This is a genomic window from Nocardia sp. NPDC127526, from assembly GCF_042672265.1.
GTDB lineage: Bacteria > Actinomycetota > Actinomycetes > Mycobacteriales > Mycobacteriaceae > Nocardia.
Genome location: NZ_JBHXVO010000010.1, coordinates 1 through 57,150, shown reverse-complemented (window position 1 = coordinate 57,150; position 57,150 = coordinate 1). Strand labels below are relative to the sequence as shown.

49 protein-coding genes (1 of these 49 only partly in view) are annotated in these 57,150 nt (G+C 69.2%); 22 read left to right on the top strand and 27 right to left on the bottom strand.

The window, feature by feature from the left end:
- From sigJ to ACFVIV_RS19005, 10 genes are all read right to left on the bottom strand, one after another.
- Positions 1-480 carry the 5' portion of an RNA polymerase sigma factor SigJ gene (gene sigJ, locus ACFVIV_RS19050; protein WP_379197975.1) on the bottom strand. Its footprint begins 420 nt before the window's first position, so the window shows 480 of its 900 coding nt (coding positions 1-480); it begins with the start codon at positions 478-480; its stop codon lies beyond the left edge, outside the window.
- Entirely contained in the window at positions 477-1,664 is a 1,188-nt protein-coding gene (locus tag ACFVIV_RS19045) for an NAD(P)/FAD-dependent oxidoreductase (RefSeq protein ID WP_379197973.1), read from the bottom strand. Before ACFVIV_RS19045 ends, sigJ begins: the two co-directional genes overlap by 4 nt.
- Positions 1,665-1,713: 49 nt before the next feature.
- Complete coding sequence (locus tag ACFVIV_RS19040) at positions 1,714-2,169, bottom strand: RpiB/LacA/LacB family sugar-phosphate isomerase (RefSeq protein WP_379197971.1); 456 nt, start codon at positions 2,167-2,169, stop codon at positions 1,714-1,716.
- Between the two features lie 28 nt (positions 2,170-2,197).
- Positions 2,198-4,315, bottom strand: a complete 2,118-nt coding sequence (locus ACFVIV_RS19035; RefSeq protein WP_379197969.1) for a hypothetical protein — start codon at positions 4,313-4,315, stop codon at positions 2,198-2,200.
- A gap of 5 nt (positions 4,316-4,320) precedes the next feature.
- Positions 4,321-5,445, bottom strand: coding sequence for a VWA domain-containing protein (locus ACFVIV_RS19030; RefSeq protein ID WP_379197967.1), 1,125 nt, complete (start codon positions 5,443-5,445; stop codon positions 4,321-4,323).
- Entirely contained in the window at positions 5,438-8,068 is a 2,631-nt protein-coding gene (locus ACFVIV_RS19025) for a DUF5682 family protein (protein WP_379197965.1), read from the bottom strand. The genes ACFVIV_RS19030 and ACFVIV_RS19025 overlap by 8 nt, the downstream gene beginning before the upstream one ends.
- The gene (locus ACFVIV_RS19020) at positions 8,068-9,132 is read right to left on the bottom strand and encodes an AAA family ATPase (protein WP_379198236.1); all 1,065 of its coding nucleotides are present in this window, start codon (positions 9,130-9,132) and stop codon (positions 8,068-8,070) included. Before ACFVIV_RS19020 ends, ACFVIV_RS19025 begins: the two co-directional genes overlap by 1 nt.
- A 17-nt stretch (positions 9,133-9,149) precedes the next feature.
- Complete coding sequence (locus ACFVIV_RS19015) at positions 9,150-12,194, bottom strand: DUF4132 domain-containing protein (RefSeq protein WP_379197963.1); 3,045 nt, start codon at positions 12,192-12,194, stop codon at positions 9,150-9,152.
- A 70-nt stretch (positions 12,195-12,264) separates the two neighbouring features.
- Positions 12,265-15,609, bottom strand: a complete 3,345-nt coding sequence (locus ACFVIV_RS19010) for a DUF4132 domain-containing protein (RefSeq protein WP_379197961.1) — start codon at positions 15,607-15,609, stop codon at positions 12,265-12,267.
- 145 nt (positions 15,610-15,754) lie between these two features.
- Positions 15,755-16,192, bottom strand: a complete 438-nt coding sequence (locus ACFVIV_RS19005) for a MarR family winged helix-turn-helix transcriptional regulator (protein WP_379197959.1) — start codon at positions 16,190-16,192, stop codon at positions 15,755-15,757.
- A 51-nt stretch (positions 16,193-16,243) separates the two neighbouring features.
- Between ACFVIV_RS19005 and ACFVIV_RS19000 the strand changes: the two genes are divergently transcribed.
- Complete coding sequence (locus tag ACFVIV_RS19000; RefSeq protein ID WP_379197957.1) at positions 16,244-16,843, top strand: TIGR03086 family metal-binding protein; 600 nt, start codon at positions 16,244-16,246, stop codon at positions 16,841-16,843.
- A gap of 23 nt (positions 16,844-16,866) precedes the next feature.
- Here ACFVIV_RS19000 and ACFVIV_RS18995 read toward each other — a convergent pair whose 3' ends face one another.
- Positions 16,867-20,232 carry a DUF4132 domain-containing protein gene (locus tag ACFVIV_RS18995; RefSeq protein WP_379197955.1) on the bottom strand — a complete coding sequence of 1,122 codons (3,366 nt, stop codon included), beginning with the start codon at positions 20,230-20,232 and terminating at the stop codon, positions 16,867-16,869.
- Between the two features lie 126 nt (positions 20,233-20,358).
- Here ACFVIV_RS18995 and ACFVIV_RS18990 point away from each other — a divergent pair, with 126 nt between their 5' ends.
- The gene (locus ACFVIV_RS18990) at positions 20,359-20,778 is read left to right on the top strand and encodes a nuclear transport factor 2 family protein (RefSeq protein WP_379197953.1); all 420 of its coding nucleotides are present in this window, start codon (positions 20,359-20,361) and stop codon (positions 20,776-20,778) included.
- 34 nt (positions 20,779-20,812) lie between these two features.
- On the opposite strand, the gene ACFVIV_RS18985 is transcribed toward ACFVIV_RS18990, so the two are convergent.
- Positions 20,813-21,796 (bottom strand): aldo/keto reductase, encoded by a 984-nt coding sequence (locus ACFVIV_RS18985; protein ID WP_379197951.1) that lies wholly within the window; start codon positions 21,794-21,796, stop codon positions 20,813-20,815.
- Positions 21,797-22,118: 322 nt separating this feature from the next.
- On the opposite strand from ACFVIV_RS18985, the gene ACFVIV_RS18980 reads away from it, so the two are divergent.
- Entirely contained in the window at positions 22,119-22,379 is a 261-nt protein-coding gene (locus tag ACFVIV_RS18980) for a S1 RNA-binding domain-containing protein (RefSeq protein ID WP_379197949.1), read from the top strand.
- Between the two features lie 341 nt (positions 22,380-22,720).
- Here the strand turns inward: ACFVIV_RS18980 and ACFVIV_RS18975 are convergent, their stop codons facing one another.
- From ACFVIV_RS18975 to ACFVIV_RS18955, 5 genes are all read right to left on the bottom strand, one after another.
- Positions 22,721-23,272, bottom strand: a complete 552-nt coding sequence (locus ACFVIV_RS18975) for a YdeI family protein (RefSeq protein ID WP_379197947.1) — start codon at positions 23,270-23,272, stop codon at positions 22,721-22,723.
- A 111-nt stretch (positions 23,273-23,383) separates the two neighbouring features.
- Positions 23,384-24,601 (bottom strand): adenosylmethionine decarboxylase, encoded by a 1,218-nt coding sequence (speD, locus tag ACFVIV_RS18970; protein ID WP_379197945.1) that lies wholly within the window; start codon positions 24,599-24,601, stop codon positions 23,384-23,386.
- Between the two features lie 8 nt (positions 24,602-24,609).
- On the bottom strand, positions 24,610-25,710 hold the full coding sequence (locus tag ACFVIV_RS18965; RefSeq protein ID WP_379198234.1) for a type III PLP-dependent enzyme: 1,101 nt from the start codon (positions 25,708-25,710) through the stop codon (positions 24,610-24,612).
- Between the two features lie 171 nt (positions 25,711-25,881).
- Entirely contained in the window at positions 25,882-28,392 is a 2,511-nt protein-coding gene (locus ACFVIV_RS18960; protein ID WP_379197943.1) for a DEAD/DEAH box helicase, read from the bottom strand.
- A 52-nt stretch (positions 28,393-28,444) separates the two neighbouring features.
- The gene (locus ACFVIV_RS18955) at positions 28,445-29,398 is read right to left on the bottom strand and encodes a proteasome assembly chaperone family protein (protein WP_379197941.1); all 954 of its coding nucleotides are present in this window, start codon (positions 29,396-29,398) and stop codon (positions 28,445-28,447) included.
- Between the two features lie 373 nt (positions 29,399-29,771).
- Here ACFVIV_RS18955 and ACFVIV_RS18950 point away from each other — a divergent pair, with 373 nt between their 5' ends.
- Positions 29,772-30,473, top strand: a complete 702-nt coding sequence (locus ACFVIV_RS18950; protein WP_379197939.1) for a sensor domain-containing protein — start codon at positions 29,772-29,774, stop codon at positions 30,471-30,473.
- A gap of 1 nt (position 30,474) precedes the next feature.
- On the opposite strand, the gene ACFVIV_RS18945 is transcribed toward ACFVIV_RS18950, so the two are convergent.
- Positions 30,475-31,416, bottom strand: a complete 942-nt coding sequence (locus ACFVIV_RS18945; protein WP_379197937.1) for a helix-turn-helix transcriptional regulator — start codon at positions 31,414-31,416, stop codon at positions 30,475-30,477.
- A gap of 97 nt (positions 31,417-31,513) precedes the next feature.
- On the opposite strand from ACFVIV_RS18945, the gene ACFVIV_RS18940 reads away from it, so the two are divergent.
- Positions 31,514-31,921 (top strand): VOC family protein, encoded by a 408-nt coding sequence (locus ACFVIV_RS18940; RefSeq protein ID WP_379197935.1) that lies wholly within the window; start codon positions 31,514-31,516, stop codon positions 31,919-31,921.
- Between the two features lie 154 nt (positions 31,922-32,075).
- Positions 32,076-33,485: a DUF4192 domain-containing protein gene (locus tag ACFVIV_RS18935; protein WP_379197933.1), complete on the top strand. Its 1,410-nt coding sequence runs from the start codon at positions 32,076-32,078 to the stop codon at positions 33,483-33,485.
- 31 nt (positions 33,486-33,516) lie between these two features.
- Here the strand turns inward: ACFVIV_RS18935 and galE are convergent, their stop codons facing one another.
- Together galE and ACFVIV_RS18925 are read right to left on the bottom strand one after the other, a co-directional pair.
- Complete coding sequence (galE, locus tag ACFVIV_RS18930) at positions 33,517-34,497, bottom strand: UDP-glucose 4-epimerase GalE (RefSeq protein ID WP_379197931.1); 981 nt, start codon at positions 34,495-34,497, stop codon at positions 33,517-33,519.
- 3 nt (positions 34,498-34,500) lie between these two features.
- Positions 34,501-35,187, bottom strand: a complete 687-nt coding sequence (locus ACFVIV_RS18925; protein ID WP_379197929.1) for an iron dependent repressor, metal binding and dimerization domain protein — start codon at positions 35,185-35,187, stop codon at positions 34,501-34,503.
- Positions 35,188-35,391: 204 nt separating this feature from the next.
- On the opposite strand from ACFVIV_RS18925, the gene ACFVIV_RS18920 reads away from it, so the two are divergent.
- The 3 genes from ACFVIV_RS18920 to ppc all read left to right on the top strand — a co-directional run bounded on the left by ACFVIV_RS18920 (position 35,392) and on the right by ppc (position 42,192).
- Positions 35,392-36,630, top strand: a complete 1,239-nt coding sequence (locus ACFVIV_RS18920; protein WP_379197927.1) for an acetoin utilization protein AcuC — start codon at positions 35,392-35,394, stop codon at positions 36,628-36,630.
- Complete coding sequence (locus ACFVIV_RS18915; RefSeq protein WP_379197925.1) at positions 36,623-39,364, top strand: GNAT family N-acetyltransferase; 2,742 nt, start codon at positions 36,623-36,625, stop codon at positions 39,362-39,364. The genes ACFVIV_RS18920 and ACFVIV_RS18915 overlap by 8 nt, the downstream gene beginning before the upstream one ends.
- Before the next feature lie 65 nt (positions 39,365-39,429).
- A complete protein-coding gene (gene ppc, locus ACFVIV_RS18910; RefSeq protein WP_379197923.1) occupies positions 39,430-42,192 on the top strand; it encodes a phosphoenolpyruvate carboxylase in 2,763 nt (920 codons plus the stop codon).
- On the opposite strand, the gene ACFVIV_RS18905 is transcribed toward ppc, so the two are convergent.
- Complete coding sequence (locus ACFVIV_RS18905) at positions 42,189-42,668, bottom strand: DUF4254 domain-containing protein (protein WP_379197921.1); 480 nt, start codon at positions 42,666-42,668, stop codon at positions 42,189-42,191. The genes ppc and ACFVIV_RS18905 overlap by 4 nt on opposite strands.
- Positions 42,655-43,119, bottom strand: coding sequence for a hypothetical protein (locus ACFVIV_RS18900; RefSeq protein ID WP_379197919.1), 465 nt, complete (start codon positions 43,117-43,119; stop codon positions 42,655-42,657). The genes ACFVIV_RS18905 and ACFVIV_RS18900 overlap by 14 nt, the downstream gene beginning before the upstream one ends.
- A 232-nt stretch (positions 43,120-43,351) precedes the next feature.
- Between ACFVIV_RS18900 and ACFVIV_RS18895 the strand changes: the two genes are divergently transcribed.
- The 6 genes from ACFVIV_RS18895 to ACFVIV_RS18870 all read left to right on the top strand — a co-directional run bounded on the left by ACFVIV_RS18895 (position 43,352) and on the right by ACFVIV_RS18870 (position 46,952).
- Positions 43,352-43,906 carry a GNAT family N-acetyltransferase gene (locus ACFVIV_RS18895; protein WP_379197917.1) on the top strand — a complete coding sequence of 185 codons (555 nt, stop codon included), beginning with the start codon at positions 43,352-43,354 and terminating at the stop codon, positions 43,904-43,906.
- A 71-nt stretch (positions 43,907-43,977) separates the two neighbouring features.
- Positions 43,978-44,346, top strand: coding sequence for a VOC family protein (locus ACFVIV_RS18890; RefSeq protein WP_379197915.1), 369 nt, complete (start codon positions 43,978-43,980; stop codon positions 44,344-44,346).
- The gene (locus ACFVIV_RS18885; RefSeq protein WP_379197913.1) at positions 44,343-45,296 is read left to right on the top strand and encodes an ATP-binding cassette domain-containing protein; all 954 of its coding nucleotides are present in this window, start codon (positions 44,343-44,345) and stop codon (positions 45,294-45,296) included. Before ACFVIV_RS18890 ends, ACFVIV_RS18885 begins: the two co-directional genes overlap by 4 nt.
- A complete protein-coding gene (locus tag ACFVIV_RS18880) occupies positions 45,293-46,099 on the top strand; it encodes an ABC transporter permease (protein WP_379197911.1) in 807 nt (268 codons plus the stop codon). Before ACFVIV_RS18885 ends, ACFVIV_RS18880 begins: the two co-directional genes overlap by 4 nt.
- 23 nt (positions 46,100-46,122) lie before the next feature.
- Positions 46,123-46,497, top strand: coding sequence for an ArsR/SmtB family transcription factor (locus tag ACFVIV_RS18875; protein WP_379197909.1), 375 nt, complete (start codon positions 46,123-46,125; stop codon positions 46,495-46,497).
- Positions 46,494-46,952: an SRPBCC domain-containing protein gene (locus tag ACFVIV_RS18870; protein WP_379197907.1), complete on the top strand. Its 459-nt coding sequence runs from the start codon at positions 46,494-46,496 to the stop codon at positions 46,950-46,952. Before ACFVIV_RS18875 ends, ACFVIV_RS18870 begins: the two co-directional genes overlap by 4 nt.
- Here ACFVIV_RS18870 and ACFVIV_RS18865 read toward each other — a convergent pair.
- Complete coding sequence (locus ACFVIV_RS18865) at positions 46,949-47,812, bottom strand: NAD(P)H-binding protein (protein ID WP_379197905.1); 864 nt, start codon at positions 47,810-47,812, stop codon at positions 46,949-46,951. The genes ACFVIV_RS18870 and ACFVIV_RS18865 overlap by 4 nt on opposite strands.
- A gap of 86 nt (positions 47,813-47,898) precedes the next feature.
- Here ACFVIV_RS18865 and ACFVIV_RS18860 point away from each other — a divergent pair, with 86 nt between their 5' ends.
- Positions 47,899-48,717 (top strand): helix-turn-helix domain-containing protein, encoded by an 819-nt coding sequence (locus ACFVIV_RS18860; RefSeq protein ID WP_379197903.1) that lies wholly within the window; start codon positions 47,899-47,901, stop codon positions 48,715-48,717.
- Here the strand turns inward: ACFVIV_RS18860 and ACFVIV_RS18855 are convergent.
- Complete coding sequence (locus ACFVIV_RS18855) at positions 48,714-49,451, bottom strand: HD domain-containing protein (RefSeq protein ID WP_379197901.1); 738 nt, start codon at positions 49,449-49,451, stop codon at positions 48,714-48,716. The two genes, ACFVIV_RS18860 and ACFVIV_RS18855, sit on opposite strands and share 4 nt — an antisense overlap.
- Positions 49,452-49,568: 117 nt before the next feature.
- Between ACFVIV_RS18855 and ACFVIV_RS18850 the strand changes: the two genes are divergently transcribed.
- Positions 49,569-50,534 (top strand): GlxA family transcriptional regulator, encoded by a 966-nt coding sequence (locus ACFVIV_RS18850; protein WP_379197899.1) that lies wholly within the window; start codon positions 49,569-49,571, stop codon positions 50,532-50,534.
- A 27-nt stretch (positions 50,535-50,561) separates the two neighbouring features.
- Here ACFVIV_RS18850 and ACFVIV_RS18845 read toward each other — a convergent pair whose 3' ends face one another.
- The 3 genes from ACFVIV_RS18845 to ACFVIV_RS18835 form a co-directional block, all read right to left on the bottom strand.
- The gene (locus ACFVIV_RS18845) at positions 50,562-50,954 is read right to left on the bottom strand and encodes a DUF1801 domain-containing protein (protein ID WP_379197897.1); all 393 of its coding nucleotides are present in this window, start codon (positions 50,952-50,954) and stop codon (positions 50,562-50,564) included.
- A gap of 229 nt (positions 50,955-51,183) precedes the next feature.
- On the bottom strand, positions 51,184-52,152 hold the full coding sequence (locus ACFVIV_RS18840) for a sigma-70 family RNA polymerase sigma factor (protein WP_067547695.1): 969 nt from the start codon (positions 52,150-52,152) through the stop codon (positions 51,184-51,186).
- A gap of 491 nt (positions 52,153-52,643) precedes the next feature.
- Entirely contained in the window at positions 52,644-54,161 is a 1,518-nt protein-coding gene (locus tag ACFVIV_RS18835; RefSeq protein ID WP_379197895.1) for a methyltransferase, read from the bottom strand.
- A gap of 390 nt (positions 54,162-54,551) precedes the next feature.
- Here ACFVIV_RS18835 and ACFVIV_RS18830 point away from each other — a divergent pair, with 390 nt between their 5' ends.
- From ACFVIV_RS18830 to ACFVIV_RS18810, 5 genes are all read left to right on the top strand, one after another.
- Complete coding sequence (locus tag ACFVIV_RS18830) at positions 54,552-54,929, top strand: hypothetical protein (protein ID WP_379197893.1); 378 nt, start codon at positions 54,552-54,554, stop codon at positions 54,927-54,929.
- 92 nt (positions 54,930-55,021) lie between these two features.
- Entirely contained in the window at positions 55,022-55,717 is a 696-nt protein-coding gene (gene atpB / locus ACFVIV_RS18825; protein ID WP_379198232.1) for a F0F1 ATP synthase subunit A, read from the top strand.
- 51 nt (positions 55,718-55,768) lie between these two features.
- Positions 55,769-56,017 carry a F0F1 ATP synthase subunit C gene (locus tag ACFVIV_RS18820; RefSeq protein WP_379197891.1) on the top strand — a complete coding sequence of 83 codons (249 nt, stop codon included), beginning with the start codon at positions 55,769-55,771 and terminating at the stop codon, positions 56,015-56,017.
- Positions 56,018-56,024: 7 nt separating this feature from the next.
- Positions 56,025-56,534 (top strand): F0F1 ATP synthase subunit B, encoded by a 510-nt coding sequence (locus tag ACFVIV_RS18815; RefSeq protein ID WP_379197889.1) that lies wholly within the window; start codon positions 56,025-56,027, stop codon positions 56,532-56,534.
- Positions 56,531-57,109, top strand: a complete 579-nt coding sequence (locus tag ACFVIV_RS18810) for a hypothetical protein (protein ID WP_379197887.1) — start codon at positions 56,531-56,533, stop codon at positions 57,107-57,109. Before ACFVIV_RS18815 ends, ACFVIV_RS18810 begins: the two co-directional genes overlap by 4 nt.
- Positions 57,110-57,150: the final 41 nt, after the last annotated feature.

Genomic DNA, 57,150 nt, shown 5'->3' with positions numbered 1-57,150 from the left:
CACGTGTTCGCGGGCGCGGTGCGCCATCTGGCGCACCGCGACCACGGTCTTGCCCACCGCCGTGGCGATGTCGTCGTAGTCGAAGCCGAACACCTCGCGCAGGACGAACACCGCCCGCTCATCGGGGGTGAGCGTTTCGAGCAGGACGAGCATCCCCATCGACACCGATTCGGCGAGCACCACATCCGCGGCCCCGTCGCGCTCCTCGAGCAGCAGCGGCTCGGGCAGCCACGGGCCGACATAGTCCTCGCGGCGGCGCGCCCCGGCCCGCAGGGCGTTGAGCGCCTGCCGGGTCACCAATTGCGCCAGATACGACTTGGTGTCCCGGACCGACGCGAGGTCGACATTGGCCCACCGCAGATAGCTGTCCTGCAGCACATCATCGGATTCCGTTGCGGAACCGAGGATTTCGTAGGCGATGGTGAACAGCAGCGGCCGTAGATGGGTGAAACGCTCGGCGTGCTCGTCGGTGTTGCTCACGAGTGCGTGATCACCTCGCGCTCGAATTCGGCCTGCGCGGGCCGGTTGCCGTCGCCCTTGGTGATGCTGATCGAGCCGGGCTTGCGGGCCTCCTTGCGGATCGCCGACACCGTGCCCTTGCAGATCATCTCCTTGAGCGCCGCGCCCACCAGGCCACCGACGTAGTACTTCGTCGATGTGTCGTCCTTGCGTGCGATCTGCATGGTGGCGGCCCGGCGGCCGAGGCTGACGCACGAGGCCACGAAACCGATGTTCAGCGCGGCGGGCCGGTCACCGGCGATCCGGCTGAGCACGGTCTCGGCGGCCTGCACTCCGAGCGGTATGGCGGCTTGGCAGCTCATTCGCAGCGGCTGTCCCGAAGGTGCGGCGGCGTCCCCGGCGGCAATGATGCGATCATCGTCGGCGCTGGTCAGCGTCTCGTCGGTGAGCAGTCGGCCGAGCTTGTCGGTGCGCAGTCCACTGCGGGCGGCCAGTTCGGGCACGCCGAATCCGGCGGTCCAGATCGTGACGGCGCTGGGAACCACGCTGCCGTCGGCCAGCACGACCACGTCCGCTCGCACCTCCGCCACCCTGAGACTCTCGACCACCTCGACCCCATTCTTCTTCAGCCACTTGGCAAGCGAGCGCCGGGCCGGTTCCAGGAACGTCGGAGCCAATCGACCGCCGCAGACGAGCGTCACCGCGTGACCTGCTTCGGCAAGTTCGGAAGCCGTCTCGATCCCGGTGAGCCCGCCGCCCACCACGGTGATCCGCCCGTTCGAGGGCATCGCGGCGACCGCGGTGCGCAACCGGCCGGCGAACTCCCATTCCCCAATGGGATAAGCGAATTCGGTCGCACCGGGGACGGCGCCCGGGGTCGCCGCGGTGCTGCCGACCGCGTAGATCACGTAGTCGTAATCCAGTGCACTGCCCGATGCGAGTTCCACGGTCCGCGAGCCGGTATCGATGCGAGTGGCACCGTCGACAACCACCCGCACCCGCTCGCCGACCACGGTGCCGAGATCGGAACCCGCGTCGTAGTTCCCGGCCACGAACTGGTGCAACCGAATCCGCTCGACGAACTCCGGCCGCGGATTCACGAGGGTGATCTCGACATCGTCGCGCTGCTGCAGCCGATTGGCCGCCGAGGCGCCCGCGTAGCCTCCGCCGATAACGACAACCTTGGTGATGCTGTTTTCGCTCATGCCCTCTAGACACCGGAGCGCCCCCGGACCTGACATCATGTGACGGGCTTCACATCGAGCCGGACCGTCCCCCTATCGAATCCACATGCGCGATATTCGCGAGATCTCCCACATCGTCGCTGGCAGCGCCCGCGAACCAGGCATCCAGAATCTCGTTCAGCAGCGCCCGCGAGGTCAGCCGCAAACTCAACGCCAGCACATTCGCGTCGTTCCACTTCCGAGCCCCGTCTGCGCTGTACGCATCCACACACAGGGCCGCTCGCACCCCGGTCACCTTGTTGGCCGCGATCGACGCCCCGGTTCCGGTCCAGCAGCAGACCACCGCCTGCTCGGCCCGCCCCTCCGCCACATCCCGGGCGGCGGCCTCACTGGCCCACGCCCAGTCGTCGCGCTCCCCGGGTTCCAGCGCCCCGTGCACCGCGACCTCGTGTCCCCGCCGCCGCAACTCGGCCACGACCTCCGTGGCCACCCCGGTGTCCTCGTCAGCAGCTACCGAAATCCTCATCTGCCCATTGTGGCCCGCTGCGGCCGGATCAGAGCTGTTCGGCGGTCAGCAGCAGGCGCAGGTGCGTGGTGGCCCAGAGGTCGAGGGCGCGGGCGGGGGAGGCGGCGGGCAGAGCATCGCGGAGGGTGTCGAGGGTGGTGGCGGCCGAGGCGAGGGATAGTCGGCGGAGGGCCGCGCTGGTGTCGGTGGCGCGGGTGAACCAGGTCGGCGGGAGATGGCGGGTGCCGCGGTGGGGCACTTCGGCGGTGAGGTCCAGGGCGGAGGAGATCGCCGCGGCGAGCGGGTCCTGGTGGGGGAGAGCGGATCCGGGGGCGAGGGGGCGGTCGGTGGTGGCGAAACAGGGCACCAGGACGGTGTCGCCGGTGACGACGGCCGTGGGGTGGACGAGCAGGCGGCCGTGGTGGCGTTCGACCGCGCCGGCGATGAAGCGGACCGGCCCGGCGTCGCCGGACAGGGCCTGCGCCAGCGCGTCGAGAGCGCCGGGCGCCACGCCGGTGTGGGTGTGGGTGATGGTCGCGGTGCCGTGGGGCGCGTGGACGGTGGCGTGCAGGCGTTGTTCGCCCGGGAGGTAATGGGTTTCGGTGATCTCCTCGACCGCGACGACACGAATCGACTCACCGCGGACCCGGGGCCGGATGAGGGACGGCGGGAGCGATTTCTGCCGGGCCTCTTCGGCTTCGAGATCGGTGACGAGCAGTTCCGGCGGGAGTTTGGACCAGTCACCGGTGGACGGCAGCACCGAGGTCCGGGCGACCCGGCTGGTGGCCAGCCGGACGGTGCGATTGGCGGAGCGGACCGCCGATTCGGTCACCACATTGCCCGCGGCCAGGTCGGACAGCCGAGCCGCTCCGGTGCGGCGCGCACCCAGGGCGGTCGCCGTAGGAGGTTCGGCGCCGTCGGGAATGGGCACGGTGTGATGCAGGGTGAGCACGATTCTCGCCTCCGGATGGGCGAGATAGGTTTCCACGGTCCGGGATTCGGCATCGCCGGTAATGCGGGCGCCCAATCCGGTGAGCCGCAGATGGCGCAGCGGAGTCTGCGCGGCCTCCTCGGTGCCGAGTACGGGAACCCAATCGCGGCTGCTCGCGCGGTGGCGCGCGACGAGTTCGGTCAGGAGAGCGGCGGTGTGCAGCGGATCGTGGCGAGCGCTGCGGTCGCGGTAGGCGGAGAGCTGATCGAGCAGATCGGTGAGGGCGTCGTGTGGCCACCGGGCGGCAGCACTGTCGAGCGTACGCAGAGCTGCGGCGAAAACCGTTGGGAGGGACGGGTCGACGTGGGCCACGCCATCGGCGAGCAGGTCGGCCAAGGGAGTCAGCGCCGAGGCTGCGGCGGTGATCGCGGCCGAGCCGTCGGCCGCATCGCCCACGGTGACCTCGAGGGATTCGGCCGCCGGGTCGAGGCCGTCGGCCTGGCGAAACGCCCAGACCGCCAGGGCGATCGCATCGGTCCGGCTGCCGCGCGCGGCGTCCACGCGGGCGTAGCCGAGATCGCGGGGGACCAGGAAACGCACTGTCACGGCGGAGAGCTCGACCGAGGGCACCGGATCCTGCGCTGTCGCCCGCCGCACCGTGGCGCGGAACCCGCTGCGCCGGGCCCGCTTGGCGGTGGTGAAGGCTCGCGCGCCGAGCAGCGCGGCGAGCTGTTCGTCGGTGAACCCGGCGGGCGACCAATACTCCGGCGGAGGAGCATAATTCGCTGCCGCCCCGGTAGGAGATGCGGACGCGGTCATCCCGGCGTCGGCAGCCGCGACACCGGCGACGCCACCGTTGCCGGGGGCACCCCCGCCACGGCTGTTGTCGGCGATGGCGGCACTCGTGCCGTCCCCAGCGCCGGTAGCGGGTTCACCTGGTTCGTTCGGGTCACCGGCGGTGGCGAGATTCGCGTCGCCGCGGTAGGCCAGGACGGTCATGACGCGGTGGCGGCAGACCGAGGTCGCACCGCAGGTACAGGGGGCGGCGTCGAGGGTGATGCCGGGCGGCAGGACTGTGTGCGTGCCGTCGGGAAACGCGGCCTCCACCGTCCCATCCGGTCCTTCGTGCAATTGCGGTGGGGCGGCGGCGTTTTCCTTGAGGGCGCGTTTGAGGATGCCGCGGTTGGCGAGGGTGACGAGGGAGTCGTCGGTGAGGGCCAGGAGGTCGGGGCGCATGGCGATTATCCGATCGTTTCGGCGATGAAACCGGCCAGCTCGCCCGGGGTCATGGCCCCCACGTGCACGCCGACATCGGCGAGGCGCCGGCCCATGGCGTGGTCGAAGACCGGGTCGGCCTGTTCGTCCAGGGCGGCCAGGCCCAGGACGGTCGCGCCCTCGGCGACCAGCGAGGCCGCGGTGCGCACCAGCCAGTTCTCGTCGCCGCCCTCGTAGAAGTCGCTGATGACGGCGATGATGGTGCGGCGCGGCTGTTCGACCAGCTGTGCGGCGTAGGCGAGGGCGCGGGCGATATCGGTGCCGCCGCCGAGCTGCACCTTCATCAGCAGTTCCACCGGATCGTCCACCTCGCGGGTGAGATCCACGACAGCGGTGTCGAAGGCGAGCAGGTGGGTCTTGATGCCGGGCAGGTTCCACAGGCAGGCGGCGGTGACCGCGGAGTGGATGACCGAGCTCGCCATCGAGCCGGATTGGTCGACCAGCAGAATGACCTGCCAGTTGTCGATGTGGCGGCGGGTGCGGGCGCGGAAGTGCGCGGTCTCGACGTAGAGCTTGCGTTCCTCGGGCCGATAGTGGGCGAGGTTGGTGCGCACCGTCTTCGGGAAGTCGAAGTCGGCGGCGCGGGCAATACGGCTGGGCCGGCGCGAGCGGGTGCCGGTGAAGCTGGTGCGGATCTCGCTGGCCAGCCGCTCCATGAGCTCGCGCACCACCTGCTCGACAATGCGGCGCGCCATGCGCAACACCTCGGGATTCATGAGGTGTTTGGTGCGCAGCACCGCCCCGAGCAGTTCGGTATTGGGTTCCAGGCGTTCCAGCACACCGGGATCGGTGAGCACCTCGTGCAATCCGTAGCGCTGCACCGCATCTCGTTCGAGCCGCTCGATGGTGGTCTTCGGAAACAGCGTGTGGATATCGTCCAGCCAGTCCACCGCGTGCACGATCGAGGGCCCGTCGCCGCCGGTGCGGCGAATATCGCGGCGCGCCAAGTCGTCATCGCGCTCGTAGAGCCAGTCCAGTGCGGCGTCCCGCCCGGCGGCCTCGGCGCTCAGCCGAGCGCTCCCGGTCACACACGATCCGGCCGCACCGAGAATCAGCCGCCACCGTTCCAGTGTCGGGTCGAGCTCAGACATGCTTGCCCCCAGCGATAGTCGTGCCTTCCGCCTGCTCCGCCGGATCCGGGCCGAGCAGACCGTACTCGTCGAGCAGCCGATCCACTCGCGCCTCCACCGCCCGTGCGCGGGCCGACACCTCGGCGGCCACCGGCAACCGCAGCAGCGCCGACCCCGAACCCGTGCGGCCGCGCATCGCGAGCAGCCGAGACCCGATATGCGCCCGCTCCCGCGGCGGAAACCAGGCGAATGCCAGCCGCAGGGCGGGCAGCGCTCCCAAGAACTCGTCGGGACCGAAACCGCCGACGAGCTCATCCAGAACCGCTAGCAATGACGTTGTCTCGCTGGATATCTCGCCGACAGTGTCGAGCAGCCGTTCGCGAGCGGGGCCCACGTCCTCGAGCAACTGCTCACGGGCGAGGGCGAACAATCCGGTCAGGAAATCGCCGAGCACGTCTGGCGCGCCCGCCGACCGGACGGCGCGGGCCACATGCACGCTCTCCTGCGGCGTGAGCACGGCCACCACGCCCACCGCGGCGCCCCGCAGCGCCGGCGGCCGGTCGGCGGCGGTGCACCGCTGGAACACCCCGGCCAGGTCGATGCGCTCGACACTCAGCACCGACTCCGCGTGCAAGGCCGCATCCCGCACCGCCGCAATGGCTTTCAGGAATTCGTCGTCGGCGGGTGCGGGACCGCCCCGCAGCCCTTCCACCAGCCAGAGCACGCGTGACACCGCCGCATCGATGAGCGCCGCCAGTGTCGGCGACTGCGCCGTCCCGAACAGCCGGTCGTGCCGCCACAATCCGAGCGCCACCGCCAGCAGCCGACCGAGACCCGCGGTGTCACCGGATGTTCCGATCAGTCCGCGCACCGTGCCCACCACCCGGCCGGTGATCTCCGCCAGCCCGCACAGCGTGGCGTCGAACAGCACCGTGGCCAGCCCGCCGGTATCCGAACCGGCGGCGGCGAATTGCTCCCCGAGCCGCGCCGCCGCCGCCTCGGCGGAGGTCGCGCCCAGCGATCCGGCCTCGATCAGCGCGGGCAGCCGCACCTCCGACCGCTTGATATGCCAGCTCTCCCGCAGCTCCGGCGGCCGCCCGATCGCGGGCCCGGCCTCGCGCGCGTATCCCGGAATCCCCAGCACCCGCAGCCGGTGCAACACCCGGCTCGCATCCAGTCCGTCCGCGGAGCCCAGGTCGATCTCGAAGCGCCCCTCCTCCGGAATCCCGCAGCGCGCCAGCTCCCGAGCCACCTCGTGCACCAGCGGCGGATGCGGAGTGGCGTCGTGCAATCGCCCGGCCCGCGTGCCGGACAGCGCCGCCACCATCTCCACCACCACCGGATCGGTCCCGGCCCGCAGTTGCCCGCGCCCGGTCCACGGCAGCGGCTGGTCGAGCGCCTCGGTGATGAGCGCCCCGGCCAGCCCGTCGAGAACATCTGTCCGCGACGGCGTTTCATGCCCGCGCAACCGGCTCAGCCCGACCGTCAGCGTGCGCGCCCCGATCAGCGAAGCCGTCGACACCGGCTGCCCCCGCTCCCGCAATCGCCGCACCACGGCACGCGTCACGCTCGCCGCGGCGGCGTCCGGTCCTTCCTGCCAAAGCCGCTGATAGTAGGCCGGCGACGGCATCCCCGACTGATACCCGGCGAATGCGTCCAATCGCCGGAAACTGAACGGCACCAGATAACTTCCACCCACACCGGTCCCCGGGAACGGCGGCACCTCGGGCCACGCCGCCGCCGGAGCGCCGCAGCCCGGCCCCGCCCCGCTCGATGCCACCGCTGACTCCGGCTCGCCGCCCGCAGCGCGCGGGGAGCCTTTCACCCGTCCTGTCGCGTCCGTACCGCGGGCCGGGCGCTCGAACTCACCCGATTCGGTGCGGTCGGCAGCTGTCCCGGGGCCCGTGGGCGGAGCCTCGGCTGTCTCGAGCAGACGGTTGATCAGGGGCGGGCGGTGGAAGCCGCCGGTGATCACGACTATGTGCGCGGGGGTGTCCGCGCAGGCGGCGACGGCGGCGTGAATCCAGCGGGCCATATAGGTCTCACGCGCCAGGTCGCCGGGCGAGGCGTCCTCGTCGCCGCGCACCAAATCGAAGTAGGTGGCCAGACGCTCGGCCAGGACAGTGGTGGATTCCGTTGCCGGATCGCCGATTTCGAAGAGGTGATCCCAGAGGGCGTCGACATTGTCGACGGCGAACTCGGTGCACAGGCGCGAGACCGCGCGCTCGTAGCGGCGTTCGGCGTCGGCATACCGGTTCTCGGTGCCCGCGAAGGCCGGATGCCAGGCGGGCAGATCGATGAAGCGGACCTGCGCGCCCGCGGCGCGGCCCTCGGTGAGGGCCACCCATTCGGGGGAGTAGTCGCACAGCGGAGCCCACGACATGTGCCGGATGTCGGTGTCGCGGTAGCTGGTGAACACGGCGATGGGCAGGTCGTGGCCGAGCAGCAGTTCATCGAGGCGGTCGTTCATGTCCGACGGGCCCTCGATGAGCACGTGCGCGGGCCGCAGGGCCGCGATGGTGTCGCGGACCAGCCGCGCGCAGGCCGGACTGTGGTGGCGCACGCCGAGGAAGGTGACCGATACCCGGCCGAGCCGGATGGGCGTGTGCACCGGGGCGGCGGGTATGGACTCGGGCACGGTCATCAGCCCGGTAGCTGGAAGCGGGCGTCGTGCAATGCTTTCCACGCGCGACCGGATTTGCGCGGGACCTGCTGCTCCAGGTAGCGGCGCAGCCGGGCCAGGTCGTCCGGATCGTCCTTGGCGGCGGTGCCCGCCAGGCAGTGCACGATATCGGCGGGCGCACCCGGCTCCCCGCGCAGATACCAGCCGCGCAGGCCGACCGCGTGCGCCACCGACACCGCCTCGGCGGTGCTCATGACCGCGGACATGCGGTCGAGCGAGTCACCGGATTCGGTGGCCCCGGAACGTAATTCGCGGAAGGCGGTGACCAGGACCGCGAGCACGTCGCGCGGCGGGGCCTGCGGCACCCCCGAGCGCCGCAGCAGCGCCTCGGCCTCCGCTTCCACCAGCGCCAGTTCCGCGGTGAAATCCCCGATGGGGAACACGGTTTCGAAGTTGAAGCGGCGCTTGAGCGCGGCGCTCATATCGTTCACGCCGCGGTCGCGGGTATTGGCGGTGGCGATGACATTGAAACCCTCGGTCGCGTACACCATCTCGCCCAGCTCCGGCACCGCCAGCACCCGGTCCGACAGCAGCGACAGAATGGAGTCCTGCACTTCGAGCGGGCAGCGGGTGATCTCCTCGAACCGCACGATCTTGCCGTCCCGCATGCCGCGCAGCATGGGCGCGGGCACGATGGACCGCTCCGAGGGCCCCTCCGACACCAGCAGCGCGTAGTTCCACCCGTACCGGATCTGATCCTCGGTGGTGGCCGCGCCGCCCTGAATCGTGAGTGTGGAATCCCCGGAGATCGCAGCCGAAAGCAATTCCGACAGCAGCGATTTCGCGGTCCCCGGCTCCCCGGTGAGCAGCAGTCCACGAGTGGTCGCCAAGCTCACCAGCGCCCGGTCCACCAGCGAGGCGTCGCCCACGAATTTGCGCGCGATCCCCAGCTTCGGATCCCCGACGATGAACCGCTTGGCGGCATCCACACTCAACGCCCAGCCCGGCGGCTTGGGCGCGCCATCCTGCCCCCGCAGCCGCGCCAGATCCTCGGCCCAGCGAAGTTCCGCGGGCGGCCGCTGCATGTGCTCGGTCGTGGTCGTCACAGGGTTCCTGCTTTCAGCCAGGCGATATCGCGGAGTACTTCGGATGCGGTGACCGCGTCCAGGTCGGCGAAGGTGAGATGGCTGCCGCCCGAACCCGGCCCGGGGACCAAGCCGGCGTCGAAGGTCTGCTCCGGATTGGCGCGCGGGTCCCAGGCCATCAGCCCGGGGTGTGCGTCCACCTGGAGATATCCGCCCCGCGGCAGCGGTTTGTCGAAGACCATGATGTGCGCGCCGTCGGTGTTCTCGATCGGTGACCAGCCGCGCCCGGGCAGACCGAGAAAGCGGGTGCTGTCGATCTTCGTGCCGTCACTGGGAATCGAGCGCGCGCCGCGCAATTCCGCCGGAACCGTGAAGATCTCCCGATCGAGTTGCGGGAATGGTTGCAGCAGTTCGTAATCGGCGAACAACTCCGACCAGGCGGGCACTTCGTCGGCGAACTGGACCGGGTGCGCGAGCCCGAGCGTCGCATCCGCGGGCAAGGTGAGCGCCTCGTCGCCGCTGTCGGCGAAGGTGCGATCCTCCGCGACGCGGAACGTGCGCTCGAGGGTCTCACCGTGGTAGACGCCCCACACCAGGCGCCGGGTGATGTGCCAGCGCAATGGATGCGCGATGAACAGGTTCCGTACCTCGTCGAGGGTGAAGCGCCGATTGGTGGCCATGGCGCGTTCGAGCCGCTTGATCTGGTCGGCGGCAATGGCCCGGGCGTCCTTCTTCAGCTTCGCGAAGGTCTTGTGCGCCAGCGCGGCCTGCTCGGCGTCGTCGCCGGCGCCCGGTCTGGGCAAGGTCTTGACCCGCTGCCCGTCGGCGGTCGCAATAATGGGGCGCAGTTGCTCGTCGAACCCGACCACGAATCGGCGCGGCCCGAAATCCAGTTCGATGGCGCCGTCGGCACGCAGCCCGAGATCGGGTACCAGCCGATCGGCGAGCTGATCGGCGCTGAGCCCCATCCGATCCGCCACCGCCTCGATGCGTTCGCGCGCACCCTGGCGCACCCGTGTGGTCTTCACCTTCTCGCTGATGAACTTCAGAGCCAGCAGCGCCGCATCGGACCCGATGGCCACGAACGCGTCGAGCACCGTCACCGACCGCCGATCCGATCGATTCGCCCGCACATGCTCCAGCAGCGCCGCGACGGTGTCGTCATTGCCGTACGCTTCGAGCGCCTCGTACACCCAGTCATGCCGGGCGGGCGCACCCGAGCGCTGCCATTGCGCGAACAATTCCCAGGCGAGGTCGGCCAGCGTTGCGGGATCGCACAATTCGCCGGCGCGGGCGGCGCCGGCATAGGGACGGCCGACGTCGGCGAGCATCAGCATGACGAGGAGATTGTGCAGCGCCGTCTCCGACAGCGGCGCGCCGTCGCGGGTGCGCACCAACGGGAGGGCGGTCACATTGATCCAGTCCGGCACGACCGGGATCCGGCTCGGCAGCAGGGTGAGGGGATCCACGCCGAGCATCGCGTCGACGGCCGCCGCGGTCGGCGCGCCGTATTCGACCGCCGCGCCTCGAATTTCGTCGCCGTAGCCGTGATCGGCCAGCAATCGCAGCACGCGTTCGGCGCTGCGGCGTTCCTTCGCCGCGGCGCCGAGCGCGCGAGGGATCAACCGCTGCGCCACGAACCGGGCATGGCGGCGGAGATAGTTCAGCGCCACGGCCCGATAGGAGCGCCGGTCCAGCCAGAGCACCGCCTGGTCGACCAGCTCCGGGGAGCCGAAGGCCATCAGGCCGCGCCAATCCTTCGGATCGGCGGGCAGCCACCCGACATCCACCCCGGGCGGCGGTGTGAGGCCTTCCACCACAACGGGTTCGGTCCGGATGCGGGTCGTCCACGGCGGGTCGCGCAACAGGTCGGGTGCGACGGCCGCCGCACCCTGCGCGGACTCCGCGCGCCGCCCCTCGGCCTCGATGAGACCGACGGTGGCGGACGGCAATTCGGCCGCCATGGACCGGGCGAGGTCCAGGTGCCCGGCCAGGTGCTCGCGCAGCAGATCGGTGTGCCGCGCGGGGTCGAACAACCGCAATGCGCGCCTCGGGAACCGTTTGGCGGCTTCCCGCACCGCCACCATCGCGGGCGGGTGGCCCGTGCGTCCGGCCAGCGCGAGGAAGGCCGCATCGGTCGGGATCACCGCCAATGCCTGGGCGATCGCCTTGCGCAGCGGCAACCCCGTCTCCCAGTGATCGAACCAGGTCTCGAACACCGCGACCGTGTCGAATCCGGCTCCGTCGATCACGGCGATCGCCGAATCGCCGTCGCACAGTGCCACGCCCTCCACCGGCGCCCACCCGTGAAAGACCCAATTGAGCCGCTGGAGCTGGGCCGGCGTACTCGCCGCATCGACGAGCAGGCGGCACGCGCGGGCATCCTCCGCCGTCACCGCCTCCTCGATATCCGCGGACACCCACTCCCGTTGCGACGGCAGCAGGAAGGAACCGGCCGCTCGGGCGGGCCGTGAGACGCCGCGGAAGCCGTCCAGCAGCGCGATGATGGCGGGCATCTCCTCGTCCGGGCAGGACGCGAGCCGGTTGCGCAGTCCGCCCAGCGCCGCGCGCACCATGGCGTACTCGCTGTCGGGGTAATAGCGGGACGCCTCCCACAGCGGGTCGGTCACCGCCCGCAGCGCGGCCTCGACCGCGAAGACCGGACCGCGCACCGCCCACCAATGATCCAGCAGCGCGGCGACATCCGCTGTGGCCTGCCGCCGTTGCGCGGGCGTCGCCCGGCTCGGCACATCGATGCGCGTGCTCAGCAGTGCGGCCGCCACCTCCATGGGCAGCTCGCCGATCGCACCCGGCGCTTCGGACAGCACCCGGACCGGTCGTGGGTCCCGGGTCCGCAGCCGTTCGATGGCCTGCCCGTAGAACTCCGCACACGCCTGCGCCCGTACTGCCACCGCATCGGCGTCGACCGCCGGCGCCGGCGGCCGCAGCAACCCGTCGCGCCGGTACAGCAACTGCTTGCGCTGCGCTGCCGTCGGCTCGAACACGTCCTCATCGCCCGGCAGTTCCTCCCTGGATGCCGGGCGGTGTTCGGATAACGTCATCGGTCCCCCGTGTCGTACTTCGTGATTCGCGACCGACTGTAATCAGCGCTACCGACAGCCGTTGGGCGCACTACCGCCCGCTGCCCGGGTCGGCGGTGAGGTATTCGAGATCGCGCAGGACTTCCGAGGCGAGTACCGGGTCGAGCACGCCGAAGGGCGCGGTCTTCGCACCCCGCCACCAGTGGTGATCCGGCCCGCCGTCGTTCAACCAGACGCGGTACAGCTCCTGATGATCGCCGCGGGCGTTCGGCGGCATACCGGCGCTGAAGCCCGGATCGACGTCGACCATCACCGACACGCTGCCGAAAGCCCGGAAGACACAGCGAGAATCGCCATTGTCGCCGGGCGCTTCCCGTTCCCAGCCGCGCGGCGACAAGCCCATGACGTTCCCCACCGGAACCTTGATGCCCATGAACCGCTCCAGGCGATCCGCCGCGGCCTCCTCCTCGGTGAGCCGGTAGGTTTCGCGGTCCAGTTGCGGAAACGGTTGCAGGATCTCGTAATCGGCGAAAACCTCGCCCCAGGCCGCCAGGGTGTGGGACAAGTGCAGCGGGTGGGCGATGCCGAGGCGGGCGTCGCCGGGCGGCGTCACGGGTTCGTCGTGGGCGTCGGCGAGGCTGCCGTCCTCGGCAATGCGCACCGACCCGGTGACCGCGCCGTCGGGATCGACGATCGCCCACACCAGCCGGCGCGTCAGCTGACGGACCAGGGGGTGGTCGACGAATAGTTGCCGATGCTCGGCTGGCGACCAGCGGCGGCCCGCCACCATGGCGTGTTCCAGACGCCGGATCTGGCCGCTCGCAATGGTTTTCACGTCCTTCTTGAAGGCGCTGAACTGTTTGACGGCAGCTGCCGCGAGTTCCGGATCGTCCTTGCCGCCGGGCTTGGGCAGGCTCTTGCGTGGCGTGCCGTCGGCATCGCTGACGGTCGGTCGCAATTGTTCGTCGAGGCCGACGATGAACTGCCGCGGACCGAAATCCAGGTGCAGCACGCCATTCGCGGACAATCCGAGATCCGGCACCAGCCGATCGGCGAGCTGCTCGGCGGTCAGGCCGCGCTGCTGTGCGATGCGCGCGATCATGCGCTGCGCCTCGGTCTTGATGCCCTTGAACTTGACCTTCTCGGCAATGCCATTGAGCTGCATGAGCGCGATATCGGTGCCGATCTCGGCGAGCGCCACCATGCCGTTGGCCGCACGCTGATGTGCGGACTCCCCGGGCCACGCCCGGATGAGCGGGGTGAGACGGCGCGCGGTCTCGTCATCGCCGAGCCGGCCGAGCGCGCGCAGCACCCACCCGTCCGCGGCCGGATAGCTCACAGCACCCCACGTCTCGAACAGCGCCCACGCGAACTCGGCCAGGGAGACCGGATCGCCGGCCTCCCGAATCCGGTCCACACCGGCATAGCGCCCGTGCTCGTCGGGGAAGGCCAGCATGGTGCACACCGTGGTGACCGCCTCCGCCGGCAGCGCACGGCGGTTGTCGCGCAGGACGATCGGCGGCAGTGCGGCCGGTATCAACCAGGAGGGCAGTGCCGGAATCGTGGCGGGCAGCAACAGCAGGGGATCGGTGATCAGTTCGGCTTCGAGCGCCGCGACCGCCGCGCTGCCGTACCCGGCGGCCGTTGCCAGCAGCAGGTCGCGATGTCCGCGCCGGGCCAGCAGATGCAGTGCGGCCCAGGCCTGTTTGCGGGGCCGGGCGGGTTTGTCCAGTGCGGCTGCGATGAGATCCGGTGCGGCGGTGGCGATGTGGCGGTCGAACCAGGTGGTCGCGATCCCCGCGGTCCTGCGGCCGCCGAGCAGCCGCGCCATGAGGCGGGTGACCTCGGTGCCCGCCAAGGGTGCGAGCACCTCGGCGCGATCGGCCGGATCCACCTGCACCGCAGCGACTATGAGCGGTACCACCGGGTCGCCGAAGCGGGCGAGGATGCGGTTCATTCCGGAGAACGAGCCCCAGAAGTGTTCCGGTTGCAGCACATCCAGGTGTGGGATGAGCAGCTCGGTAGGCGCGGCACAGAAGGTGCGAATCAGCTTGTAGCGGCGGTCCGAGTGCTGATTCGCCAGCGCGGTGGCGATCACGGCCGGCCAGTCACGGTCCGCGGGCTCGGTCTCGTTCGGGTCCTGGTAGGGGTAGCGGGCGGTGGCCCAGCGCTCCCGCTCGCCTTCCTGCCAATCGAGCGTGACCGGTCGCGGCGTGCCGAGACCGGGTACCACGATCGAGTCGGCCGAAGGCTGCCGCCACTCCCACGGTGGAATCCGCAGGAAATCGGGGAGTTCGTCCGATGCGGCGGTGCCGTCATAGGCGACCGCGCTCGCTGCGGGTTGGATGGTGATGCCGAGTTCGGCGGCCAACTCCGGGTGCATATGGGCTTGGGCGCGCAGCAGTCCGGAGATGACCGGTGTCGGCGCGGTAACCGCCGACAGCAGCCGCAGCGCGCGGCGCGGGAACCGCCCGATCGCTGCGTGCAGGGCGGCGCGCACGGTATTCCGGTCGATCCGGTCGAGCAGCACGGTGAAGGCCTCATCGGTGGGGAAGTGCGCGAGCATCTCCGCCACCGCCCGGTGAATATCGGGCCGCAAACCGGTGTTGTCGAGTGCCTCGGCCATGAACGGCGCGACCGCCGGGCCGATATTCACCGCCACCGCGAACCCCAGGAAGTCCCACGCGAACAGCCCACCCTGCGGCGGCGAGAGCGCGGTCAGCTGGTCGACGGTCGTCGCCGACGACACCATCCCGGTCCAGGCGGAATCCCGATAGCTCGGCCGGTTCTGCATGGCGGCGTGCAGGTCGGCGTCCAGCCATTCCTGTTCTGTCGGAAACAGATACACCGCAGCCAGCCGCGCCGCCACGGTGCCCGGATCGGCACGCAGGACACCGATTCGGTCGACGGCCGCGCGATACTCCGCCTCGGGCAGCTCCGCCAACAACGCACGCAACCGGCGCAGCAGGTCGATGGCGCTGGAGTTGTAGTGCGCCGCAGGATGAATCGAGCGCACATGCCCCTCGTTCGACGGGATCACCATTCCGGACATCCGGATGGCGGCCTCCGCGGCGAAGCCCGCACCGTACCGAGCGACCCAGGCATCCGCCACGGTGACCAGTGCGACCGCATCGCGGTCCCGGCGGCTGACGCGCTGGCCGATCCACGCCACCACCGCCGCGCCGAGCGGAGTCTCGTCCGTGCCGTCGACCATCGCCGATCCGGCCGCCGCGAGATCGGTATACCCCTCGGCCGCAGTGGCTTCCAGTATCGGCCGCACTCGCTCGTCGGTGCGCAGCTCGCTCCACCTGGTCTCGGCCTTCTCGTCCAGCCGGACGGGCCGCGACGGCCCCCGCCCCCGGAACCGGTCGGCCTCGGCCCACCAGGAGTCCGGTACCACCCACGCGTCCTCATCGGCGCGCCGCAGCTCGGTCATGCTGTCCCTCCCCGGTTTTCGGCGATCATGTCCACCTCGCCCCATGATCCCCCGAGTCGTGGAGCGGTGAACGGCAGCGACTCTAGCGAGCGATACCGACACCGGCACGACGAAGCTCGAGGGTTCCAGGTCCGGCTCGGCCGGGTCAGTTGGCCTGTTCCGCGACCGTCGCCGCCAGGATCTGCAAGGAGCGCAGGAATGCTTTCCGATCCGCCGCGGGCAGCTGCGACAGCAATTCCTCTTCGTTGCGCTGGATCTCGGCCTGGGCGCGATCGCGCAGGTCGCGCCCGGCGGGGGTGAGCGAGACGAGATTGACCCGCCGGTCCGCCGGATCCGGTGCACGCGTGATCAGCTCGCGCCGCTGCAGATCGTCGAGCACCGCGATGATGCGGGTCTTGTCCGCGCCGATCGCCTTGGCCAGCGCCGCCTGGGTGTAGACGGGCTCCCCGCCGAGTCCGAGCAGCACGGCATACGCCCACATGGTGAGCCCGTGCCGTTCCAGCACGGGCATTTCCGCCGCCATGAGCGCCCGGCCGAGCGGTGCGATCATCGCGGCGAGATCGGGACGGGGGGCTTCGGGCATGGAAAGAAAATACCGCTTGAACGACTATAGGCTCACGCATACGATAAGCGCATGCCTACAAATAAGCCGGACCTCATCGCCCTGAACGCACGAGCCGTCGAGGTCAGCATCGACCTGGTAGCCCGGCTCACCGCCGCCGATCTCAGCAAACCGACCCCGTGTGCCGACTGGACCCTGCACGGCCTGCTGACCCACATGATCGCCCAGCACCGCGGCTTCGCGGCCTCGGCTCGCGGCGCGAACGACCTCGTGGACTGGAAGACCCGCCCGCTCGGCGACGACCCGGTGCGCGGGTATCGCGAGGCCGCCGCGGATGTCATGGCGGCCTTCGCCGAACCCGGCTTGCTCGACCGCGAGGTCGCGTTGCCGGAGTTCAGCGCCACCCACCGATTCCCCGCCGCGCAGGCGGTGGGCTTCCACCTCGTGGACTATGTCGTCCACTCCTGGGATGTGGCGAAGACGCTGGGCATCCCGGTGCATTTCGATGCCGAGGTGCTGGCGGCGGCCCACGAGGTGGCCGCCGCGGTGCCGGGCGGCGAGATCCGGGTCGCCCCCGGCGCGGCCTTCGCACCGGAGGTCTCCTGGTCCGGCCCGGATGCGCTGGACCGGATCGTCGCCATGCTCGGCCGGTCACCGGAGTGGCCGAAATAATCCGGCCCCCTTGGTGATCGGGCCTACGAGAGATGGCTCAATTCGCGCAGCGCCTCCGATATCGTCATCGGGTCCAGGTCGGCGAAGATGGGGGCGGTGTGATTGTTGCGCTCCCAGTAGTCCTCGTGACCGGTCGAGGCCAGGCGGACGCCGATCTTCTGCTCGTCGAATTCGAGAGCCAGGCCGGCGATGATGCCGGGCTCCAGATCGATGACCAGCGAGCGGCCGCCGCCCAGCACGCGGACCATCTCGGTGGAGACGCCGCCGTCCTGGGGTGCGCTGCGATCCCAGCCGAAGCGGCTCAGGCCCAGGATCTTTCCGGTGGGCACGGTGCGGTCCTGGAACTCGGGCAGGACGCTACCGCGGCGTTCCTCCTCGGTGCAGGCATAGATTTCGCGCTGTAGCTGCGGGAAGGGTTGCAGGATCTCGTAATCGGCGAAGATCTCACCCCACGCCGTGCGGGCGTCGCCGAGGTGCAGCGGATGGGCGATGCCCACCGCGGCGTCCTCGGGCAGCATGACGATGTCATCGGCGGTGTCGGCGTAGCTGCGGTCCTCGGCAATGCGGAACGATGCTGTGGCGCAGCCGTTCTCGTCGAAGGTCGCCCAGATCAGGCGGCGCGACAGGTGCCACAGCAGCGGATGGTCCACGAACAGGCGCCGATGCTCGTCGGCGGGCCAGCGGCGGCCGCTCACCATGGCGCGTTCGAAGCGGCGGATCTGGTCGGCGGCAGCGGATTTCACGTCCTTCTTCAATGCGCTGAAAGCCTTGTAGGCCGCCGCCGCCTGTTCGGGATCATCCTTGGCACCCGGCTTCGGGAGGGACTTGCGGCGACCTGCCGGCCGCCAGCCGTCCTCGCCGCGGATCGCGTCGGAGATGGTCGGCGCCAGCTGCTCGTCGAAGCCGATGACGAAGGCGCGCGGGCCGTAATCGAGGACGAGGGTTCCATCGGCGTCGAGGCCGAACTCGGGGACGAGACGGTCGGCGAGCTGCTCGGCGGTGAGCCCCAGATCCGCCGCGACCTCGGTGATCTTCTCCTGCGCTTTCGTCTCGAGCCCCTTGAACTTCGACTTCTCCGCAATCCCGTGCAGCTGCATGAGCGCCGCATCGGTGCCGATGGCGGTGAGCACATCCAGTCCGCTCACCGCGCGGGCGTGCCCGGCCTGGCCCGGCCAGAGCCGGATGAGCGGGCCCAGGCGGCGCGCGGTCTCGTCCGTGCCGAGCAGTCCGAGAGCGTGCAGCACCCAGCCGTCCTTCGACGGGTAGTCGGCCAGCCGCCAGGCTTCCAGGAGGCCCCAGGCGAATTCGGCCAGGGCATCCGGGTCGGCGGCCGCCCTCAGGTGCGCGACGCCGGCGTAGTCGCCGTTCGGGCCGCTCATGGCCAGCATGGTGCAGGCGTATTCGAGGGCCTGCGTCGGGACCGGCGCATCGTCGGCCCGCATCAGCAGCGCGGGCAGCGTCCGCACCTCGAGCCAGTTCGGGAGCGCGGGGATCTTGGCGGGCAGCTGGAGCAGGGGGTCGGCATCCAGGAGTTCGCTCATCGCGGCGGCGACGCGCTCGCCGAATCGGGCCGCGGCGCTCTCGATCGCCGCGCGATGGCCGCGCTGGGCGAGGGCGCGCAGGGCCGATTCGGCGTGCCCGCGCGCCTTTCCGGCCTTCTCGAGCGCGGTCGCGATCAGATCCGGCAGTGCCGCCGCGAGATTGCGGTCGAACCAGGCGAAGGCGAGCGGGCGGGTCTTCTTGCCGTCCAGCCAGCGCGACATGGACTGTGTCACTTCGGTTCCGGTGACGGGACCGAGGATCGGGATCAGATTGGTCGGATTGGACTGTACGGCGCGCAGCACATAGTTGACGGCGTCCTCGCCGAAGCGCGCCAGAATCCGGCGGAACGCGGCCTCGCAATTCCATGGCCGGCCCGGCACGACCGTCGCGAGATGCGGTCGCACCAGGTCCTCCGCCGCGACGGCGAACATGTGCGGCACCATGTTCTCGTGGGGGCGGTAGTTCCGCAGCGCCTCGGCGAGCGTCTCGGCGGGATTGCTGCGGAGGTTGTGCCACACGTGGACATGCAGTCCCGCCCATTCCTCCCGCTCACCGTCCGCCCAAGTGAGGCGACCGGGCCGGTGCGGCGCGATATCCCGGATCACCACCGGCTTGGTCGCCTTGCGGGAGCCTTGCCACGGCGGGTTCCGCAATATCTCCGGCAGATTCGCCTGGGCGGCAGTGCGCGCCCGCGGATCCACGAACGCGACGATGGCGGGCAGCTCGGCACGGACCTCCGGCCGGGCGTACGCCAGGGTCCGTAGGACCATCCGGGCGAGCGGCGAGCGATCGGCGGCCGGCCGCAGCAGCCGCAGCGCCCGCCGCGGAAATCGTTGTGCCGCAGCGATCAGCGCGGGCAGCACGAAGCGCTGATCGGCGCGCGCCACCAGCACCCCGAACGCTTCATCGGTCGGGAACCGGGACAGGATGTCGCTCACCTGACGCACCGAGTGCTCGGCTATATCCCGATCGCGCAGCATCCGGTCGAGCATGCCCGCACAGTCCGGGCCGAGCCGGGTGAGCATGGAGTAGAGCAGTTGTCTGCCTTGGTCGTACAGGAAGACGTTCGCGCCGAACGGGCGGGTGACACGCTCCAGGGCGGCCCGGTCGGTGACCGAGGCTGCCGGCAGGAGGGACAGGAAGCCCCCGCCGCTGGGCGGCAGTTCCTCGAGATCCGCGGCGACCCAATCGGATTCGGATGGTACGAGGAATGAGGTGGCCACCCGGACCGAGACGGTGGCGGGCGCGGTCCGCAGTCCGGCCAGCCGTGCCACCGCCTCCCGATACTGCTCCTCGGGCGCGGCGGCGAGCCGGGCCCGCATCCGGAACAGGGCGTCCGGTGCGGCGCCGGCCCCGATCTCGCCGGGCGCGAACCGCCGCAGCGTCAGGTTGTATCGGCGCGTGGTGAAGTCGAAGTTCCCGTCGCACGCGAGTCCCGTCCGCAGTGCGGCGGCCTCGGCGGCGAAGGAGATGCCGCGCTCGCGCACCCAATCGTCGGCGGTGTAATACACGGCGACCCCGGTCGAATGGTCAGGCGTCTGTTCGACCGCGAGCGACAGGACGGCGGCTCCGAGCGGTGTGCACGCCGCGGCGTCCCGCAGCGCCTCGGCCCCGGCCTCGGCCAGATCCGTCGCACCGCTCGCGGCCGTGCGCTCGAATATCCCGGTGATCTGTCCCTGTTGTGCGGCGGGCACGGTGGCCCGATCGAAGATTTCGCTCCTGACCGCGGGGCCGTGCTGCGGCCCGAGCCCGCGGGTGGGGGTGGCCAACGCCCACCAGTCGCGAGGCGCTTCCCAGCGGTCCTCCGCCGCCTGGTCGCTACCGAAAGTCGTTGCCGCGTCGAGCATATTTCCCCAATTCGTGGAGCCGTGAACGCCCGCGACTGTAGCGTCTCGATCCGACAATCTCGCGTGCGAGCGCGACGGCCGAACTCCGCCAGCGCCGGCGGCGGCGCTCCGCCACCATCGGTTGGCATGGCAACCAACCTGCTCGACGTGCTACGCGGCTTCTACGCGGCGGAGGCCGCCTACCTCACCGAGGGCGCGGACTTCGCGGGCATGGCCCGATACCTGGCCGAGGATGTCGTGCTGTATCAGGCGGCCGGACTGCCCTACGGCGGCGAGTGGCGCGGGCACGAAGGCATTCGGCGATTCATCGAGACCATGCACGAGGCCTGGGACGCACTGTATTTCGACGAACAGCGATTCGTGAGCGATGAGCACGCGGTGGTGGCGTACAGCCGGGTGCGATTCCGGGCGCGGAACACCGGCCGCATGCTGGAAACCTCACTGCTGCAATGGATCAGCTTCCGCGACGGGCTGGTCACGGAGTTCCGGCCCTACTATCACGACACCCTCGCGGTGGTCGCCGCGCTCGACGGCTCGGCCGCGTGACTCCGGGCGCGGCCGAGCCTGTGGCGCAAGGGAACTACTTCCCGGCCGCGCGGGCGATCTCCGCCGGGTAGCGGTCGCCGGCGAAGGCGTCGGCGGGGGCCGCGGCCTCGATCTTCGCCAGATCCTCCGGGGTCAGGGTGATCTCGGTGGCGGCGACGTTCTGTTCGAGGTAGGTGCGGCGCTTGGTGCCCGGGATCGGCACCACGTCCGCGCCGCGGCTCTGCACCCACGCCAGTGCCAATTGGCCTGCGGTGACGTCCTTTTCCTCGGCGAGTTCGCGCAGCGTCGCGACGATGGCGAGATTGCTGTCGAGATTGCCGTCGGCGAAGCGGGGGAGACGGCGGCGGAAATCATCGGCGGGCAGATCCTCGGTGGAGGTGATCGCGCCCGTCAGGAACCCGCGGCCCAGCGGTGAGAACGGGACGATGCCGATGCCGAGCTCACGGCAGGTGGGCACCACCTCGGCCTCGATATCGCGCGTCCACAGCGACCATTCGCTCTGCAGCGCCGTCACCGGATGCACGGCGTGCGCCCGGCGAACGGTCTCCGCCGACGCCTCGGAAATGCCCAGGTAGCGTACCTTTCCGGCGGCGACCAGCTCCGACATCGCACCCCAGGTCTCCTCGATGGGCACATTCGGGTCCACCCGATGCTGGTAGTACAGGTCGATATGGTCCACGCCGAGGCGGGCCAGCGACTCATCGCAGCTCTGCTGCACATAGGCCGCGTCGCCGCGCGCCTCCATACCGCCGTCCCCGGTCCACACGATGCCGAACTTGGTGGCCAGCACGACCTGGTCCCGGCGATCGGCAATGGCCCGCCCCACGAGCCGTTCATTGGTCTCGGGCCCGTAGATGTTCGCGGTGTCCAACATCGTCACGCCCAGTTCCAGCGCCCGATGAATGGTGGCGATCGACTCGTCGTCATTGTCGCGCACGCCGTACGCCTGGCTCATCCCCATGCAGCCGAGCCCCTGCGCACTCACGGTCAGCTCGCCGAGTTTCCTGGTCGCGATCATGCGGGAAATCCTCCTTGGTGACGCCGGATAAGTTGGTGAGCCTCGCTCACGACATGAAAGCTACGACTTGGAGCGCACTCCAAGTCAAGCGCGCCTTCCGGTGGTCCGGAGCACACCGCCGACGGCGTCGCACGGCCATGCGGGCGGCTGGACGAACGCCCACGCTTCGGGCTAAGGTCGTCCCCGTGACTGCCGGGTCGGCGAATAGCCTTGCACGGACGGGTTTCCCGGCCGAGCTGTGATCATCCGGCGGGCCAGGGGCCCGCCGAACCTCCTTCGCGTCTCTCCGTAATCCATTACGGGACAGCGAAAGGAGGTGAACATGTCCCCATCGGAGAATCCGGAAACCGCCTGGCCGGCGTTCGTCGCCGCGCACGAGGTCGGATCGACCGTGGAAGCGGCGGTCGTATCGATCGTGCCGTTCGGCGCTTTCCTCGAAGTCGCTCCAGGCGTGCACGGGTTGCTGCATCGCAATGAATGGCGAGAGTGGTCGGCCGCGCCGGAAGTCGGTGCGACCCTGACCGTTCGCGTGCTGAACATCGACAACGAAAAGCATCGCGTGGCCCTCGGCGAAGTCCGCTGACCCGGTAGCGGTGGCGTGCCGGAGCAGTCTCCACCTGCTCCGGCACATCACGCAGCTTAATCCCCGATCAGGCCGATCCGCGGAACAGTGCGGACTGCCTGAGGCCGAGGGCGATTCGCAGCAGCAACAGCGCGGTGGCCGCCGCCAGAATGCCGTAGACCAAACCCGAGGAGCAGGATGGCCAGCGTGCCGAGCACGCAGAGGATCATCGGATAGGTGCGATCCGCCTCGGGGCTGGTGTAGATCCCGGCCAAAAGCATGCCGGGATGACGAGGGAGGGGCATGCCGGGATGACGAGGGAGGGGCATGCCGGGATGACGAGGGAGGGGGCAGTTCAGCGGTCAGTCGTCGGCCGACAGCGTTGCGAGGGTGCGGGCGAGGCGGTTGGCGCGGGTGCCGGGGGTGCGGGCGCGGAGGAGATCGAGGACGAGGGCGTATTGGCGGGTGCGGTCGAGGGCGGCGTAAGCGGCTGCGGCCCGGGGGTTTTCGGTGAGGGCCGCTTCCAGGTCCAGGGGGGTGGTGAAGTCGCGCTGGGAGGGATAGGCGGCGGCCCAGCGGCCGTCGGCCTTGGCAGCCTCGACCTCGGCCAGGCCGGGTGGGCGCATGCGGCCCGCGGCGAGGAGTTTTTCGACCTTCTCGACATTGATTTGGGACCAATGGCCTCGGGGGCGGCGGGGGACGTATTTCTGGAGGTAGTACTTGTCGTCCAGGGCTTTGCGCTGGCCGGAGATCCAGCCCCAGCACAGGCCGACGTCGACGGTTTCGTCTTCGGTGATGGAGGGGATGCCGGAGCCCTTCTTGGCGATCTTCATCCAGACACCGTCGGAGGCGGCGTGGTTGGCGGCCAGCCAGGTGTCGAAGGCGGTGGCGTCCTCGAAGTGGATCGGATCCATACATCCAGCATTCCAGAAAGCTCCGACAGCTTCGGGATTCGTCGTCACGGACCACGGAAAGCGAAGCGCCCCGCACGGATTCGTGCGGGGCGCCTCGAGAAGGGGTGTCGACTAGCCGACGGTCGCGCCGACGCGCAGGGCGTGCGGCTCGATCGCGCCGCGAACCAGGGCCCGCTCGTCGATGGTCTCGGCCTTGTAGGGCAGGGCCGAGAGGGTGGCGGTCATCTTGGCGACCGGATCCTCCAGGGTCTTCGGGGTGCCGAAGATGAAGGTCCACTCGTGCTCGTCGCTGACATACGGGACGACCGTGGGGAACAGGTTGTGGAACCGGGTCCACGACCGCTTCAGGGTCTCGTTGCGCCACATGGTCTGACAGCCGGCCTGCGCGGCGAGCACGCCGCCCTCGGCCAGCAGCGCCTTACAGCGCAGCAGGAACTCGTCCTCGTAGAGGCGGTTGTGCTGGGCGTCCTCGACCCGCTCGTCCGGCAGATCGATGCAGATCATGTCGTAGCGCACGCCGTCGGCCTCGGCCTTGGCCAGGAAGTCCCAGCCGTCGGCGTAGTGCATCTTGATCGGGCCGGTCTGCGCGACCGCCTCGGCCAGATCGGCCTCGGAGTAGCCGTAGGGGAGGTGCTTCGCGCACAGCTCCACCTCCAGCTGGTCGATATCGACGTGATCGACGAGCGCGGCGCCCGCGGCCACCGACATCTGCGAGGCGACGCCCTCGCCGGAACCGATGATGAGCACCTTCTCCAGCTTCTCGGCCAGCGCGTACCCCGGGACCAGCATGGCCTCGTGGTAGGTGAGCTGCGAGAACTCGGTGGACTGGCGATCGTCGTCGGAGAACAGGGACACGCCCTGCTCGGTCCGCGCGATCACCATGTGCTGGAACGGGGTATTGGTGTCGACGATGACATCGGACATGTTCCACACCCGGGTCAGGCCCTCGCCCACCGGTTCGTGGATCCGGCGGGCGGTGTGGCCGCGCTGGATTACCTCGATGTTCACGCTCTTCGGCGAAAGCTCCTGCTGCAGCAGCTCGACGGCCTTGGTGGCGCCGGAACCGATGCTGCCGCAAGTGAATACGTCGACGAAGATGTCACCCGACTCCGGGTAGGTGTGAATCGAGGCGTGCGACTCGGACAGGAGAGCCAGGACGGTGACGCCCTGCGGCTCGAACTTCTTGCGCACGACATCGCAGATGGTCACCCCCGCGGCGACCAACGATTTTCGAAGCGCGGTTTCGAGTCGTTCGAGGTCGTCGCAGAGGGACGCGTCGACACCACCGAACTCGGCCAGCACGTGCCAGCCGGTGAATTCTGCCGTCATGGCTAAACTCACTCTCGCTCAGCGCCAATGACATGCACAGTCAGAGGCGGAAAACCGTTGAAGGACACCGACGAATAGCTCGCCGTATAGGCGCCGGTTTCGAGGATCCGAACGGGATCACCGGCTCGCAACGTGGTCGGAAGAAGGACCCGCGTGCGTTGATACAGTACATCGTCGCCGTCACAGGTCGGACCCGCGACCACCGCCTCGTCCTTCGGATCGGTGTCCCGATCGGTTTGGATCCGGTACTCGATGTACTCGTTCTCGGTCTCGGCCATACCGTTGTAGCGGCCGATATCGAGGTATACCCAGCGCCTCCCGTCGGGCGCCTGGCGAACATTCACCACCTCGGCGTGAATCACACCGGTATTGCCCACCAGGGCGCGACCGGGTTCGACGACGAGTTCGGTGTGTTCCGGGAGATGGGTGGCCGCCGCTTCGGCGATCACCGCGCCCAGCTCGCTCAGTTCCGGAGCCGGGCCCGCGTATGAAATCGGAAGTCCCCCACCGATATTCACCGCAGTAACAGGAATGTCCTTGGCCGCCAGCGCTTCCGCGATGGCGCCGGCCTGCTCGATGCCGATCTTCCAGGCGATCGGATCCAGCTGCTGCGAGCCCACATGGAAGTAGGGCCCGACCACCGTCAGCCCGAGATCGCGCGCCCGCACCAGCAGGTGCACGGCCTCACCGGGCGCGCAGCCGAACTTGGTGCCGAAGGGCGTCTGCGACTGCGGCGCCGCCGACAGGAACCGGCATTCGATCTCCGAGCCCGGCGCATGCTCGGCAATGCGCTCCAGATCGTCCTCGGTATCGCAGGCGAAGCGCCGCACGCCGGCCGCGTAGGCGCGGGCGATATGGGCGGCCTTCTTGATCGGATTCCCGTAGCACATGACCGCAGGGTCGACGCCCTGTTCGAGGCAGAGATCGATCTCGCCGACGCTGGCGACGTCGAACTCCGCGCCCTCGTCGTTCAGCAGCCGGATGATCTCCGGCACGGGACTCGCCTTGACGGCGAAGCGAATTCGTGCCGCAGGTAGGGCGGCGTGCAGTGCGCGGTAGTTCGCGCGCACCTTGTCCAGGTCGATGACGAGACAAGGGGACTCGGGCAGGTTTCGATCGGTCAATCTAAGGGAACTCTTTTCGATCGGCCGCAGCGGCGGGACTCAGGCAACCTGCGCGACAATACACGCCGTGTGCCTCGGAAAACGAACCGATAGCCCGGTCGACTTCGTCACTGTTCCGGCCGGACGGTCAGTAGGACCCGACGCCGCCCGGCGCGATCATCCCGCGGTAATGCCGACCTCGTCGAAGACGACCTCACCGGCCGCATCGGACTCGGCCAGATCCACCACGGCGTCGATGGACCAGCCGTGGTCGCCGGCCGGATCGTCGAGCACCTGGCGCACATGCCAGAACCCGTCGCGCGCCTCGACCTGGAACAGCTTCGGGCCGCGCGCGTTCGGGCCGGTGCCGATACCGGTGTATTCGGCGAAATAGGGCTCGAGCTCGGTCTCCCAGTCCAGGTCGTCGCCGAAGTCCTCCAGGGCCTCCCAGCGCTGCAGGGCGGCCAGCTCCACACGGCGGAACAGGGCATTGCGCACCAGCACCCGGAAGGCGCGCTCATTGGCCGAGATGGGGCGCACGGTCTCCGCGCCGAAGGCGACCTGTTCGGTATCGGTCTCCGCGCCCGGATTGGTGAGCTGCTCCCATTCATCGAGGAGGCTGGAGTCGACCTGGCGGATGAGTTCGCCCAGCCATTCGGTGATGTCGTCGAGTTCCTCGGTGCGCGCCTGTTCGGGCACGGTGCGGCGCAGCGCGCGGTAGGCGTCGGCGAGATAGCGCAGCACCACGCCTTCGGAGCGGGCCAGCTCGTAGCCGGAGACGAGTTCGGCGAAGGTCATGGACCGCTCCACCATCTCGCGCACCACGGACTTGGGCGAGGGCTCGAACTCCGACACCCACGGATGCCCGGCCTTGTAGGTCTCGTAGGCGGGCAGGATGAGCTCCTCCGCCAGCGGTTTGGGCCAGGTGACCTCTTCGAGGAGTTCCATGCGCTCCTCGTATTCGATGCCGTCGGCCTTCATCTCCGCGACGGCGGCGCCGCGGGCCTTGTGCTGCTGGGCCATGAGCAGCTGCCGCGGATCCTCCAGGGTGGCTTCGATGAGGGAGATGACATCGAGGGTGTAGGTGGGGGAGTCCTTGTCGAGCAGCTCCAGCGCGGCCAGCGCGAACGGCGACAGCGGCTGATCGAGTGCGAAGTCGCGCTGCAGGTCGACCATGAGCCGGGCGTGGCGGCCGAACTCGTCGGGTTCGTCGAGCTGCTGCACCACCCCGGCATCGCGCAGCGCGCGATAGAGCCGGATCGCCTTGAGGATGTGCTTGCGCTGCGCCGTCCGCGGCTCGTGATTGTCTTCCAGCAGATGCCGCATGGCGTAGAAGCAATTGCCTTTGCGCGCAATCACATTCAGCAGCATGGCATTGGTGACGTGGAAGCGCGACACCATCGGCTCGGGCGCGGCCGCGACCAGCCGGTCGAAGGTGTCCTCCGACCAGGACACGAAGCCCTCCGGCGGTTTGCGCTTCTGCACCTTCTTCAGCTTCTTGGGGTCGTCCCCGGCCTTGGCGATGAGCCGGGCGTTCTCCACCTCGTGCTCGGGCGCCTGCACCACGACCGTGCCCATGGTGTCGAATCCGGCGCGACCGGCGCGCCCGGCGATCTGATGGAACTCGCGGGCATTGAGGCGGCGAGTGCGCACCCCGTCGTATTTGGTGAGCCCGGTCAGCATGACGGTGCGAATGGGCACATTGATGCCGACGCCGAGAGTGTCGGTGCCGCACACCACCTTCAGCAGGCCGTCCTGCGCCAGCTTCTCCACCAGCCGCCGGTATTTGGGCAGCATGCCCGCGTGGTGCACGCCGATGCCGTGCCGGATGAACCGCGACAGCGTCTTGCCGAAGCCGGTGGCGAAACGGAATTCGCCCAGCGCCTCGGCAATGGCGTCCTTCTCGGCCTTGGAGGAGAAGTTCACGCTCATCAGCGCCTGCGCGCGCTCCATGGCCGCGGCCTGGGTGAAGTGCACGACGTAGACCGGCGCGAGACTGGTGGTCACCAGGTCTTCGAGCGTCTCGGTGATGGGCGTCTTCACATACGAGAAGCTCAGCGGCACCGGACGTTCCGCGCCGGAGACAATGGCGGTGTCGCGCCCGGTGCGGCGCTTCAGATCGGCGGCGAAGAAGTCGACCTCGCCGAGAGTGGCCGACATGAGCAGGAATTGGGCCTTCGGCAATTCGATGAGCGGCACCTGCCACGCCCAGCCGCGATCCGGATCGGCGTAGTAGTGGAACTCGTCCATGATCACCTGGCCGACATCGGCCGCCGCGCCCTCGCGCAGGGCCAGATTGGCCACGATCTCCGCGGTGGCGCAGATGATGGGCGCATCCGGGTTCACCGCCGCGTCACCGGTCACCATGCCGACCCGGTCCGCGCCGAACACCTCGCACAGCGCGAAGAACTTCTCGCTCACCAGGGCCTTGATCGGCGCCGTGTAGTAGCTGCGCTGCCCGCGCTGCAGCGCCGCGTAGTGCGCGCCGAGCGCCACCATGGACTTACCCGAGCCGGTCGGGGTGGCGAGAATGACGTTCGCGCCGGTGAACAGCTCGAGCAGGGCCTCTTCCTGCGCCGGATACAGCGTCAGCCCCTGCTCGAGGGTCCAGTCCGCGAAGGTCTCGTACAGCCAGTCCGGGTCCACATCGGGTACGGCGCGGTCTGGGATCAATTCGGATAGCTGCACGCCCACCACGTTACTTCGCCGGTCGAGCGGTTATGACCACCGCCGTCCGCCGCTAGCGGAAGTCGCCGCCCTCGGGGCCCTCGCCCTCGGTGAAACCGGACTGCTCGGCCAGGAAGCGCTCGAACTCCGCGCCCAGCTCCTCGCCGGTCGGCAGATCGGCGTCCGGGGCGAGCAGGCTCGACTGGCGTTCCTGGGCGGTGACGAAGCTGTCGTACTGGCGCTCCAGGGCCTGCACGACGGTCTCCACCTCGGAATTGCCGGCAATGTGCTCGTTGACCTGTTCGCGCACCCGCGCGGCCTGTTCGGTGAGCGCCGCGAGGGGCAGCTCCAGGCCCGCGTTCTCCGCCACGCTCTCCAGCAGCGTCTGCGCGGCCTCCGGATAGGCGGTCTGGGTCAGATAGTGCGGCACGTGCACCGAGAAGCCGACCGACTCGTGCCCGTGCTGGGCCATCCGGTACTCCAGCAGCGAGGACGCGCTGCCCGGCACCTGCAGCTCGCCCGGCCAGCGCTGGTGATCGCCGATCAGGTCGCTGTCGCTGGCGTGCGCGGTCATGCCCAGCGGGCGCGTATGCGGAATGGCCATGGGGATCGCGCTCAGCCCGATGGTGCGGCGCACACCCAGCTGCTCGGACAGCAGCCGCACCGCGGTGACGAACTTCTCCCACCGCAGATCCGGTTCCAGCCCGGCCAGCAACAGGAACGGCGTGCCCGCCGTGTCCTTGAGCGCCCACAGATTCAGTTCCGGCTCGGTGTAATCCGAGAAGTGATCGGTCTTGAACATCATCAGCGGCCGCCGCGAACGGTAGTCCAGCAACTCGTCCATATCGAACGAGGCGACGAGCTCGCTCTCCAGGCTCTCCCGCAAGTGAGTGGTCGCCAAACGCACCGCGTGGCCGGCATCGGTGAAACCTTCCAGCCCGTGCACCAGCACCGGACCAGCGCCGTCGGCGGACGACAGCTGCGGAGAGGGGAACTCCAGCTCGTACATTCGCGACTCGTAGTCCATCGCGTACTCCTTCCTGCGTGGCCCACTTGCGCGACCATTCCACATTGTCCCTCATGCGCCGACGGGCCGCGCACGGCCCGCACCCGACCTGCAACGCAGCCGACCCGGATGAGCATTCCCGGTGACGCCCGAGGGTGGCGCGCATGGAGTTTCAGGGACGAAGCCGCAGCGCGGCGCCTTTGGAGTTTCAGGGACGAAGCCGAAGCGAGGCGCCCTTGGGGTTCGGGCGAAGCTCGAGCGTGGCGCTCTCGAGGTTTCGGGCGATACCGCAACGTGGCGCTCTTGGGGTTTCAGGGGCGAAGCCCCTGAGAGCTCCTGAGAGTTAGGTGTGTCGCAATCGGTGTGATCAGCCGATATTCGGCATAGTGGACGGGTGATCGTGCCGGATTCGCCGTGCCGTAAATCCGTTCGCGCCGTGGCCCTCGTGGTGCTCGGCTGTCTGCTCGCCGCCTGTGGGACGACCATTTCGGGGCAACCCGTGGCGTCGCGCGGACCGGCCGCGACGACGCCCTATGTGGATGGCGGACTGGCTCGGCTATTGCCCGATTCGTCCCAGTTTCCTTCGGGCTATCCGGCGGTGGTGCTGCCGAACGATATAGCGAGCCAAGCGGCGAGTGATCTTGACGGCATTCTGCCCGGCGCGCAGGTCGAGCCCGGGGCGTGCATACCGCTCGCGCCCACGGCCGGTCCGGTGGTCAGCGTCGGCACCGATGACGACACTCGCGCCACGCTCACCGTCGAACTCGTGCGCACCGACCAGCCCCTGTCGAAACTGCGAGATCAATTGCAGCGCTGCGGCACCGTGCGCGCGGGGCTGGGCGGGACGACCGCCACCATCACGACCGAATTGGATCCGCCGCCACCGCTGGATGCCGATGACACCCTCGCCCTGCGGCGCACCGTGAGCTCCGAATCCGGTGGGGCGGGGCTCACCCGGAAGATGCAGTCCCTGGTCGGTCAGATCGGGGATGTGCGAATCAATGTGACCTACATGTCCTATTCCGACGGCAGGGCCGACGCGGAGGCTCTCGATTCGCTGTTCACCACCGCATTGAGCAAGGTGCGCAAGGGCTGACTCAGCGCCGATACCGTTCGACCAGTTCGTCACCGAGACGGCACATTTCGTCGCGCACCGAGTCCGGTTCCACCACCTCCAGGTCCGCGCCCCAGCCCGCGAGGTTGCGGGCGATATCGAGCGGCGTGGGCGCGGTGATCCGCACGCGGACACGGCCATCGCCGATCGGGCCGTCCACTACACAGTGCCGCCCCTGCTGCCTGCTCAGGATCGGCAGCAAGGGAGCCGGGACCAGCACGGTCGCCGACAGGGTCGACCGGTGCCGCTCCACCTCCTCGACGACGCCGGACCACACCGTGGACAGATCGAAATCCGCGGGCCGGTGGGCGGTCTCGCCGGTGATCTCGGCCTCGCTCATGCGATCCACCCGGAAGGTCCGCTGCCCCCGCTCGGTCCCGGCCACCAGGTACCAGACACCATCCTTGTCGACCAGCCCCCACGGATCGACCGTCCGTTCGGAGCGAACCCCTTTGCGCTCGTAGCCGAATCGCACCCGGCGCCGGCGCACCACGGCGCGCTGCAGTTCCTCGACCACGGCGGGCGCCTGCGCATCGGACTCACCCCAGCGCGCCGCATCGACCACCACCGCGCCCGCGGCGGCCTCCGCCGCGCTGCGGAAGGTCTGCGGCAAGGCGCGCAACAGCTTCCGCAGCGCGGACTTGGTGGCCGGCGTGCCGGTCGCGACCGGTCCCAGCAGCAGGAACAGCGCTTGGGCCTCACCCGCGGTCAACCCGCTCAGATCCGTGCGCGCCCCGCCGACAAGCGCCCAGCCCCCGCCCCGCCCGGGCTGCGGATACACCGGAATCCCGGCCGTGGACAGCGCCTCCAGATCGCGCCGCGCCGTCGCCACCGAGACCTCCAGCTCGGCCGCGACCTCGGCCGCGGTCACCCGCCCGCGCGTCTGCATGAACAACAGGGTCGCCACCAATCGGTCCGCTCGCATGAAAAAAATTCTGCCCGAAAAAGTGCTCATTCGGTGAGCACTTTGGGGCGGATCATTGATCTCGAGAAGTTCGGAACACCGATCGAGGAGAACGACAATGCTGCGTGGAATGGCGACCGCGAACTACTACGCCGACGACCTGGAGGCCGCGAAGGCCTGGTATAGCGAGCTTTTCGGCGTCGAGCCCTACTTCACCGTCCCCGGCGGCTACTACGAGTGGCGCATCGGCGACTACCAGGGCGAATTCGGCATCATCAACCGCAAGTTCGCACCCAGCCACCCCGACCGGCCCGGCGGCCAGATCGTCAACTGGCACGTCGACGACATCGCCGCCGCCTACGAGCGCCTGCTCGCCCTGGGCGCCAAGGAATTCGAGCCCATCACCGAACGCGGCCAGGGCACCGGCTTCGTCACCGCCTCGGTCATCGACCCCTTCGGCAATGTCCTCGCCATCATGTACAACCCGCATTACGTGGAGATCCTCGCCAAGACCGGCCCCGCGTAAGCCGCGCACGGTAGCACCGGCCACCGACAACCCCACCCGCCCCGGGCACTCGCCGCGCCGAATTCCGCACGGCGCGAGCGATTGTCCACAACCGAGCGAAAATCCCAGGTCGGCGTGAGCGACGGCACCGACGCCGCCGCGCACGCTCGACGTCATGACCACGCCCGCCGAACCCACACCTCCCGACCACCTCGACAGCGCCGTCGAGCCGGCCGACAACGCCGTCGACCCCGGACCCGTACCACCCCTGCGAGATCCGGCCGCCTTCATCGCGACGGCACCAGCGGCCGGCGATGCGCCGCCCACCGAACCCCATCGAGCCGACGAGCCGCGCGTCGTGCCAGCGGTCAGCGCCCGCGACGGGTGCGCCGCCGGAGCCGAGTACGCCACCGGTCATATATCCCGCGAGCAGCGCGAGATCGAGGCCGTCAGCGGCTCGGACCGGCCGGGCTCGACGCAAGGCGTTTCGCCGCTCCATAGCGGCTCGTGCCTGCGGGATCCGGGTGAGTTCATCGCCGCGGTGCCCGCCATGCTCGGCTTCCCGCCCGCCAGATCGCTGGTGGTGACCGCGCTGCGGGAGGATCCCGGCGCGCCGGAACAGGCCGGTGTGGAGGTGGTGGTCCGGCTGGACCTGGACAATCCGGGTCGCGCGGCCACCGCGGAAATTCTGGAGCGAGTGGCGGGGGTCTGTGTGCGGCACAATGCGATTGCCGCGATCGCGCTCATCGTCGACGACCGTGCGACGCCGCCCGCCGAGCACCATCGCGGTGTGCGTGCTCGCCGCCATCGAGATCTGATCCACGCGCTGGAACATCGCCTGGACGCGGACGGTATTCCGCTGGCGGGTGCGTGGGCCGTCACCGGGATCGGTGCGGAGCTGCCCTGGTGGAGTCTGCTGGGACCGGCCCGGCGGGGGCGGCAGCCGGATCCGGCGAGTTCCATGGTCGCCCTGCGGCAGGTGCTGGAGGGGCGTCCGATGCGCGGATCACGCGCCGAGCTCACCGATCTCGTGACCGTCGATTCCGAGGCCCGGGCGCAGGTCGTGGCGGTCCTGGATGCCGCGACGGCCGAGGCCGCGCGGCAGTTGGCGCGGGCGGTGCGGCACGGCGATCCCGATTCCTACACCCGGGCCGCGCTGCGGAAGGTGCTGTGGCACATCGCGAATGTGGAATCGGGGGCGCGGCCGGATCCACCGGAGCTCGCGGAACTGGCTGTCACACTGCGCGACAAAGCCGTGCGCGACATGCTGTTCGGGCTCATGCCCGGCAGGCACGCCGATGCCGCCGAATCCCTGTGGCTGCAATTGACCCGCGTGCTGCCGGATCCGGATCGCGCCGAAGCCGCCGCGCTCCTGGGCTACGCCGCCTACGTCCGCGGCGACGGACCCTTGGCGGGCATTGCGCTCGAGGCGGCCTTGTCCGCCGATCCGGAGCACCGCATGGCGGTCCTGCTCGATATCGGCCTGCAGACCGGTATGTGCCCGACACGCCTGCACCGCCTGACCGACTCCGGTCGCGAGGCCGCCGCGGATCTGGGTATCGACCTCGGGGCCGAGCACCCATGAATCCGCGGCGCGGCCACGGGGGAGAGCCGGCTCAGCGGGCGCTGTGCGCGCGATCGCCGAGTGCGCGCAGGAAATCCCAGGCGTCGGAGACGATCTCGTCCAGATCGGTGTGCTCGGGCCGCCAGCCCAGCTCCGCCATGGCGCGGTCGCTGGAGGCGATGAGCACGGCCGGATCGCCCGCGCGGCGGGGCGCGTCGATCGCGTTGATGGGCAGGCCGGTCACCCGCGCGCACGACGAAATGACTTCGCGCACCGAGAAACCGGTGCCGCTACCCAGATTGACGATGCGGTGGACGCCCGGCTGCGACTGTGCCAGCGCCAGCAGGTGCGCCTGCGCCAGATCGCGGATGTGGATGTAATCGCGGACCGCCGTGCCGTCGGGCGTCGGATAGTCCGTGCCGAAGACCGAGATGGACTCGCGCTGGCCCAGCGCGGTCTGCAACACCAGGGGGATGAGATGGGTTTCCACCACCCGGTTCTCGCCGAGTCCGGCGTACGCGCCGGCCACATTGAAGTACCGCAGGCTGGTCGCCGCCAGCCCGTGCGCCACCGCGTAAGAGGTGATGGCGTAATCGATGGAGAGCTTGGACGCGCCGTACGGATTCGTCGGCGCCTTCGGAGCGTCCTCGACGATCGGCACCTGCTCCGGCTCCCCGTACACCGCCGCCGTGGAGGAGAACACCAGCCGCTGCGTGCCGGCGGCGCGCATGGCCTCCAGCAGGGTGAGCGTCTTCACCACATTGCCGTGCCAGTACTTCTCCGGCTGCTGCACCGATTCACCCACCAGCGACTGCGCCGCGAAATGCAGCACCCCGTCGAAGTTCTCGGCGGCGATGAGCTCCGCGCCCACCGTGGCGATATCGCCCTCGACGAACTTCGCCCCGGCCGGCACGCCCTCGGCATTGCCGGTGGACAGATCGTCGACCACCACCACCTCGTGGCCGTCCTCGAGCAGCACCTGCGCGCACACGCCACCGACGTAGCCCGCGCCTCCGGTCACCAGAAGCTTCAAATCTCAGACCAACTTCACTTGGACGGCGTGCGCCATCTCGTCGGACAGTTCGAATCCGGCATGCCCGGGCACCAGGATGACCACCGAGCCCGGCTTGGTCTCGACGTTCACGCGGGCGTCCGGCACCACGCCGGCCTCACGCAACTGATTGATGATCTCCGGATCGGTCTGGATGTGCTCGGACAGCCGGCGCACCACCACCGCCGCACTCTGCCCCGCGGGCAGGTCCGACAGCCGCACCAGCTTCTCCTCCGCACCGGAGCTCGGCTGCACGCCCAGCTCGTCCAGACCCGGAATCGGATTGCCATAGGGCGAGGTCGTCGGGTGGTTCAGCACCTCCACCAGGCGGCGCTCCACCTCCTCGCTCATCACATGCTCCCAGCGGCACGCCTCGGCGTGCACGTTCTGCCAATCGAGCCCGATGATGTCGACCAGCAGCCGCTCGGCGAGCCGATGCTTGCGCATGACCGCCACCGCCATGGACCGACCCTTCTCGGTCAGCTCGAGATGACGATCACCGGCGACGGTCAGCAGACCGTCGCGTTCCATCCGGGCGACCGTCTGACTCACCGTCGGGCCGCTCTGCTCGAGGCGCTCGGCAATGCGCGCGCGCAGGGGCGTCACGCCCTCCTCCTCGAGGTCGTAGATGGTACGGAGGTACATCTCCGTGGTGTCGACCAGATCCTTCACCTGTTAACCCCTTCGTCGGCACGAATTCTACCCATGCGCGGCGGCTGCACCGGGCGACAGCTTATTTCGCGAACGCACGGAGAACACCGAGCACGCGCTGCGTGTTCCCTGCGGGTTTGCGCCGTCACCAGGATGGCGCGGGGGTACGACAGCGTTGCGAGGCAATCAGCCTACGAATGTGTGCAACGCATTAGCGTGGCAGGTATGCCTGACCTAGCGCGTGGCGACGGAACCGTCGTCTGGACCGACAAGTTCCTCGACTACGCGTGGACGCCCGAGCATCCCATGCGGCCGGCGCGGCTCGAGTTCACCATGGCGCTGGCGCACGGGCTCGGCCTGCTCGACGGGGTCGAGACGCTCACGCCGGGCGCGGCGGGGGAGGCGGATCTGCTGCGCGTGCACACCCACGACTACGTCGAGGCCGTCAAGCACGCGGTGCGGCCGCCGGGCCCGCCGCCGGCGGTGGCGCCCTACGGGCTGGGCACCACCGACAACCCGGTGTTCCCGCACATGCACGAGGCCGCCTCGGTCATCGTGGGCGGGACCCTGGCGGCGGCGCGGGAGATCGCGGCCGGGCGGACCCGGCGCGCGGTCAGCATCGGCGGCGGCATGCATCACGCCATGCCCGAGGCGGCGGCCGGATTCTGCGTGTACAACGATGTGGCGGTGGCGATTTCGTGGCTGCTGGACAATGGTTTCGACCGCATCGCCTATATCGACGTGGACGTGCACCACGGTGACGGGGTGCAGCGCATGTTCTACGGCGACCCGCGCGTGCTGACCCTCTCGATCCATCAGCATCCGGCGACCTTGTGGCCCAATACCGGATGGCCCGAGGAGACCGGCATGGGCAAGGCCGAGGGCACGGCGATCAACCTGCCGATCATGCCCGGCACCCGGGATGCGCTGTGGCTGCGCGGATTCCACGCGGTGGCGCCGGGCGCGCTGGCCGCCTTCCGGCCGCAGATCGTGATCAGCCAGTGCGGGGTGGACACGCACCGCGAGGATCCCCTGGCGGATCTGGAACTGAGCGTGGACGGCCAGCGCGCGGCCTTCCTCGCCATGCGGGAGCTGGCCGACACCTATGCCGAGGGCCGCTGGCTGGCGGTCGGCGGCGGCGGGTACGGCTTGATCCGCGTGGTGCCGCGGGCGTGGACGCATCTGCTGGCGACGGCCCTCGATCGCACCATCGATCCCGGTACCGCCGTTCCGCAAGAGTGGAAGGATCGGGTCGGGGCGTACGCGCCGACGGTCGCGCCGCCCGAAACCATGGGCGACGGTGCCGACACCACCTTCGATCGGTGGGACGGTCCCGGCGGCGGTCGCGAAACCGGCGACGAGCGGGCCGACCGCGCGCGCCGCGCCCTCGACACATCCGTATTGGCAACACGCCGGGCGACTTTCGGGCTGCTCGGCCTGGATCCGGAGGATCCCCGTGACTGAATCCGCCGATCCCGCAGCCGTCCCGGGCAACGGGGCCGGTGCGGTGAATCCGCCGCTGCCCGCGGACACTCCCGGCACGCCGGTGAATCCGCCTCCGCCGCCGCTGCATTGGTTCGCCGATGTGCTGGCCTCCGACGGCGGCGTGGTGCGGCTGCGGCCCATCACCCCCGAGGACGCCGAGCCCATGCAGCGCTTCCACGAGCGGCTCTCCGATCGCACCCGGTACCTGCGCTACTTCGGGCCCTATCCGCGCATGACGCCGAAGGACCTCTACCGCACCACCCACGTGGACTATCACGACCGGGTGGGCCTGGTCATCGAGCTCGGCGACGACATCATCGCGGTCGGCCGCTACGAGTTCCTGGCCGAGCGAACCGGCGCGCGCGCCGCCGAGGTGGCGTTCGTGGTCGCCGACGAGCATCAGGGCCGCGGCCTGGGCTCCATCCTGCTCGAGCATCTCGCCGGCGCGGCCGCCGAGAACGATATCGAGACCTTCGTCGCCGAGGTACTGGCCGAGAACAACGCCATGGTGCAGGTCTTCCGCGATGCCGGATACCAGGTGCAGCGCAGCCGCGACGGCTCGGTGCTGCACCTGGAATTCGCCATCGATCCCACCGAAGCGCTGCTGTCGGTGCGGGATTCCCGCGAACGCGCCTCCGAGGCGCGCAGCGTCGGCAATCTGCTCACCCCGCGCTCGGTGGCCGTCATCGGCGCCACGCCCTCGACCGCGCGGGTCGGCGGCGCGGTTCTGGCCAATCTGCTGTCGGGGGCCTTCCAGGGCCCGGTGTTCCCGGTGAGCCGCACCCGCACCGCCGTGCGTGGGGTGCGCGCATACCCGACCGTGCGCGATATTCCGGACGAGGTCGATCTGGCGGTCATCGCCGTGCCCGCCGCCGAGATCGGCTCGGTGCTCGACGACTGCATGGCCAAGGGCGTCAAGGGCCTGGTCGTGCTCACCGCCGGTTTCTCCGAGACCGGTCCCAGCGGTTACGCCGCCGAACGCGATCTGCTCGACGCCGCCCGCGCGCACGGGATGCGGGTGGTCGGTCCCAGCGCGCTCGGCATCGCCAATACCGATCCGGCCGTGGCCCTCAATGCCACCCTGGCCCCGGTGCTGCCCGGCCGCGGCCGCATCGGCTTCTTCTGCCAGTCCGGCCCGCTGGGCGCGGCCATTCTCGGTGAGGCGGCCGCCCGGCAGCTCGGCCTGTCCACCTTCGTGTCGGCCGGCAACCGCGCCGACGTCTCCGGCAACGACCTCATGCAGTTCTGGGATACCGATCCGGACACCGATGTGGTGCTGCTGTACCTCGAGACCTTCGGCAATCCGCGCAAGTTCTCCCGCATCGCGCGCCGAGTGGCGCGCACCAAACCCATTGTGGCCGTGAGCAGCGGCCGCAATACCGCGCGCGTGGAGGGCGAGCAGGACCTGGACCGCTCACTGGTGCGCAACCTGTTCGCCCAGGCGGGCATCATTCAGGTCGACTCCATTACCGAGTTGTTCGACTGCGCCATGCTGCTGGCCTATCAGCCGCTGCCCACCGGCCGCCGGCTCGCGGTCATCGGCAATAGCGCCGCCCTGAGCTGGCTGGCCGTGGACGCGGCCCGCAGCGAGGGCCTCGACGTGGGCGAACCCATTCACCTCGGCCCGCAGGGCAGTCCCGCCGACTATCTGACGGCGGTCGCCGCGGCGGTCACCAATCCGGATGTCGACGCCGTCATCGTCATCTACTCCCCGCCGGTGCCGACGGCCGTCGCCGCCTACGCCGAGGCCATTCGCTCCGGCGCCCAATCCGATCCGGGCACACCGGTTCTCACCACCTTCGTGGCCGACCAGGGCATGCCCAACCTGCTCGCCACGCGCGGGCCGGGCGGCATTCTCGAACGCGGCTCCATTCCGTCGTTCGGCGATCCGGAACGCGCCGCGCGCGCCCTGGCCCGGGTCCGCCGCTACGCCGACTGGCGTACCCGCCCCGCCTCGCCGATCGCCCGCCCCGGCGGCGTGGACACCGCGCGCGCCCGGGAACTGGTCGACCAGTGGACGACCGCTGATCCGGCGCACTGGCTGACCGACCTGCAGGCCGCGGAACTGCTGTCCTGCTATGGAATTCGCGTCGTTGACTTCCGTGAAGTGGACGATCCCGATGCCGCCGTCGCCGCCGCCGAGGACCTCGGCTACCCGGTGGCCGCCAAGGCCACCGGGGAAATGTGGCGCAACCGCCCCGACCTGACCGGTGTTCGCCTGGATCTGTGGCGGCCCGACGCCGTCCGCCGCGCCTATACCGATCTGGCCGAAATCTGCGGTGGCCCAATCCATATCCAGCGCATGGCCACCAAGGGTGTCGGCTGTATGTTCAGGGTCCAGGACGACCCGTCCTTCGGTTCGGTCATCAGCTTCGGCCTGTCCGGCACCATCATCGACCTGCTGGGCGACCGCGTGTACCGGGCGCTACCGCTGACCGAGGCCGAATCCGCCGAACTCATCGACGCCCCGCGCGCGGCCCCGCTGCTCTCGGGCACCGTCGCCGGTCGCGATATCGGTAAGCCGGTCGATCGGGATGCTCTGGCCGAACTGGCGCAACGCATTTCGGCGCTATGCGACGATCTGCCCGAGGTGCGCGAACTCCAGTGCGAACCCATCCTCGCCTCGCCGGAGGGCGCGGCGGTGCTGTACGGGCGGGTCCGCATCGGTCCCGAGCCCAATCGGTTCGATATCGGTCCGCGCCGCATGGTGTGAAGGTGTGATGCGATCGGCCGGGGGTGGAAGGGCCCCGGCGGGTGCTCGGTCGATACTGTGGCTGTATGCGCGAAGATCAGATCGAGACCGCGACCGCGCCGCTCCGGGACGATATCCGGTTCCTGGGCGGAATCCTCGGCGAGACGATTCGCGACCACGAGGGCGCGGAGGTCTTCGACCTCATCGAGCGGGTCCGGGTGGAGGCGTTCAAGGTGCGGCGCTCCGAGGTGGAGCGCAGCGCGGTCGCCGACATGCTGCGCGATGTGGACATCAAGACCGCGCTGCCGGTGATCCGGGCCTTCAGCCACTTCCTGCTGCTGGCCAATCTGGCCGAGGATCTGCAACGCGATCGGCGGCGGGCGGTGCACGTGGCGGCGGGGGAGCCGCCGCAGGATTCCAGCCTGGCCGCCACCTACCGCAAGCTCGACGCCCTCGGGCCGGACGGGGACGTGGTGGCCGAGCTGCTGGCCGGGGCGCTGGTGTCGCCGGTCATCACCGCCCATCCCACCGAGACGCGGCGGCGCACCATCTTCGACGTGCAGGCCCGCATCACCGAACTGATGCGGCGGCGGCAGCGCTACGCCGAGCACGAGCCGGAGTTCGCGCGCATCGACACCGATATCCGGCGGCAGGTGCTGGCCCTGTGGCGCGCGGCGCTGATCCGGTTGGCGCGGTTGCGGATTCAGGACGAGATCGAGGTGGGGCTGCGGTACTACGACCTCACCCTGTTCGATGTGATCCCGCGGATCAACGATCAGGTGCGCACGGCGCTGCGGGCGCGCTGGCCCCAGCACGAGTTGCTGGCGCGGCCCATCCTGCGGCCCGGATCCTGGATCGGCGGCGACCGGGACGGGAATCCGTTCGTGACCGCGGACGTGGTGCATCGCGCCACCCATCGCGCCGGGTCGGTCGCCTTCGAACGATATTCGACTTCGCTTGTCGAATTGGAGAAGTCGCTGTCGCAATCGGCGCGGCTGGTGCCGGTGACACCCGAGTTGAAGGCCCTGGCCGACGCCGGATTCGATGATTCGCCGCAGCGCGCCGACGAACCGTATCGGCGGGCCATTCGCGCCATCCGGGCGCGCCTCAGTGCGACGGCGCGGCGGGCGCTCGGTGAAATCCCCTCGGACGGAATCGATGTCGAGGCGCAGCCCTACGCGGGACCCGAGGAGCTGCTCACCGACCTGAACACGGTCGACGCCTCCATGCGCGCCTCCGGTGACGGCCTGCTCGCCGACGATCAGCTCGCGGCGCTGCGCGGTGCGGTGGAGACCTTCGGATTCCACCTGCAGGGCTTGGATCTGCGGCAGAACTCCGAAATGCACGAGCAGGTGGTGGCGGAGCTGTTCGCCTGGGCCGGAGTACATTCCGACTACGCCTCGCTCGATGAAGCGCAGCGAGTCGAGCTGCTCGCCGCCGAGCTGACCACCCGCCGCCCGCTCATCGGGCCCAATGCCGAGCTCAGCGAACTGGCGGCCAAGGAGCTCGCGGTCGTGCGCGCGGCCAAGACCGCCCTCGACGATCTGGGCGCGGACACCGTGCCCAACTACATCATCAGCATGTGCACCTCGGTCAGCGACATGCTGGAAGCCGCACTGCTGTTGAAGGAAGCGGGCATTCTCGACCCGGGCGACGCCGCCACCCCGCCGTCCGGCCCGGTCGGCGTGGTCCCGCTGTTCGAGACCATCGACGACCTCCGCCACGGCGCCGACATCCTTACCGCCGCCCTGGAAGTGCCCGCCTATCAGCGGCTGGTCGCCGCGCGCGGCATGCGGCAGGAGGTCATGCTCGGCTACTCCGACTCCAACAAGGACGGTGGCTATCTGGCGGCCAACTGGGCGCTCTACCGCGCCGAACTGGATCTCGTGGACGCCGCCCGCAAGACCGGAATCCGCTTGCGGCTCTTCCACGGTCGCGGCGGCACCGTCGGCCGCGGCGGCGGCCGCAGCTACGACGCCATTCTCGCCCAGCCCGCCGGCGCGGTGCGCGGCTCGCTGCGCCTGACCGAACAGGGCGAGGTCATCTCCACCAAGTACGCCGAATCCGGTACGGCCTACCGCAATCTGGAAGCCCTCGTCGCGGGCACCCTCGAATCGACCCTGCTGGATGTCGAGGGCCTGGGCGCCGATGCCGAACCCGCCTACGAGGTCCTCGACGAGCTGGCCGAGCTGGCCCGCCGGGCGTATTCGAAGCTGGTCCACGAAACTCCGGGCTTCGTCGACTACTTCCGCGCCTCGACACCCATCGCCGAAGTCGCCGACCTGAACCTGGGTTCGCGCCCCGCATCGCGCAAACCCACCAACTCCGTCTACGACCTCCGCGCCATTCCGTGGGTCATGGCCTGGAGCCAATCCCGGGTCATGCTGCCCGGCTGGTACGGCACCGGCACCGCCATCGAACAGTGGATCGGCGAGGACCCGGCTCGCCTGGCCGCCCTCACCGACCTCTACCACCGCTGGCCGTTCTTCCGCACCGTGCTGTCCAACCTCGCCCAGGTCATGGCCAAGGCCGATATGGACATCGCGGCGGCCTACGCCGAGCTGGTCCCCGACGAGTCCTTGCGCGACATCGTCTTCGCCATGATCCGCGCGGAGTACGCCCGCACCGCCCGCATGCACGCCGCTATCACCGGCACCGACGAACTCCTCGCCGACAACCCGGCGCTCGCGGAGTCCATCCACAACCGCTTCCCCTATCTGGAGCCCCTCAACCAGCTCCAGATCGAGCTGTTGCGCCGCCGCCGCGCCGGCGACGACTCCGAACTGGTGGAGCGCGGCATCCTGCTCACCATGAACGGGCTGGCCACGGCACTGCGCAACTCCGGTTAGGACACCCGCTGCCGCGGGACCGGCCGGTCGCGGTGGGTGATGGCGTCGACGAAATCGGTCCAGCCGTCGGCGAGCGCGGCCAGCCGGTACCAAGCGGTATGGACCAGTACGCCGGAGAGGTCGTCACTGGTGTGCAGGAGCCGATTGGCGCGGACCTGCGCGGCGGCCATGCGGTCCACGAAGCCGCCGGGCGAGCTGGGATGCCGATCCGGCGCGGGACCGAACTCGAGCAGTATCCAATTGTCGATCAGCGCTATCAGTTCGGATCTGTCGCAATCGATCTCGGATGCGTGACCGGGATTCTCGCGGCGATTGCGGTGCAGTTCCGCCAGTCGCGCGGCCGACCGCACCACGGGGTGGTCGTCGGGCCGCGTGCCGCGATGCCCGCCGAATGCGGCCAGCAAGTCGTGCCAGTCGGGTAGCCCGGTCCGGGTGCGGGCCGCGCTCGCCGCCGGGGCGGTGTCATGCGGAAACATGGTCGGCCCCTTGCAGTATCGCTTGCCTGACGGCGCTCAGGACCGTCGCGCGATGCGGTATCACCAGCGGTCCGGGCACCGGTTCGCACGCCCAGTGCCAGCTGCCGGGTCCATCGGTGCGCGGCAGCATGATCCGGGTTCCGGATTGCGGAACCGAGACTCCGTGCGCGAGCAGCCGGTGTTGCAGGGGAGCGGGGACGCGGTGATAGGGGAGCGGCGGCGCAACGAGAAACATCCAGCGCCGGTCGCGCGGGTCGGCGATCACGGGGGTGGCGGGCCGGTGTGCCAGCGCGTCCCGCACGTGCCGTCCCAGATCGGCGGGCAGGCCGAGGGCTTCCACGGTCCGCCCGATGGTGAGGTACGGCCGATCGGCGAACACCTCCACCGGTAGCCCGTAGCGCACGCGCAGCAGGTGGGCCGAGTCATAAGGGGAGCAACATGATTCGAACATCGGATCCTCCGAACGCCGGATGGTGTGCACCCGGCGCCGCAGGGAGGGGGCGGTGCCCGGCGCCGGGTGCAGAAGAAGTCTGCGCGGCGACCTTGCCCGGCCGGTGACGTGCCGATGCCATTCGCGTGACCGTCTGTAACGCCGTCATTCCCGGCTGCGCGGAAGTTCTCGTGAGGACCCTCACCGCACAGAATTCATTGTGTTGGAGGAGTTTCCGGGTTACGTTGCGCCGATGGCGGCGATACCCGGCGAGTTCACTGTGACGTCCTTGGACGCGGCCGCGGCGGCGCGTCGGCTCCCGGGCTGGGTGCCACTGTACAACGCCTGTTTCAGTGTCCCGCCTTGGAATTCACCTACCCGAGATGTTATGGAGTACACCGCGCAGACCGCATGGCATTTGGAGCAGCCCGGCTTCACCGCCCTGGAGGGCCGTACCCCGACCGGTGCGACGGCCGGGGTGGCCTACGGCTGGCCGACGCCGGTGCCGTGGCCGGACACCGAGTTCTATCGCGATGTCACGCGCGATCTACCCGCCGATCAGGTCCGGCGACTCCAGTCGCCCGGAACCTTCGAAGTCGTCGAGTTGATGGTCGACCCGTCGATGCAGGGCCGGGGCCTGGCCCGGACGCTGCTCGGCGCCCTGACCCGGGAGTATCGCCGGGCCTGGCTCGTCACCCTGCCCGAGTCGCCGGCCGCGGCCATGTATCGCCGATGGGGCTGGCAGCCGACCGGCGCGTTCGCCACCAAGCTCTATCCCCGGCTCGAGACCTTCCTGCTCGACACCTAGCGAACCCCCTCTGTGCGTAGGAGAAATCCTACGGTTGACGCGTAGGTAAAAACCTACATATAGTCTCGATCATGACGATTTCGCAGATCCAGACCATTACCGCCTTCGTCGACGACCAGGATCGCGCCAAGCGCTTCTACACCGAGGTGCTCGGCTTCGCCGTCCGCAGCGACCGCACCATGGGCGACAACCGATGGCTCGAGGTCGCTCCCGGCGACTCCGGCACGGCCATCGTGCTGCACAAGCCGTTCCCGGGCGCGAGCGCCGGAACCCTGGGCGGCGTCATCCTCGCCAGCGCCGATCTCGACGACACCGTCGCCCGGCTGCGCGCCGACGGGGCACAGGTCGACGGACCGGCCGACATGCCCTGGGGACGGCAGGCCACCTTCGCCGATCCCGACGGCAATTCCTATGTCCTCATCGCCGACGGTGCACGATGACAACGCTTTTCGAGGTCAGCGGGGTGCACAAGCGCTTCGGTGACACCATCGCGCTGGACGGGCTGACGCTGACCGCGCGGCCGGGCAGCCTGCTGGCCGTGCTCGGCCGCAACGGGGCGGGCAAGACCACCCTGGTGCGCATGCTGGCGACGCTCACGCCGCCCGACAGCGGAACCGTGCGGGTGCTCGGCCACGACACCCGGCAGGACGCGCCGGTGGTGCGCCGGCTGATCGGCCTGGCCGGGCAGTCCGCGACCGTCGAACCGCTGCTCACCGGCAGGGAGAACCTGGAGATCATCGGCGCGCTGTTCGGCCTGTCCCGCCGCGACGCGCGGGCCGCGGCGATCGCGGTGCTGGACCGGCTAGGCCTGGCCGGGGCCGCCGACCGCCGGGTCGGCGGTTACTCCGGTGGCATGCGGCGGCGCTTGGACCTCGGCGCGAGCCTGGTCGGCCGCCCGCGCCTGCTGCTGCTCGACGAGCCCACCACCGGGCTGGATCCCGCTGCGCGCCACGGACTCTGGGCCTTGGTGACCGAACTGGTGGCCGGCGGCACCGATGTCGTGCTCACCACCCAGTACCTGGAGGAAGCCGATGCGCTCGCGGACCGGGTGGTGGTCCTCGACGGCGGTCGCGTCCGCGCCGACGGCACACCCGGCGAACTGAAGGCCGCCCACGGCGCCGAGATCGTCACCGTGCGCACCCGCGAGGCCGATCGGCTCGAGGTGTTGCGCGCGGCGCTGGATGACATCGGGCGAACCGGCTTCACCGTCGATCCCGACGCCTGTGTCATGACCTGGTCCTCACCCGCCGGGGGAGAGGACGCCGCACGGTGCTTCGCCGCCGTGCCCGCCGCGGCGATCGAGGAGATCACCGTCCGCAAGCCGACGCTGGAAGAGGCATTCCTGGAATTGACCGCCGGTATCGGCGACCGAATCGAGGCGAGGGCATGACCGTGACCGCCACCGTGCCGCCATCGCGGGTCCGCCTCCCGGCCGCCACGGCCGCCGTCGCGCGCCGGGTGCTGCTGATGACCGTGCGCAATCCGCCCGTCATCGTGATGGCGGTGCTGCAGAGCGTGACCTTCCTGCTGATCTTCCGGTATGTCTTCGGCGGCGCCATCGCCTCCGGCGATCTGCGCTATGTCGATTTCATGGTGCCGGGCATCCTCACCGTCGGCGTGGTCTTCTCCGTCATGGGTGTCGGCCCCGCCATGGCCGAGGATCTGGGGCGCGGGATCGTCGACCGGTTCCGCTCGCTGCCCATGCCGCGCGCGGCGGTCCTGCTCGGCCGGGCCGCCGGCGCACACCTGCTGACCGCGGGCACGCTGCTGGTGACCGCGGCGGTGGCGTTCGCGGTGGGATTCCGGGTGCGCGAGGGCCTGCCGGGCGCGGCCGCCATGCTGGGTCTGTGCCTGCTCACGGCGGTGGCGTTCACCTGGGTTTTCATTGCCGTGGGCCTGGCCACCGCCGATGTTCAGGCGGCGCAGGGATTCGGGTTCCTGGTCTTGCCGCTGTCGTTCGTGTCGAGCGCCTATGTGCCGGTGCACACCATGCCCGGCTGGCTGCGGCGGGTGGCGGAGCATCAACCGCTGACGGTGATCATCGAGGCGAACCGGTATCTGACCCAGGGCCCCGCCGGGCTCACCGGGACGGCGCACTCCGGCGGCTACTATGTCGCGGCGGCCGTCACCTGGTGCGCCGGTATTCTCGTGGTCGCCGTCGCCGCCGCGCTGGCGCTGTTCCGGCGGCGGTGAATTCCCGAGCGAATGAAGGGCAGATGCCGCACCGCGTGAAATCCAGTCTCGCCGACCGGGTGTTCGGCGCGCTCGCCAATCCCACCCGCCGCGACATTCTCGACGCGCTGCTCGACGGTGAGCGGACCGCGGGGGAGATCGCCGAACTGTTCGATATGGCGCGGCCGAGTGTGTCCGAGCATTTGAAGGTGCTGCGGGACTGCGGTCTGGTCGGCGAGGACAAGCGCGGGCGGCATCGCTACTACCGGGTGGAGCCGGAGCCCTTGCACGATCTGCAATCCTGGCTGGATCCGTTCGAGCGGTACTGGCGTGACCGCATGCGCGATCTGGGCGCCACCCTCGATGCCATGCCCGACGAGCCGAGCGAATCCGACGACGGAACGGAGCCGCAGCAGTGACCGACGATCTCAGCACCATCGAACTCGACCAGTTCTATCCGCATGCGCCGGCCAAGGTGTGGCGGGCGCTCACCACGCCGGCGCTGATGGCGCGGTGGCTGATGGAGCCGGAGGGGTTCGAGCCGGTCGTCGGCACCCGATTCCGCCTGCGCGCCAAGCCGATACCGGCGACCAACTTCTCCGGTGAGATCAGCTGCGAGGTGCTGGAGGCGGTCCCGGCCAAGCGCCTGCGCATCACCTGGGAGGACGCCGCCGCCACCGTGCCGGCCGGGTGGACCGTCACCTGGGATCTGCACCCCGAGGGCTGCGGCACCCGAGTCGTGCTGACGCACAGCGGATTCGATCCCGACGATCCCACCGCGCAGCTGTCACGCAGCATTATGCGCGGCGGGTGGCCGGGCATCCTCCGCCGGCTGGAGCAGGCGCTCGGGGACGAGGCTTCCAGCGCGGACTAGGCGGGCGTCGCGGTCAGGAACGCCGGGGCGTGATCCCACGCCCATTCGGCGTAACCGTGTGGCGCACGGCCGAGTACGCGTTCGACATCGCCGGTGACGGTGGCATTGCCGCCCGTTCGCGCGTAGGCCTGGCCCGCGAGCGCGCCGTCGGCGAATTCCGCCGACATGCCGGAGGCGATCATGTGCTCCCGCGCGACGTCGTGCGGTACGTCGACGACATCGATGGGCCGCTCCAGCACGACGGCGAGCATGGCCGCCTGCTCATGCGTGGTGATCGCCGCCGGTCCGGTGAGGGTGTAGACGCGGCCCGCGTGGTCGTCGGAGAGTAGGGCTGCGACGGCCACCGCGGCCACATCGCGCGGATCGATCACCCCCTGCGCGCCCGTCCCGGTCAGATTCGGCACCGGCTGCCCGGCCGCGATGGGCTGCGCCCAGCTCAGGGTGTTCGACGCGAAACTGCTGGGCCGCAGGATCGTCCACGCCACCCCGCTCTCCCGCACCACCTGTTCTCCCGGCAGGTGCCAGGAGCCCACCGGCCCGAGTTCCGGATCTCCGGTCCCGATGGCCGACAGCTTCACGATCCGCCGGGCTCCCGCATCCCGGGCGGCGGCGATCAGCGCCCGATCCAGGTCCACGAATTCCGGTCCGAGCAGCCCGACCACGAACACTGCCTCGGCGCCGGCGAACGCGGCCGCCATCGCCGCCGTATCCGTGTAATCCCCGCGCACCACCTCGACCCCCGAAGGAACCTGCGCCCGTTCGGGATTCCGCGCCACCGCCCGCACCTGTTCACCCCGGGCCGCCAACTGCCGGACCACTTCACTGCCGATGGTGCCCGTGGCACCCGTAATCACGATCATGCCGTCGACACTGCCGCGCACACCTGGTCGCGCTATAGGAAAAACCGGCACGGCTCACCACCGGCGCGCCGCCTACAGTGGATCCGGTGACCACCCTGGAACGCCCGGCGGCCGTGGTGACCGCCGAACTCTTCGAGCATGCGACGCCGCCACCGGAGTCCCTGCGCCCGTGGATCACCGAAATCGGCTACATCCCCACCGTCTTCGAACCCTTCGAACCGTTCACCCATCTGCCACAGGCCGTCACCACGATCGTGCTGCGCACCGAACCGTCCGGCCGCCGCGATGCCCTCGTGGTCGGACCGCGGACCCGCGCCACCTATTCCACCGCGAAGCAGCCCGCCGGCTGCGTCCGCATGCGCCTGGCCCCCGGCGCGGCCCGGCCCCTGCTCGGCCTGCCCGCGGCCGATCTCACCGACCGCGCCCTGCCCCTCGGCGATGTCCCCGGCCCGGCCGCCGAATTGGCCACGGCACTCACCGAACTGGACTCCGAAGAGGTCGCCGCATTCCTCGAACAGTGGCTCCCGCAACGCCTCTCCGAAGACCCCGCCACCCGCGACCACCGCCGCCTGCTGACCGCCGCGGTCACCGCCCTCACGAGCTCCACCGCCCCGGTCCCGGCGCTGGCCGCCACCCTGGCCGTCAGCGAACGCCAGCTCCGCAACCTGTTCACCGCCGGAATCGGCGTCTCGCCCAAGCACTTCGCCCGCATCGACCGCGTGCGCCGGATCCTGGCCGCCGCGGGCGACACCGGCTGGGCCGAGGTCGCCGCGGCCACCGGGTATTACGACCAATCCCATATGACCGCGGACTTCCGGTCGCTCATGGGCGTGACGCCGGACAGATTCCGCAAGGGCGACCTGCCGGCCCCGGCGGCCTGCCGGGCGCTCCCGCGGGCGGCCTAATCGCCCCAGTTGTTCGTCAGGTCGATCGTGCCGATCCCGGCCAGCATCTTTTCCGGATGCCGCTGCTGCACAAGGGCGTTGGCGAGCGTGCCGGGCATCGCCTTGAGCGGGTTGGCGAGCGCCTGCGCGTCGACGATGTCGGCGAGCGCGCGCCCGCCGCCGAGTCGCGGATAGCGGGCGTGCACGAGATCGCCGTAACCGGCCGGCAGATCTGCCGGACCGCCGCCCACATCGATCCCGATGCCGGACACCGCGATCCAGATCTCGGGCCGCCTGCGGCGCCGGAAGACCGGGGAGTCGATGAATCCCAGCGTGTGCACGGCGATCGCATCCCACACCACGTCCACCCGCTCGTCGCCGACCCCGTTCTCCTCCAGGAACCGAGCCCCGAAATCCGCCCCGTCCAGCTCGAACCGCTGATCGCCATTGGCCAGGTCGGACAGGCCGATATCGTGCAGTGCGCAGATAAGGTAGACCAGCTCGTCGTCGAAATCCGCTCCCGGGCGCAACCCCTGCTCCTGGGCCAGCCTGCGGCCGAACAGGTACCCGCGCACGCTGTGATTGCGGATCGCGGCGGTGAGCGAATCCTCCATCAGCTGTTGTGCCTTCGCCGCCAGCGGGGTACCGGGCAGCGCCAGCGCGTCCTCCTCGGCCCCCGCCTGACCGGGCTGCAGCGCCATTGCCACTCCGGCCAGCCCGGCCCCTGCCAAGACGTTTCTACGAGAGAGCTCCATCGGTATCTCCTTGGATAGCAGCGTTGTTCGCCGATGAACGGATGATCGACTCGATTCTTCGGCCCCCGCCCGCGACCCGACAGTGGCCAGAATGACAGGGTGCATTAAATTCTGGCCATGCACGTTGTAGCGGTCCTGGCACTCGATGGCGTGGTCCCCTTCGAGCTGACCATCCCCGGCCAGGTCTTCGGCGTGGCCAACTCCCGCACGCCCGCGCCCGCCTACGAGGTCCGCCTGGTGGCGCCCGGCCGGCAGGTCACCGCCGATCCCACCCTCGGCGGCTTCGTCCTGCGCACCGACTGGGACCTGCCCGACCTGACCGCCGCCGACACCGTCATCGTCCCGGGGCACGCCGATTTCGCCGCGCCCCAACCGGAATCGGTGCTGACCGCATTGCGCGCGGCAGCGGCCCGGGGCGTGCGCATAGCCTCGGTGTGCGTGGGCGCCTTCACTCTCGCCGCCACCGGCCTACTGGACGGCCGCCGCGCCACCACCCACTGGCAGCACGCCGATGAACTGGCGCAACGCCATCCGCGTATCGAGGTGGACCCCGCCGTCCTCTTCATCGACGACGGGCAATTCCTCACCTCGGCCGGCGTCGCCGCCGGCCTCGACCTGTGCCTGCACCTGGTCCGCCGCGACCTCGGCGCCGCCATCGCCGCCGAAACCGCCCGCGGCATAGTCATGCCCCTCCAACGCGAAGGCGGCCAAGCGCAATTCATCCAGCATCCGATACCCGCCGGCGACGGCAACCACCTGCAGCCCACCCTCATCTGGATGGAATCCAACCTCCGGCACCCGCTCACCCTCGCCGACATCGCTCGCAACGCCAACCTCAGCGTCCGCACCCTGACCCGCCACTTCCAGGAACAGGTGGGCACCACACCCCTGCAATGGCTGCTGGCCACCCGCGTCCGCCACGCCCGCGAACTACTCGAAACCACCGATCTGGCCATCGAAACCATCGCCCGGCAAGCCGGTTTCGCCACCTCGACCACCTTGCGCCACCACTTCACCCACCGGTTGGGCACCTCGCCACACCAGTACCGCAGCGCCTTTCGCGCCCGCGAGCGCAGCTCCTAGGCGGACCCGGCGGGGGTGCGAGGCGAATCAGTCGGCGGTGGCCTTCACCCAGCGGGTGGCGAGGTCGACGACGGCGGGAAGCTTGGCGCGCACATCGGCCGCGTCGGCGAAGCTGATCAGCCCGCGGTCGGGGGAGCGCCAGTCGATCAGGCCGGTCGGGTCGTCGAACGTGAAGCCGTCGATGTCGGCGTCACGTTTCTTGGCGCCGCGGTGGAAGATCAGGGTGACGACGTCTTTGGGCTGGAGCTGGAAGGTGATGCGGTCGTCGCCGTTGACGCAGAAGCTCGGGGCGTTCCACTTGATCTGTTCGGTGAGTCCGGGATTCGCGAGGAGGATGGCGGCGCGCAGCTCCTCGATCTCGGCCTTGCGGGGATGGGTCGACTCGGCGAGGAATTCTTCGACACTCTGCTTCTTGGCCATGGTCACTCCGTCGGCTCGGCAGGATGGGAGGAAATGCCGTGATCGCAGGTGATCCTACGCCGGATACGTAGAAGCCGGTCGGTTCGCGATACCCGGAGGGGGACAAGCGGGTACCGAAAACCGACCGGCGTGGATCGGGCCGGCGCCTCGAAGACGGCCCGATGTTCTGGGGTTGTCACAGCGTCGCCTGGCGACTCCGTGAGGGGTGGCGGCCGGGTGGCGGGTGGGCTCAGCTGGCGTAGGCGCGCAGGCGGTCGGCCCGCTCACCCTTGCGGAGCTTGGACATGACCTCGCGCTCGATCTGGCGGACACGCTCGCGGGACAGCCCGAACAGCTTGCCTATCTGGTCGAGGGTGCGCGGCTGCCCGTCGTCGAGGCCGTAGCGCAGGCGGATGACCTGCTGCTCGCGCTCGTCGAGGGTGGCCAGCACGGTGCGCACATCGCGGTGCAGCAGACCGGCGATGACGGCGGACTCGGCGGAGGTGGCCTCGGAATCCTCGATGAAATCACCGAGCGGGGCCTCTTCGTCATTGCCGACCGGCATGTCCAGGCTTACCGGATCCCGGCTGTGGTCGAGCAGATCGGCGATCTTCTCCTGCGGAATCCCGGACTCGCGCGCCAGTTCCGCATCGGTGGCCTCGCGGCCCAGTTGCTGGTGCAGTTCGCGCTTGATGCGGGCGAGCTTGTTGACCTGCTCCACCAGATGCACGGGGAGGCGAATGGTGCGGCTCTGATCGGCCATGCCGCGGGTGATGGCCTGCCGGATCCACCAGGTGGCGTAGGTCGAGAACTTGAAGCCCTTGGTGTAGTCGAACTTCTCCATGGCGCGGATGAGGCCGAGGTTGCCCTCCTGGATCAGATCCAGCAGCGGCATGCCGCGACCGGTGTAGCGCTTGGCCAGCGACACCACGAGGCGCAGATTCGCTTCGAGCAGATGCTGCCGGGCGGCCTGACCCTCGCGGACCAGGATCGCGAGATCCTTCTTGCGGGCCGCGGACAGTCGTTTGCTCGTCTCCAGCAGATGCTGAGCGTAGAGGCCCGCCTCGATGCGCTTGGCCAGCTCGACCTCGTCGGCGGCCGTGAGCAGCGCCGTCTTGCCGATTCCGTTCAGGTACACGCGTACCAGGTCGGCTGCGGGGCTCTGGGCGTCGAGGTCCTGTTCGCTGGTGCGCACGTCAGTGGTGGCGGGGCTTGTCATGACTTGCCTCCTGTCGGTGGTGTCTCGCTCCGTTCAACGGACCCGACATCAGGAAAGTTCCCCGCCGCACCGCGCGTAAACCGCATCTGAGCTGCGGTTTTTACGGCGCACGTCTGAGAAGTTCCTGAGAACGGCGCAGGTCGGGGAACACGGTCGTCGCAGCGGCGGCCGCCGGTGTCCGGGCGATTGCCGCCACCGGATCCGAACTGCCGCCCGCCCCAATCGATTACGTGTCAATGGATCCCCGCCCTGCTACTGGTCCGTCCAGCTGCCGATGCAACGATGCGCAGGTCATCGGCATTCCCCGGATCATGCGCGGCAAGCCTGGTCTGTGACCGGTATCACTCCGAATTATCGGTCCGGGAGGGTATACGGCCGCTGACCGGGGAAGGTTCTATGCCTTTTGCTGGTATGGGCATACCACTTATGTGATACGTTCATATCAACAACGAGGGCGAGGGGATGCCGTGGCCGACAGGAGACGTTTTCGCTCAGCGCGGATGGATGAGGCCGTGGCGCACCAGCCCGACCACCACGCCCACTGCGGCGGCTTCGAATTCGGAGGTCGCGGCCTCGCCGGTCGCGCCGAAGGCCAGCAGTTCCACCAGTTCGCTCAGTGGCAACCCGTCGGGGCGCATACCGGCCAGCAGCGCCGCGATGGTGTCGTCGACCTCGTGCTGCCAGCGCGGTCCGTCACCGCGATGCAGGCGGGCCACCCGCTGCTCCCAGCCGTCCGCGCCGGGCAGGTACACCCGCTCCAGCGCGGTGGCCGGATCCACCTCGAAGCGCGAGGCCAGAATGCGGTCCGGATCGGTGGCCACCGCGCGCAGCCAGGCCGAGCGCTCGAAGTAGCGGGTCGCCTCGGCGCCCAGCGGATCGTCGAAGCCGTGCGTGAGGTCCTCGGCGAGCAACTCGGTCGGGCCGTCGATGGCGCGCAGATAGACGAAGCCGAAACCGATGCCCGCCACATCCGCGGCGGTGAAGGCGTCGAGCCATTGTTCGGCGCGCGCCTGGGCCGCCGGCTCACGCGGATCCAATCCGGCGTCGCGCAACCAGGTTCCGACATACAGGGCGGGATCGGCGATATCGCGCTGCACGATCCAGGCGTCGACGCCGTGGTCGGGCAGCCAGCTCGACACCCGCGCGCGCCAGTCCTCTCCCTCTATATGCACCCACGACGCCAGCAGGGCCGCGGTGCCGCCCGGATTCAGCAGTTCCGGAATGCCGGAGATGACCAGCTCGCTGGCGCCGTCGAGGGCGAGCCCGGAATCGCGGTAGGTGTGCTCGATCCGCGCAGGGCCCACCACGAACGGGGGATTGGCCACCACCCGATCGAACCGGCGGCCCGCCACGGGCTCGAACCAGGAGCCCTCGCGCAGTTCGAGATCCAGCTCGTTGAGCGCGGCATTGGCCTCGGCCAGCCACAGCGCGCGCTTGCTCACATCGGTGCCGGTGACGGTGCGGCCGTAGGACTTCGCGTGAATGGCCTGCACGCCGCAGCCGGTGCCGAGATCCAGCACGGTGCCGGCCGGATCGGTCGGCGTCGCGCGCAGCAGCGAGAGCGAGGCCTGGCCGACGCCCAGCACGTGCTCGGCGTCGAGGGTGCGGCGGTGCATGGAGTCGTCGAGATCCGACAGCACCCAGCGGGTGCCGGCGCCGAGGTCGAGCGGGCGCAGATCCAGCGCCGCGCGCAGTTGTCCGCCGTCGCGTTCGAGCAGTCCGGCGGCCACCGCCCGGTCCATGTCCACGGGGGCGAGCGCGGCGGCCACCTCGCGTTCGGGCATCGGATCGCCCAGCAGCAGCAGGCGAATCAGGGTGCCGAGTTCACCGGCGTCGCGTGCGGCGCGGCGCACCGGCACCGGCTCGGAGCGGCCGAGGGCGGCGTGCGCGTCGGCGCCGAGGACGTCGAGGAGGGTATCGGCGTCGTAGCCGACGCGGGTCAGCGCGGCGCGCAGGGCGGGCGCGAGGTCGGCGAGCAGGGACGAGACGGTCGTCTGGTTCGTCGGCATGACTACGAACTCTGCCACCGCAACCCCCGGGCATTGCGCACCGGCCCCTGCTCAGAACACGCGGTGTCCGAGATGCCGGAATGCAGCGCAACTCCGGCTATTATTCGCAACAATGCGTTCGGCGTCGGGTCCGTGTTTGCGGGGCTTGATGGCCAGGCTTACAAACCATTCCGTATTTATTCTTCAAGCCCTCATCGGCGGGGCTGTGACCTGCGGAGGTCTCGGCGGGTCGGAAGTTTGCCGGAATCGGGTGGCCGAAAGCCGTTACCGCGATTCAAGATCAACAATTTGAAGATCAGAATTGTTGTCACACAATGTTCTTCGTCTGTGTATGCTGCGATCATGTGCGGCTCCACGACGAGGTGGTATGACGGCGAGGCGGTGTCGTAAGTGGATGTCAACAAGATCCGGCGTCGAACCGCCGCAATTGCGGCGATCCTCGGGGTGCTGGCTCTGATGGTTACTGGCGCGTTGGATCGATTGTTGCTGGGTGTTTTCATAAGCGCCGGACTCACCCTCGGGTGGGTTAACGCTCAGCTCACCTGGATGTCCATTGTGCGCATCACCGATTCGGAAACGCCGAGTAAGCAAAAGCTGGCGATGTCCTCGGCTGCGCGGCTACTCTCATTGACCGGCCTGGCCATCCTGATCGCCATCTTCACCCGGCCCAACGGCATCGGAATCTTCTTCGGGCTGGCCGTCTTCCAGATCGTGCTGATCTACCACACCGTTGTGCCCGAACTGAAAGGGCTTCGACAGCAATCATGAGCTATACAGTCGCTTCGATCGCCCCACCGGGCGATCCCTTCAGTCTGTTCGCGGCAGAGGAGGGGGAAGCCAAGATCCATGTCGGCGAATACATGCAGGCGCATTTGTTCGGCATGACCTTCAACGTCGACACCATCGTCTCCACCGCGGTCGCCGCGATCATCGTGCTGGCCCTGGCCTTCTATCTGCGCGTGAAGATCACCTCCGGCGTGCCCAATGGCGTCCAGCTGTTCTTCGAGGCCGTCACCGTTCAGATGCGCAATCAGGTCGAAGGCGCAATCGGCATGAAGATCGCGCCGTTCGCGCTGCCGCTGGCGGTCACCCTGTTCGTCTACATCCTGCTGTCCAACTGGCTCTCGGTGCTGCCCGTGCAGTACGGCCAGGGCGAATTGATCAAACCGCCCGCCTCGGATATCAACTTCGTCTTCGCGCTGGCGGCCTTCGTCTTCGTCTTCTACCAACTCGCCGGTGTGTGGCGGCGCGGTGCGGGCGGGCATGTCAAGCAATTGCTCAAGGGCCATACCGGCTGGGGCCCGATGGTCTTCATCAACGTGATCGAGGAAGTAGCGAAGCCACTGTCGCTGTCGCTGCGACTATTCGGCAACATGTTCGCCGGCACCGTGATGATCTCGGTGATCACGTTGTTCCCCTTCTGGATCAGCTGGGGTCCGAATGCCATCTGGAAGGTGTTCGACATGTTCGTCGGACTCATCCAGGCCTTCATTTTCTCCCTGCTGACCATCCTGTACTTCAGCCAGTCGATGGCGGTGGAGCACGAAAAGCACTGATCGACTGCTGATCTCCCTCTTCGACAACGTTTTCACAAAAGGAAGTGACAAATGGAAACTGCGACCATCGTCCAAGGCGCGCTCATCGGTGGCGGCCTGATCATGGCGGGCGGCGCCATCGGCGCCGGCATCGGTGACGGTCTCGCCGGTGCTGCCCTGATCAATGGCGTCGCGCGCCAGCCGGAGGCCGAGCCCAAGCTGCGCGTCAACTTCTTCCTGACCGTCGGTCTGGTCGAGGCGGCCTACTTCATCAATCTAGCGTTCATGGCTCTGTTCGTATTCGCTACTCCCGGCAAGTAGTCCGGTCATGTCTCCGCGAACAGATGTGGTGGCCCAGCAGAATTTCCTGATTCCCAACGGCACCTTCTTCGTCGAGCTCGCGATCTTCCTGATCGTGCTCGGAGTCATCTGGTTCTTCGTGGTTCCGCCGATCCGGAAGGTGCTGGAGGAGCGGGAGGCGCGCATCAGCGAGACGGCGGTGACCGCCAAGGAGGCCGCCGACGTCTTCGCCGAGGCCGAGGCCCGCTACAACACGGCGCTGGAGAAGGCCCGCGCGGAAGCGGCCGAGATCCGCAATGAGGCGCGGGCCGAAGGCCGGGCGATTCTCGAGGAACTGCGCGGCGAAGCCCAGCAGGAAGCCGATCACATCGTCGAGGAGACCACGGCGCAATTGCGCGCCGAGGCCGATCAGGTCGCCGCCGAACTTCGAGAATCCGTGGAACCGCTCGCTCACGATCTGGCCGATCGCATGCTCGGCAGGAACATGAACGGTCGTACCCGAACCAGTGCCGGTCATCAGAGAGGACAGGGGTCGTGATCGACGCGTACGACCTGCTCGCCGCCGAAGGCATCTACAACATCACCTGGGATTGGCCCATCTTCTTCAGCCAGCTGTTCGGCTTCGGCGTCATTGTGTGGTTCTTCTGGAAATACATTGTCCCGCCGGTGAAGAGGATCATGACCAAGGCCCAGGAGCAGGTCCAGAAGCAGCTGGACGACAGTGAGCGGGCGGCGGACCGGCTGCTCGCCGCGAAGCAGGCCTACGACTCCTCGGTCAAGGAGGCGCAGGCCGAACTCGAGCGCATGCGCGAGGAGGCCCGCGTCGACGCCGACCGCATCATCGCGCAGATGCGGGAGGCCGCCGCCGACGAGGTGGAGCGCGTCCGGAAACAGGGTCGCGAGCAGATCCTGCAATTCCGCCGCCAGCTCATCCGCGATCTGGAGGCCGATCTGTCGGCCGCCATGCTCGCCCTCACCGAGGAGAAGATGCGCGAGCACGTCAGCACCCCGCAGGCGCGGGCCGAGAGCGTCGAGAAGTTCCTCGAGGATCTCGAAGCCCTCGCCAATTCCGCACCGGCCGCGCGGCCGGAGCCGCGGACCGGTTGGAACTGAACGAATTTCAGGCAGGCTTCCGGCCGGTCAGGCAATACGCC

Excerpts from the sequence above, each read along its gene's own strand:
- ACFVIV_RS19045 (WP_379197973.1), bottom strand. The coding sequence starts at position 1,664 with ATGAGCGAAAACAGCATCACCAAGGTTGTCGTTATCGGCGGAGGCTAC.
- ACFVIV_RS19040 (WP_379197971.1), bottom strand. The coding sequence starts at position 2,169 with ATGAGGATTTCGGTAGCTGCTGACGAGGACACCGGGGTGGCCACGGAG.
- ACFVIV_RS19035 (WP_379197969.1), bottom strand. The coding sequence starts at position 4,315 with ATGCGCCCCGACCTCCTGGCCCTCACCGACGACTCCCTCGTCACCCTC.
- ACFVIV_RS19030 (WP_379197967.1), bottom strand. The coding sequence starts at position 5,445 with ATGTCTGAGCTCGACCCGACACTGGAACGGTGGCGGCTGATTCTCGGT.
- ACFVIV_RS19025 (WP_379197965.1), bottom strand. The coding sequence starts at position 8,068 with ATGACCGTGCCCGAGTCCATACCCGCCGCCCCGGTGCACACGCCCATC.
- ACFVIV_RS19020 (WP_379198236.1), bottom strand. The coding sequence starts at position 9,132 with ATGCAGCGGCCGCCCGCGGAACTTCGCTGGGCCGAGGATCTGGCGCGG.
- ACFVIV_RS19015 (WP_379197963.1), bottom strand. The coding sequence starts at position 12,194 with ATGACGTTATCCGAACACCGCCCGGCATCCAGGGAGGAACTGCCGGGC.
- ACFVIV_RS19010 (WP_379197961.1), bottom strand. The coding sequence starts at position 15,609 with ATGACCGAGCTGCGGCGCGCCGATGAGGACGCGTGGGTGGTACCGGAC.
- ACFVIV_RS19005 (WP_379197959.1), bottom strand. The coding sequence starts at position 16,192 with ATGCCCGAAGCCCCCCGTCCCGATCTCGCCGCGATGATCGCACCGCTC.
- ACFVIV_RS19000 (WP_379197957.1), top strand. The coding sequence starts at position 16,244 with ATGCCTACAAATAAGCCGGACCTCATCGCCCTGAACGCACGAGCCGTC.
- ACFVIV_RS18995 (WP_379197955.1), bottom strand. The coding sequence starts at position 20,232 with ATGCTCGACGCGGCAACGACTTTCGGTAGCGACCAGGCGGCGGAGGAC.
- ACFVIV_RS18990 (WP_379197953.1), top strand. The coding sequence starts at position 20,359 with ATGGCAACCAACCTGCTCGACGTGCTACGCGGCTTCTACGCGGCGGAG.
- ACFVIV_RS18985 (WP_379197951.1), bottom strand. The coding sequence starts at position 21,796 with ATGATCGCGACCAGGAAACTCGGCGAGCTGACCGTGAGTGCGCAGGGG.
- ACFVIV_RS18980 (WP_379197949.1), top strand. The coding sequence starts at position 22,119 with ATGTCCCCATCGGAGAATCCGGAAACCGCCTGGCCGGCGTTCGTCGCC.
- ACFVIV_RS18975 (WP_379197947.1), bottom strand. The coding sequence starts at position 23,272 with ATGGATCCGATCCACTTCGAGGACGCCACCGCCTTCGACACCTGGCTG.
- speD (WP_379197945.1), bottom strand. The coding sequence starts at position 24,601 with ATGACGGCAGAATTCACCGGCTGGCACGTGCTGGCCGAGTTCGGTGGT.
- ACFVIV_RS18955 (WP_379197941.1), bottom strand. The coding sequence starts at position 29,398 with ATGGACTACGAGTCGCGAATGTACGAGCTGGAGTTCCCCTCTCCGCAG.
- ACFVIV_RS18945 (WP_379197937.1), bottom strand. The coding sequence starts at position 31,416 with ATGCGAGCGGACCGATTGGTGGCGACCCTGTTGTTCATGCAGACGCGC.
- ACFVIV_RS18940 (WP_379197935.1), top strand. The coding sequence starts at position 31,514 with ATGCTGCGTGGAATGGCGACCGCGAACTACTACGCCGACGACCTGGAG.
- ACFVIV_RS18935 (WP_379197933.1), top strand. The coding sequence starts at position 32,076 with ATGACCACGCCCGCCGAACCCACACCTCCCGACCACCTCGACAGCGCC.
- ACFVIV_RS18920 (WP_379197927.1), top strand. The coding sequence starts at position 35,392 with ATGCCTGACCTAGCGCGTGGCGACGGAACCGTCGTCTGGACCGACAAG.
- ppc (WP_379197923.1), top strand. The coding sequence starts at position 39,430 with ATGCGCGAAGATCAGATCGAGACCGCGACCGCGCCGCTCCGGGACGAT.
- ACFVIV_RS18905 (WP_379197921.1), bottom strand. The coding sequence starts at position 42,668 with ATGTTTCCGCATGACACCGCCCCGGCGGCGAGCGCGGCCCGCACCCGG.
- ACFVIV_RS18900 (WP_379197919.1), bottom strand. The coding sequence starts at position 43,119 with ATGTTCGAATCATGTTGCTCCCCTTATGACTCGGCCCACCTGCTGCGC.
- ACFVIV_RS18895 (WP_379197917.1), top strand. The coding sequence starts at position 43,352 with ATGGCGGCGATACCCGGCGAGTTCACTGTGACGTCCTTGGACGCGGCC.
- ACFVIV_RS18890 (WP_379197915.1), top strand. The coding sequence starts at position 43,978 with ATGACGATTTCGCAGATCCAGACCATTACCGCCTTCGTCGACGACCAG.
- ACFVIV_RS18885 (WP_379197913.1), top strand. The coding sequence starts at position 44,343 with ATGACAACGCTTTTCGAGGTCAGCGGGGTGCACAAGCGCTTCGGTGAC.
- ACFVIV_RS18880 (WP_379197911.1), top strand. The coding sequence starts at position 45,293 with ATGACCGTGACCGCCACCGTGCCGCCATCGCGGGTCCGCCTCCCGGCC.
- ACFVIV_RS18875 (WP_379197909.1), top strand. The coding sequence starts at position 46,123 with ATGCCGCACCGCGTGAAATCCAGTCTCGCCGACCGGGTGTTCGGCGCG.
- ACFVIV_RS18865 (WP_379197905.1), bottom strand. The coding sequence starts at position 47,812 with ATGATCGTGATTACGGGTGCCACGGGCACCATCGGCAGTGAAGTGGTC.
- ACFVIV_RS18855 (WP_379197901.1), bottom strand. The coding sequence starts at position 49,451 with ATGGAGCTCTCTCGTAGAAACGTCTTGGCAGGGGCCGGGCTGGCCGGA.
- ACFVIV_RS18850 (WP_379197899.1), top strand. The coding sequence starts at position 49,569 with ATGCACGTTGTAGCGGTCCTGGCACTCGATGGCGTGGTCCCCTTCGAG.
- ACFVIV_RS18845 (WP_379197897.1), bottom strand. The coding sequence starts at position 50,954 with ATGGCCAAGAAGCAGAGTGTCGAAGAATTCCTCGCCGAGTCGACCCAT.
- ACFVIV_RS18840 (WP_067547695.1), bottom strand. The coding sequence starts at position 52,152 with ATGACAAGCCCCGCCACCACTGACGTGCGCACCAGCGAACAGGACCTC.
- ACFVIV_RS18835 (WP_379197895.1), bottom strand. The coding sequence starts at position 54,161 with ATGCCGACGAACCAGACGACCGTCTCGTCCCTGCTCGCCGACCTCGCG.
- atpB (WP_379198232.1), top strand. The coding sequence starts at position 55,022 with ATGCAGGCGCATTTGTTCGGCATGACCTTCAACGTCGACACCATCGTC.
- ACFVIV_RS18820 (WP_379197891.1), top strand. The coding sequence starts at position 55,769 with ATGGAAACTGCGACCATCGTCCAAGGCGCGCTCATCGGTGGCGGCCTG.
- ACFVIV_RS18815 (WP_379197889.1), top strand. The coding sequence starts at position 56,025 with ATGTCTCCGCGAACAGATGTGGTGGCCCAGCAGAATTTCCTGATTCCC.